This window comes from Streptomyces sp. NPDC003038, assembly GCF_040611115.1.
In the GTDB taxonomy this organism is placed as follows: Bacteria; Actinomycetota; Actinomycetes; order Streptomycetales; family Streptomycetaceae; genus Streptomyces.
Genome location: NZ_JBEXNN010000002.1, coordinates 1 through 55,522, shown reverse-complemented (window position 1 = coordinate 55,522; position 55,522 = coordinate 1). Strand labels below are relative to the sequence as shown.

Below are 55,522 nucleotides of genomic sequence, written 5' to 3'. Positions count from 1 at the left end.
ATCTTCCGCGAGACGTATCCGTCGCCGTACCAGACGTCCACGTAGAGGAAGTCGAGCCCGGGGGCGGCCGCCTTGAGGTCCTGGAGCCGCCTCAGCCGGTCGCCGGACTGGCCGTCCTTGCGGGTGTCGACGTAGTACGACTGGTCGAGCCAGTCCCAGCCGAGCCCTCCGGTCTGCCGGGCCGGGTCGAAGGTCGCCGAGACCGGGTACTCCTCGGTGGCGTTGACGTGCACCCCGAAGTCGGCGTTGTAGCCGTCGCCGGCGGTGGTGAGCGCGTTCAGGCCGGCGGCGCCGCCGAGTTTCGGTCCGATGTTCTTGTAGTCCATGTGCGCGGAGTCGTGGCCCTCGGACGCGTACCCCTTGAGCAGGACGAACTGTCCGAGGCCGTCCGTGGCGAGGCTGACGCGCTTGGTCTCGTCGAGTGTCTGCGCGAAGGGGTGGGTGGCCTGGGAGGCGAAGTTGAAGGGGATGCGCTGTACGACCCTGTCGGCGGTCTGCTGCCAGCCCGTGGGCGGGGACCAGATGTCCCGGTAGGCGATGGCGGCGTCCTGCCAGTCGACGACGGAGTCCGCGTTGCGGTCGGCCGTGATCGCGATCCGGGCGTACGGCAGCGGCTCCGTGTCGCCGTCCGCGGCGCCCGCGGCCCGGTGGAGCCAGGCGCCGCTCCACAGGCCGGCGCGGCGGTAGGCGCCCTTGTCGGTGACCCGCTTGGCGGTACGGCCGTTCTCCCGGGCGGTGCCGCCCGAGGGCTGGTCGTAGAGGGAGTTGGAGTCGATGGCGGCGGCCAGCCTGCCGGTGTTGACCAGGCCGTGCATCACGGTGGTCGCGGCCGCGTCCACGGGGGTCTTCGCGGTGACGGGGGTGAAGGTGTCCCCGGTGCCGGTCGTGGCGGTGTGCATGGTGGCGGTGGAGAGCGCGGCGCCCGGCTGGTCGCTGCGGACGCTGACGAGGTGGTGGTCGGGTATCGCGAGCGTGCGCACCCGCAGGGCGGCGGTGTCCTCGATCGCGGTGACCTTGAACTCCACGACCGAACCGGCTACGGATATACGCGATCTGATGGTCACTCCGGAGAAGGTGAGCGTGTAGTCCACCGCGGAGGCGGAGGGGGTCGAGGCCACGGTGGGGGTGTGGGTGGTCCCGTTGACGACGATGGCGCCGATGGCGTCCTCGTTGCCGTGCAGGACGTCCCCTGTGGCGCGCCGCGTGTAGCCGATGACGCGGGGAAAGCCGCTGTCCACGCTGACGGACAGTTCGGGCGAGGTGATCGTCAGGGGCGCGGCCGCCGCGGCGGGGGCGGCGGGCGCGGCCACGACCAGGGCGGCGACCAGGCCGGCCAGCGCGGTCGCGGCTGGCCAGAGGGTGCTTCGCATCGGGCCTCCGGGAGTCGGGGCATCCTGGGCGGAGAACCGCACGGCTCTCTGGCCCCGCGCGGTCCGCTCACTGACCTGACAGCTTGCGGACCGCCGCCCGGCAGGCCCATGGACAAAGCGGAGCGCCGTCCTGGACTTACGTGGGCGAGCCGGGGACCAGGGGGAGGAAACAGGCCGCACGCCGACTGGAGGAAGCCGTCAGCCCGAGGGCGGGCCCTCGGCCGGCAGGGCGGACCAGGACCGCGGCCGTCCAGCACGCGCACGCGCACGCGGCACCGTCTTCCAGCGATGTCGCGGATTGGGCAAATCGGGCTAAACGGCGGTGCGTCACCCGGGCTGAGTGCCCCGGCCTCGCCATAGTCGTCCCTGGCGGCCGCGTGGTCGCCACCCCCCTGCCGTGCGCCGCGGCCGGGCGGATGTCTTCGTAGAGGAGCCGGCTCATGCTGAAGCCCACCAGGACCATCCTCGCTCTGGCCGCCGGGAGCCTGGCGCTCGGCCTGTTCGGGGCGGCCGCCGCCGTCGCGGACGCCGATCCGGTCGCCGACGCCCCGTCGCGGAAGATCGTCGACGCGCCCTCACCCGCGGAGCTCGACGACGACTACCCCAACCCGCAGTTCGCCACCGGCAAGATCATCTCGCGCGGACCGCTGAACATCCGCGAGTACCCGAACACGCACTCCTACGTCTTCGGCAAGGCGTACCCGAACGACGAGGTCGTGATCGAGTGCAAGAAGCACGGCGAGCGGGTCGGCGGGAACAGCCTCTGGTACCGCCTGGACGGCGAGGACAGCATCGACGAGGGCTGGGTCGCCGCCCGCTACGTCAAGAACCTCTCCCCGGTGCGGTACTGCCGCTGACGTGACGCGGCCTGGTCTGACTGCTCTGACGTCGGCCCGGTCAGTCCGCCGCCGGGCGTACGGTACGCGGCCCCACGCACTCCACCCCGTACGCCCGGACCCGTTCGCGCAGTTCACGGTCCGCGGTGACCACGACGCAGCCGCGCTCCGCGAAGGCCGCGGCTAGCTCCACGATCCGGTCGTCGCCGCTCCCGGGCGCCGAGTCCACCCGTACACCGGGGACCGACTCGACGCCCCGGGCGGCGCCCTCGACCACGAGGATGATCTCCTCGGCCTCGCCCGGGCCCTCGCCCGCGTCCCGCTCCGCCAGCCGGTCGCGCAGCCGCTCGGCCGCACCCCGCCGGTCCCGCCACCAGCCGTCCGGGACCGATCCGACGACATTCGCGGCATCCACGATCAGCACACTCATCGCCCCATTATGGGCGCTGTGGGCGGATGCGGACGGGATGCGGGCGGGATGCGGGCGGGATGCGGGCGGCCGTCCTGGCACGACGTCCGCGGCAGCGGGCAGCGGGCAGCGGCTAGAAGTCGCCGTAGTTGACCTGCCAGGTGGGCAGCCCCATCCGGCGCCAGACCGCGACCACGCGGTCCCGGTCGTCGAGCGACACCCGTACCGCGTACCGGTGGCGCACATGCGCGTCGAACAGTTCCGCCTTCACGACGTCGTCGCGGCGCGTGTCGCCCGCCGCGCGCATCCACAGCTCGTCGTACGGCACGTCGTGGCGCCGCAGCCAGGACTCCGTCTGCGGCCGGTGCTCCTCGCTGCGCCCCGACAGCAGCACGATCACGTCGCCGTCGGCCCGCCGGAACGCGTCCAGCGCGTGCCGCACCGACTCGTTGAGCAGGTCCAGCTCGCAGCGCGAGAAGTCGTACGGCCCCCGGTCGCCGGTCAGCGCGAGCGTGCCGTCGATGTCGCACATCACCGCCGCTGGCAGCGTCGGGTCCGGGACGTACGCCGCCACGGGCGGCTGATCGTTCAGCCATTGCGTGGTGAGCCGCCAGCCGCCCTTCCTGGCCTTGGCGTGCTTGTCGGCCAGGATCCCGATGATCTGCTCGCCGACCGGACGCTCTCGCGCGGCGTCGCGGCGCAGGCACTCCTCCACGGGCACGTCGGTGAAGTCGTGCACGACGAAGGTGGCGAGCCCTGCGACCGCGGCCTTGAGCCGCTTCGGGATGTGGGAGGTCAGATGCGTGTTGTCGACGACCACGTCGAAACCGTCGTCGACGGCCGCCCGCACCGCCGCGTCCTGGATGGCCAGCACGGTCTGCTCGTGCCGGTACGAGCGGCCGCGCTCGGGCGCGGGCACGTCGAGCATGGTCCGCAGGTCGTCGAGGTTGACGCGGCGCATGCGGCCCTGCGCCTCGGCCTGGAGGGCCCGCGCGGCGGTGGTCTTGCCCGAGGCCGGCAATCCCGTCATGACGTGTACCACCGGGAGGGCGGGGGGTACGGGGACTTCGGACACGGGTCAGTTCTCCTCATCGGTGGTGAAGGGGTCGGCCGCTTCCGGCCGTACGGCCCGCCAGGTGACGAGCTCGGTCGGCCGCTCGTCCAGCCGCAGGAACATCGCGGCGCGGATCCAGCCGTCGCTCAGTTCCTTCACCGCGCGTGCGAACGCGGCGCGGTCGGCGGCCAGGTGGACGAGCCCCCGGAACGCCTCGTCGATGGCGCGCTCCCGCTGCGCGGCCTCGTCCTCGATACGGGCGACGACCTCGCGCACCCAGGTGTCGAACTCGTCCGGCACCTGCTCCAGCAGCGCGTCGAGCGGCTTGCCTCCCGATGCCTCGATGTCCCGGATCGTGCAACCGAGGCTCTGGGCGAGCTGCTTGGCGGGAAGCCCGGCGAACCGCTGGATGCCGTGGCTGCGCCAGATGTCCCGCTCGGTGACGCCGGTGAGGACCTTGTGGAGCCGTACGTACTCGGACAGCTTGGCCTTCGCCCGCACGCCGGAGGCGAACCGCAGCACGAAGCCCTCGGCGTCGGTGCCCGTCGCGCTCCGGCCGCCGGGCATGGTGTTGGACTCGGTCAGGGTGATCAGCTCGTCGATCGGCATGGCCGGCCACACGGTGACGACGGAGCCGACGCCCTCCCAGTGGGCCGCGGCCTCGGCGAGCGGGACCTCCGTGCCGTCCCGGCCGAAGGCCGCGAGGAGGACGAGGTCCCGGCGGTCGCCGTAGTCGACGACGATGCGGTTCTGGGGGTACAGGATCTCCGCGAGGTAGGTGACGCCCGGGCGCAGTGCGGCGGTGTCCTTGCCGTCGAGGCGGCGCTGCGCCCAGGTCGCCTGGGTGCTGGTGAAGGAACCCTTGGACGCGACCCGCCAGCGGCCGGCGTAGTGGAAGACCACCGCGAGGCTGCCGTCGACCTTGTCGTACACCTCGAACGGCTCGTCCGGCAGGGCCGGTGCGTACGGCTGGCCGGACTCGTGCTCGCCGACGTTGAAGAACTTCGGCAGCGGCAGGGCGATGACGGCGCCGGTGGAGTCGTCGGCGACGAGCCCGCGGCAGCGCGTGGTGACCTGGTTCCAGACCCGCTCGTACTGCGCGGTCCGCGTGTACGTGTAGATGGACAGCGGCAGTTCGGGGTGCGACTTGCGGGTGACGTACCCGGCGTCGATCGAGTCCGCCAGCTCCTGCGCGGGCATCAGGTCATGCAGAGTCAGGTGGTCCTGGCTCATGGGTTCCTCCCGGTTCGAGATGGTTCATTCTCAGGTGCGGGAGGGTCTGCCCGGTACCCAATTATGACTGGTCCGGCCGTGATCGGGCGTAGCCGTCCTCACCCTGACCTGGACACCTCCGCCTCGTCTCCGCAGGAAACCGCAGGGCTCATCTAGTGGGAGATACAGAGCTCGTTGTGCTCCGGGTCGGCGATGGTGGTCCAGGTGTAGGGACCCTGGCTGCCCTCGTGCAGGAAGATGGCGCCCTTGGCGAGCAGTCGCTCGACGACGGCGCGGATGAACTCCTCGTCGCTCGGCTCCACTTCCCAGCCGAGGGCGTCGGCCCACCAGTCGGCGAGCGGGTGCGGGCCGGCCGAGTCGATGGTCACCTGGAACGTGTATGCCATGCCGGGACCCTACTGAGGGCGCCCCGCGGCCTCCACTGTGGTCCCCTACGAGCCGGCGGGCTTGCCTGGGAGCCGGGGTTTGCCTGGGAGCGGGGGCTTGCCTAGGAGCTCGGGGCGATGTCCGCGATCAGGCCCTCGACCAGCTTCTTGATCTCGTCGCGGATCGGGCGTACGGACTCCACGCCCTGGCCGGCCGGGTCTTCGAGCTTCCAGTCCAGGTAGCGCTTGCCCGGGAAGACGGGGCAGGTGTCGCCGCAGCCCATGGTGATGCACACGTCCGACGCCTTGACCGCGTCGACGGTGAGGATCTTCGGTGTCTCGGCGGACATGTCGATGCCGACCTCGCGCATCGCCTCGACCGCGGCCGGGTTGACCGAGTCGGCGGGGGCGGATCCCGCAGAGCGGACCTCGACGCGGTCTCCGGCCAGGTGGCTCAGCCACGCGGCGGCCATCTGGGAACGGCCGGCGTTGTGGACACAGACGAAGAGCACGGAGGGCTTGTCCGACATCAGAGGTCTCTCTTGTCTCGCGACGAAATCAGGCGCCACTGACATCAGCACCTGGTGGCGTCATCCACCACTGATGTGACAGTATCAGCCCATGATGACGTCAGTCGACACTGAACTGATCCGGGTCCTGGCAGACCCCCTCAGGCTCCGGATCGTGACCCTGCTCGCCCGCGAAACGCTGTGCACCACGCACCTCGTGGAGGAGACCGGTGCCAAGCAGACCAACCTCTCGAACCATCTGAGAGTGCTGCGCGAGGCCGGGGTCGTGGAGACGGAACCATGCGGCCGCTTCACCTACTACAAGCTGCGTCCGGACGTCATCGCCCAGCTCGCCGGCCAGTTCGCCGACCTCGCCGAGTCCGCTCGTACCGCTGCCGAAAACAAGAGGGCCTGTCCGTGACCCCCACCCAAGCTCCCGCTGCCGCCGAAGACTCCTCGGTCGTCGCGAAGCTCTCCACCCTCGACCGCTTCCTCGCGGTCTGGATCCTGCTCGCCATGGGCCTCGGGCTCGGGCTCGGCCGCCTCATCCCCGGCCTGAACGACGCGCTCGCCGCCGTCGAGATCGGCGGCATCTCCCTCCCGATCGCGGTCGGCCTGCTGATCATGATGTACCCGGTCCTCGCCAAGGTCCGCTACGACAAGCTCGACGCGGTCACCGGCGACCGCAAGCTGATGATCTCGTCACTGGTCGTCAACTGGGTGCTGGGACCCGCGCTCATGTTCGCTCTCGCCTGGATCTTCCTGGCGGACCTGCCCGAGTACCGTACCGGCCTGATCATCGTCGGCCTCGCCCGCTGCATCGCCATGGTCATCATCTGGAACGACCTCGCCTGCGGCGACCGCGAAGCCGCCGCGGTGCTGGTCGCGCTCAACTCGGTCTTCCAGGTCATCGCCTTCGGCCTGCTGGGATGGTTCTACCTCGACCTGCTGCCGGGCTGGCTGGGCCTCGGCGACGGCGAACAGCTCGACATCTCCATGTGGAAGATCGCGCTCAACGTCGTCATCTTCCTCGGCATCCCGCTCGTGGCCGGCTACCTCACCCGCCGCCTCGGCGAGAAGAAGCTGAGCCGCGAGGACTACGAGGCCACGTTCCTGCCGAAGATCGGCCCCTGGGCGCTGTACGGCCTGCTGTTCACGATCGTCATCCTCTTCGCCCTCCAGGGGAAGACGATCACCTCGCAGCCGCTGGACGTGGCCCGGATCGCCCTGCCGCTGCTCGTGTACTTCGCGGTGATGTGGTTCGGCACGTTCCTCCTGGGCAAGGCGATCGGTCTCAACTACGACCGGACTACGACGCTGGCCTTCACGGCGGCGGGCAACAACTTCGAGCTGGCCATCGCCGTCGCCATCGCCACCTTCGGCGTCACGAGCGGCCAGGCCCTCTCCGGCGTCGTCGGCCCGCTCATCGAGGTCCCCGTCCTGGTAGCGCTCGTCTACGTGTCGCTCGCGTGGCGCAAGAAGTTCACGGCGCGGCCGCTCTCCTCATGACACGACGCACCGACGTGGTGGTGATCGGCGAAGTCCTGCGCGTGGAGAGCGACCGCGGCGCCTGGCACGCCCGCGCGGCCCGTCAGCGCCACCGGCGCCTGGTGGGCGTGGCGGTCGCCCCGTGCCGGCCACCGCGCCGGTCCCGGTGTGCCCCCCGGGACCGGTAGACCGCCCGGGCGCCCCGCGGCGGTCTCCTCTCCCCGGGCCGAGCCCGCGCCCCGGGCCGTACGAGGCTGCTACGGCATCCGCCCGAGCCCATCATCCGAGCCGGAGCCGGGGGGCAGGGCCGCCGTCGGGGCCGCGGCGGCGGCCCGGTCCCAGGCGGCGTCGCGCAGCAGGCGCAGACCGTTGAGGCCGACGATGACGGTGGACCCCTCGTGGCCGAGGACCCCGAGCGGGAGCGGCAGGTGCCCGGCCAGATCCCAGACGACCAAGCCGGAGATGAAGACTCCGGCGATGACCAGGTTCTGCACCACGAGGCGGCGCGCGGCGCGGGACAGCGCGATCACCGCCGGGACGGTGGCCAGTTCGTCGCGGACGACGACCGCGTCCGCCGTCTCCAGGGCGAGGTCGGAGCCGACGCGGCCCATGGCGACGCCGGTGTGCGCGGCGGCCAGTGCGGGGGCGTCGTTGACGCCGTCGCCGACGACCAGCACCTTGCGGCCGGCCCCCTCCAGCTCGCGGACGGCGGCGACCTTGTCCTGGGGCAGTAGTCCGGCGCGGACGTCGGTGAGGCCCACTTCGTCGGCGAGGCGGGCGGCGGCGCGCGGGTTGTCCCCGGTCAGCAGGGTCGGGGCCGAGCCGGTCAGTGCGGTGAGGGAGGCGATGGCGGCGGTCGCGCCGGGGCGCAGCCGGTCGGCGAGGCCCAGCACGCCGACCGGGACCCCGTCGCGCTGGACGAGGACGGCGGTGCGGCCGCTGTCCTCCAGTTCGCCCGCCACCGCCAGGGCGTGCGCCCGGGCCGGGTCCGTGGCGCCGTCGAGCAGCCGGGCCGGGGCTCCGGCCGTGACGGTGTGGCCGTTCACGGTGGCCGTGACGCCGATTCCCGGTGCGGAGGCGAAGTCCCCGGCGACCGGCAGGCGCAGGCGCCGTTCGCGGGCCGCGTCCACGACGGCGCGGGCGAGCGGGTGCTCGCTCGCGTGCTCGGCGGCGGCTGCCAGGGTGAGCAGGGCGTCCTCGTCGAGGCCGCTGCCCGGCAGGGGAAGGATCGCGGTGACGCGGGGCGTGCCCTCGGTCAGCGTGCCGGTCTTGTCGAGGGCGACCGCGTCGATCTCCGCGAGGCGCTCCATGACGACGGCGGACTTCACCAGCACGCCGTGGCGCCCGGCGTTGGCGATGGCGGACAGCAGCGGCGGCATGGTGGCCAGTACCACCGCGCACGGCGATGCGACGATCATGAAGGTCATGGCCCTCAGGAGCGAGTCGGCGAGGTCCGCGCCGAAGGCCTGCGGGATCGCGAAAACGGCCAGGGTGGCGACGACCATGCCGAGCGAGTAGCGCTGTTCGACCTTCTCGATGAACAGCTGGGTGGGCGCCTTGGTCCCGGAGGCTTCCTCGACCATGGCCACGATCCGGGCGATGACGGACTCGGAGGCGTTTCGCTCCACCGTGATCCGCAGGGCTCCGGTGCCGTTGAGCGTGCCCGCGAACACCTGGTCACCGGTTTCCTTCAGCACCGGCAGGGGCTCGCCCGTGATGGTGGCCTGGTCGATCTCGCTGACCCCGTCCAGGACCCGGCCGTCGGCGCCGACGCGTTCGCCGGGGCGGACGAGGAGGGTGTCGCCGACGACGAGGTCCTCGGTCGCGACGGTCTCCTCCCGGCCGTCGCGCGTCAGGCGGGTGCCGGTGGCGGGGGCGAGGTCGAGCAGGCCGCGCACCGCGTCCTGGGTACGGGCGGTGGCCAGCGCCTCCAGGGCTCCGGAGGTTGCGAAGATGACGATCAGCAGGGCGCCGTCCCTCACCTGCCCGATCGACGCCGCCCCGATCGCCGCGACGATCATCAGCAGGTCCACGTCCAGGGTCTTGTCCCGCAGGGCTCGCAGCCCGGTCCAGGCCGGCTCCCAGCCGCCGGTGACGTAGGCGAGGGCGTACAGCGGGCCCCACGTCCACACGGGGGCTCCGGCCCATTCGAGCGGCAGCGCGATCAGGAACAGCAGCAGCGCCGCCGCGGCCCAGCGGGCCTCGGCCAGTGCGAACACCCGCGTGCGGCGCCTCGGCGCCGTGGCGGAGCCGCTCGGCGCCGCGCGTTCCGGACGCTGGAGCAGGACAGACGGCATGACGAATCAACCCTTCGCGGGCGGAGGACGGCAACACGCTCACCATACAGGAACACCTGAACAGGTCTTCAGATGTCATCAGTAGGATGGACGCCATGGGTCACGGAGCCGACGACAAGAACACCGCCACCACGCGCGAGCGCCTGGACGCCGTGGGGACCGCGGACGTCGCCGCGACCCTTCAAGCCCTGGCGACCCCCTCGCGGCTGTACATCCTCGCCCGCCTCCAGGAAGGGCCGTGCGCGGTCGGCGACCTGGCCGAGGCGGTCGGGATGGAACCGTCCGCCTGCTCCCACCAACTGCGGCTGCTGCGCAACCTCGGCCTGGTCGCGGGCGAGCGGCAGGGCCGCTCGATCGTCTACGCCCTCTACGACCACCACGTCGCCCAACTCCTCGACCAGGCGCTCTTCCACGTCGAGCACCTGCGCCTGGGACTCCACGACACACCGGTCGCCGAGGCGGCGCGGCCCGCCCCCTCCCGCCACTGACGCCACCGGCCGGCCGCCTGCCCCCACGTCGTCCCGGCCGCCCCCGCCCGTGCGAGCGGACGGGGCGGCACGGCAACGCGGGCACTCCCCGGGTTTTGGGTCTTGCGCTTCTGTGATCTGCTGAAGATGACGTCGGGGCACACGCGTCCTTGGGAGGCACTCCATGCCGCACCTCCGCCTGGCCCCACCGGCACCGACTCGGCCCGGCGTCCTCCTTCCCGTACGCGATCTGGCGCTCGCCTGGGTCCTGCTGGTGGTGCTGGCCGCCCTGGCGTGGGTGCTCACGGTCGGCCAGTCCCGTCACATGGGGATGGAGCCCGGCACCATGGGCCTCGCGCTGCCCCTCTTCCTGCTGCTGTGGGTGGTCATGATGGCGGCGATGATGCTGCCGTCGGTCGCGCCGGTGGCCATCACCTGGGTGCGCGGGATCAACCGCCGCTCCACGGGTTTCGCCCGCACCCTGCGGATCGCCGAGTTCCTCGGCGGGTACCTCCTCGCCTGGACCGGCTTCGGGCTGCTCGCGTACGGGGCCCTGGCGGCGACCGGCCACCTCGTGGACCGCAGCCCCGGGTCGGGACGCTGGATCGGCGCCGCCGCGTTCCTCCTCGCCGCGCTGCAGCAGTTCGGGCCGCTGAAGCGGGTCTGCCTGCGGCACTGCCGCAACCCGATGCGGCAACTCGTCGCGTACTCGCGCTACCGGACGTGGGCGAAGGACCTCCGCGTGGGTGCGCACCACGGGCTCTACTGCGTCGGTTGCTGCTGGGGCCTGATGATCGTCCTGATCCCCCTCGGCCTCATGAACGTGGCCGCGATGGCGGGGCTGGCGGCGGTCATCTTCCTGGAGAAGCTCTGGCGGCAGGGGCCTTGGCTCACCTGGGCCGTCGGCCTGGTCTTCCTCGTCCTCGCCGGGCTCGCCCCGTTCCAGGACTGGCTGCTGCCGGGCCTGGAGCCGGAAGGTCCCCCGATGGGCGACATGGAGATGGGCGCGGCGACGGGCGGGACCGGTGGGAACGGGATGGATGCCGTGCCGCGGCTGGATCGGGCGGCGGGCTGAACTCGCCGGTCGGCCTTGGTTCCCGGAGGCGGCGGGGGGAGAATTGATGGTGACCCGTGCCACCGGGCGCCTTGGCGCCCGGCGGGGCATGGCCGACCGGGTGATGCCTCCCGGTGCGGGCCATCAGGAGGCGACGACGACATGTCCGAGACGACGGCGACTGTTCCGAGATGGCATGCGGCCGGCGACTGGTTCGACACGTGCAGGTGCAATGTCCCCTGCCCCTGCTCGTTCGCCCAGCCGCCCACGTTCGGTGAATGCGACGGTGTACTGGCCTGGCACATCCGCGAGGGCCATTACGGCGGGGTGCCGCTGGACGGCCTGAACGTGGTGATGCTGGCGTCCTTCGTCGGCAATGTGTGGGCCGAGCACAGCGACGCGTACGCGGCGGTGTTCCTGGACGAACGCGCAGACGAACCGCAGCGTGAAGCCCTCCAGATGATCTTCGGTGGCCAGGCGGGCGGCTGGCCCGCCGAGCTGGCGGGCATGCTGGAAGCGGAGATGCGGGGCATGGACTTCGCCCCCATCGAGTTCGAGGTCGACGACGACCTCGGCAGCTGGAAGGCGACGATTTCCGGGCGGGTCGAGGCGCGCGCGGAGGCACTCACGGGACCCACGACACCGGAGGGCGAACGGGTCCAGAGCACCAACCTGCCGGGCTCGGAGACCGGGCCGGGCCAGGTCGCGACCTGGGGTCGCGCGACGGCGGACCGCGCTGACGCCTTCGGCTTCCAGTGGAGCCGGGAGGGGCAGTCCAGCAAGCACATCACCTTCGACTGGACGGGCCCCGACTGAGCTCTGCCCGTGAGCGGGCGCCCGTCGGCGCGCCCCTTTCAGTACGCGCCCCTTCGCGTCAGCAGGGGCGCGTTTCAGTAGGGGCGCGGAGACATGACCTGTGGCTCGGCATCCGGCGCCTCGAAGAGGCAGCGCGGGATACCGGGCCCCGGTGTGACGCGCACGTGGACCGGGGTGGGCGGATCCGTGGGCAGCTCGACGGGCACCGTGACGGGGTGGTCGCCGCTGGTCGTGGTGAGCCCCGTCTCCTTGCCGTCGACGAGCACCTCGACCACGACGGGGTGTCCGGTCTGGACGGTGGCGGTGACCGAGTGCCCCGCGTGGTCGATGTGGAAGTGATGGCGCCGCCTCATGAAGTCGCCTCCCCGGACTCGCAAAGCCCACCTCAAGCGTAGCCACCCGTCCTTTCTCCGGCCTTCCGGGCCGGTGGGGCGGCGGCAGGGGACGACCGGGCGACCGGGCGACCGGCTCAGCCGAGGGAATCGAGCAGCGCGGTGCACGCCTCCTCGCAGTTGCGGCAGCTCTCCGCACACATCCGGCAGTGGTCCATGTCGGCGTGGCTCGCGCACTCGTCACCGCACGCCTTGCAGGCCGTGACGCACGCCCGCAGGATCGCGCGGGTGACGTTGGCGTCGTAGCCGGTGTGGCGGGAGAGGACCGCGGCGGTGGCGTTGCAGATGTCGGCGCAGTCCATGTCGGTGCGGATGCACTTGGTCAGGTCACCCACCATGCCCTCGGACAGACAGGCGTCAGCGCACGCGGTACAGGCCTGGGCGCAGGCGATGCACGCCTCGATGCACGTCGCCATCGCCTCGGAGTCCACGCTGCCCAGATCGGCCGGATAGGTGTCCAGCATGTCCTTGACCGATGCGGTCACGGTGCTCACCTCCCTCTTCCGTGGCCGGTGGCGGGGCGGATCGGGCGACCCGTCTCAGGGCGCCGACGGCACACGAGAGCGACTACCCCGCGGTGCGGACCGCACGCGGCGCCTCCCGTGACATCCCCGGTCGGACGGTCCTAGCCTGGACGGATGCAGGGTGGTCCGATCACGCTGTGCCTCACCGGGGACGTGATGCTCGGCCGGGGCATCGACCAGATACTTCCGCATCCCGGTGATCCGGCGCTGGCCGAGGCGTACGTCCGGGACGCCCGCTCCTACGTCGAGCTGGCGGAGGCGGCGAACGGCCCGATCCCCCGGCCCGCCGGCTTCGCCTGGCCCTGGGGCGACGCGCTGGAGATCCTCGACCGGGCCGCGCCCGACGCGCTCGTACTCAACCTGGAGACGGGCGTCACCCGGAGCGACGACTTCGCGCCCGGCAAGGGCATCCACTACCGCATGCATCCGGACAACCTGCCCTGTCTGGCCGCCGCCCGTCCCGACGTCTGCGTACTGGCGAACAACCACGTCCTCGACTTCGGCCGCCGCGGTCTCGAAGAGACACTCGACTCCCTGGCCGGAGCCGGCTTCCGTACGGCCGGGGCGGGACGCGACGCGGATGAGGCCCGCCGCCCGGCGACGGTCCCGCTCGACGGTGGCCGCCGGGTCCTGGTCCTGTCCTTCGGCATGCCGTCCAGCGGAGTCCCGCCGAGCTGGGCCGCGTCGGCGGACCGCAGCGGGATCGACTTCGTGGCCGGGGCCTCGCACACCGCGGCGGCCGCGCTGGTCGCCCGTATCCGGCAGGTGAAACGACCGGGGGACGTCGTCGTCGCGTCGATCCACTGGGGCTCCAACTGGGGCTACGACGTCCCCCGCGAGCAGATCCGCTTCGCGCACGCCCTCGTGGACGGCGGCGCCGACCTGGTGCACGGCCACTCGTCGCACCATCCCCGGCCCCTGGAGGTGTACCGGGGAAAGCTCATCGCGTACGGCTGCGGTGACCTGGTCAACGACTACGAGGGCATCACCGGCTACGAGCACTACCGCGACGACCTGCGGCTTCTCTATTTCCCCGTCCTGGAGCCCGACACCGGCCGGCTCCGCGCGCTGCGCATCACCCCGCTGCGCGCCCGGCGGATGCGGCTGTGGCGCGCACCGGAGGACGACTGCCGGTGGCTCCAGGAGGTCCTCGACCGGATCAGCCGAGGCCACGGCCGAGGCCGAGGCCGAGGCCTCGGCCTCGGCCTCGGCCTCGGCCTCGGTTCACGCATCGCCGTGGAGCCGGACGGCACACTCACCCTCGCCTTCGACGACCAACAGCAGTCACCGCCCCCGCCCCCGCGGTGACGAGGCACATGCGGTCGCCGGTCACCGCGCGGACCGCGCCACGGGGTACGGCGGCGTACGGCTGACCGTCCGGCCCAGTGCGGCCGCCGCCCGGGCGAAGTGCGCGGCGTCGACCACGGCCGCGCCGCCCGGGTCGTTGTTGAAGTACACGTACACGTCGTCCTCGTCCGGCCAGGCCGCTGCGATGCGTCCGGCCCAGGACGTCAACGCCTGTCTGCCGTAGCGCGGCCACGGCTCGGCGGTACCACCGTGGAAGCGGACGTAGCCCCAGGACGCGGTACGCCACAGCGGCGATACGGGACGGGAGCCCCTGTCGGCCCAGCACAGCGCGCTGCCATGGCGCTCCAGCACCGCGCGCAGCTCACGCTCCGCGTCCCACCACGAGGCGTGCCGGAATTCGACGGCCACCCGGACCCGGGTGGGAAAGCAGCTCAGACACGCGTCCAGCGCGGCGACGCTCTCCCGGTAGGTGGGCGGCAGTTGCAGCAGCACGGGCCCCAGCCGGTCGCCGAGTCCCTCGGCGCGGTCCATCAGCCGGGCCACGGGCTCCTGGGGCTCGCGCAGCCGCTTGATGTGCGTCAGATAGCGGCTCGCCTTGACCGCCATGACGAAGCCCTCGGGCGTCCGCTCCCGCCAGGAGGCGAAGGTCTCCCTGGTGGGCAGCCGGTAGAAGGCGTTGTTGTTCTCGAGGGTGGCGAACCGCCGGGTGTACTCCTCCAGCCACAGCCGCAGCGGCAGGTCGCTCGGATAGACGACCCCGCGCCAGTCCTTGTACTGCCACCCCGAGGTTCCGACGAGCATGGGCATGTCCGGCCTCTGCCCATACGGAAGAAAAGATATCCAGCTACCCGACTAAAGGGGTGAAAGCGGCACAATCGAGGGAGAGGAGCACGGCGTGAGCGCTCCGGCTGGAGGGTGGGTCAGATGCCTCGTCCCGGTTCTCATTCCCGCTATGCGCAGGACAAGGGGCTCACCACCCGCATGGTGATCACCATGTTCCTGATCGGACTGCTCTACGTGGTCTTCGTCGGGGTCCTGCTGGCGCTCCTGCGCGGCTCGTGGCCGCTCATCCTGGTGATCGCGGGAGGTCTCTTCGTCGCGCAGTTCTGGTTCAGCGACCGGATCGCGGCCTTCGGCATGGGTGCCCACGAGGTCACTCCCGAGCAGGCGCCCGAGCTGCACGGCGCCGTGGACCGCATCTGCGCCCTCGCCGACATGCCCAAGCCCCGGGTGGCGATCGCCGACAGCGATGTGCCGAACGCCTTCGCCACCGGCCGCAATGAGAGCACCGCCCTGGTCTGCGCCACCACCGGCCTGCTGCGGCGCCTGGAGCCGGAGGAGCTGGAGGGGGTCCTCGCGCACGAGCTGTCGCATGTCGCCCATCGCGATGTCGCGGTGATGACCATCGCGTCCTTCCTCGGCGTGCTGGCGGGAGTGATGACCCGGGTCGCGCTCTACGGCGGCCTTGGCCGCCACGGCCGTGACAGCGGCACCGCCATCGCGGTGCTCGTGATTCCCCTGGTCAGCGCCGTGGTCTATGTGATCAGCTTCCTGCTCACACGGCTGCTGTCCCGCTACCGCGAGCTGTCGGCCGACCGCGCCGCCGCGCTGCTGACCGGCCGTCCCTCGGCGCTCGCCTCCGCGCTCACCAAGGTGACGGGCCAGATGGCGCGGATCCCCACGCGGGACCTGCGCAAGGCGGAGTCGTTCAACGCGTTCTGGTTCGCGCCCGCCTTCTCCTCCGAGCTGAGCCTGGGCCGGCTGTTCTCCTCCCACCCGACGCTGGAGCAGCGGCTGGACCAGCTGGGCCGGATCTCCGCGCAGCTCGGCCGGCCGTGACCCGCATGCCCCCGTGACCCGTGCGCCGGCGGCCCGTACGCCTGTCACCGGTACGCGCGCCACCCGTACGCCTGTCACCCGTACGCCCGCCACCACGACCGGAGGTGCTTCCCGTGGGACTCCTCGACACCATCCTCGGCCGCAGCAAACCGGTACGCCCCGACCTCGACCGGCTCTTCGGCCTGCCCGGCGCCGCGATCACCCTTGAGGCGGGCGCCGGCTTCGCCCCGACCGGCCTCGGCTCGGTGTGCTTCGCCACCGTGGAGGGCGGCGCCTTCGCGCGCCTTCAGGAGGACGTACGAGAGCTCCTCGACGCGGACACCGGCCGCGGCGGTACACCCGTCGAGTTCAGCCGGGACGCGTACGGCTATACCTGGCTCCTCGCCCGGCATGCCGCCGACGACACGGCGTCGCTGGTCAACGACCTGCACGCCGTCAACACGCTCCTGGAGGAGGCGGGCTTCGGCCCGCAGCTGCTCTGTTCCCTGATGGCCTTCCGGGAAGCCGCGGGCGATCGGGCGCTGGCGCTGGTCTACCTCTACAAGCGCGGCACCTTCTACCCCTTCGCGCCTCTGCCCGGGGCGGCCGAGAAGCGTGACAGTGCGCTGGAACTCCAGGTCAGGTCCCTGCTGGGGGACGACCTCGGCATCGAACCGGAGCTGGGCCGGTGGTTCCCGGTGTGGGGCGCGCCGGGGCTCGGGAAGGAGTGACGGCAAGGAGCGGCGGCAAGGAGCGGCGGCAAGGAGCGGTGAGGGGCGCGGCGGCGGAAAGGGGCGGGAAGGAGGGCCGGGCCCGGGTGTCGGTCCGCCGTCGTCATTCGACTTCCTCGTCGCCGCCTATGCGTACCAACGCGAGGGTGATGTTGTCCGGGCCGCCCGCCTCCATGGCGGCCTTCCACAGCTCGAAGGCGGCCCTGCCGTCGTCGTGCACCCGGAGCACCCGGTCGATCGCGTCGTCGGGAACCGGGTCCGTCAGGCCGTCGCTGCACACCAGGTAGCGATCGCCCGCGGACAGCGCGAAGGCCGAGACGTGGGGCGTGACGCCTCTGAAGTCGTGACTGCCGCCGAGCGTCTGCGTGACGGCCGACGTCGTGCGCTGCCCGGGCCGCGGGGGCGGGCTGTCGTCGACGCTCACCTGGCGCAGGCCGCCCGCAGCGGCCTCGTAGACCTTGCTGTCCCCCACGTTGAAGGCCAGTAGCGCGTCCGCCAGGACGATCGCTCCCGCGACCGTCGTCCCCATGGTGGCGAGCTCCGGTCGGCCCTCCGCGGCCTCGTACACCGCACGATTGCACGCCTCCAGCGCGTCACCGACGGGGCGGGCACCGTCCAGGGTGGGACCGAGCGAGGCGAGCCGGCGTACGACCAGGGCGCTCGCGACCTCACCGGCCGGCTGGCCGCCGAGCCCGTCGGCGACCGCGACGACGAGCGGTCTGCCGAAGGGGAACAGCAGCGTCTGGGGGTTGTCGGTCACCGTCCCGCACAGCGTCCACGGTCCGACGACCAGGCTGTCCTCGTTGTGCTCGCGCAGCAGCCCGGCATGGCTCAGGGCGGTCACAGCTATATACGGCACCTCGATGTCCCGCCTCTCCGCAGCAGGCGCGCCTCCCCGGCCTCCATTGTCACGCGCTGCGGCGCCCTCGGCATGCGGCGTGCGGCCCGCCGGAGCACGCTGGTCCTGAAGCTGCCCGTCCGCCGACCGGCAGCGCGGCCAGGAAAGGACTGCCAGGGATGTTCGCGAGGCTGAGCACCTACCAGGGATCACCGGTTCCCGCCGAGGGGGACGTGACCGCGAATTCGGAGGCGATCGTCGAGCAGGTCCAGGGGGTTCCCGGTTTCCGGGGCGTCTACTACCTCGTCGACCGGGCTTCCGGGAAGGCCATGTCGCTGACCCTGTGGGAGGACGAACAGACCATGCTGGCGAGCGAGGAGAAGGCCTCCCGGATCCGCGAGGAGAGCGCTCAGCGGGAAGGCCAGCGGATCGTCTCGGTCGAACGCTTCGAGGTGGGCTTCAGCAGGCTCAAGCCGTAAGGGTGAGCATCCGCCTCGGTTTAAGAACCCGCTCATATGGAAATTTGCCGGGTGTGCCGCGGTTCCGCATCAGTGCGGAGGGAGACCGAGGCCGCGAGCCTTCGACGGGCGGCCCGCCGCGGCGCACCAGACCGACACCGCCGCCGTCCCCGCATCACAGCGGGGACGGCGGTCGGGTGGCGGCGGCCCCACGGCCGCTCGGCGCTCACATGTTGAGCGCGATGGCGAAGGCCAGGAAGAACAGCGCGCAGACGAGCGCCACGAAGCAGATGATGACGATCGGCCCTTTGGACCAGCCGCGCTTGAGGGGCCGGTACGGGCCCGCGCCGGAGCTGGTGCTCGACTCGGCGGGCGGGGTCTCCCCGGCAGGCACGCCGCCGCCCGGTTCGAGTCCTGGGGTGTTGCGGGGATCCGGGTCGGGGTTGTTCGTCTTCATGTTCAGTCCTCGCCTCTGACGATGTTCCAGTCCCCCGCGGCCTGCGCTCCCGGCCCGTCGTCGGGATCCGGTTCGCTGCCCGGCCGGGTGACGGCCGGTCGGCAGGTTCTCACCCTTTCCTCGGGGGGAATGCGGAGTGTTGTCGGCCGGGTGTCCGCCTGCGTCTGCATGGCCGACACCTCCCCTGCTCGTCGTTCGGTTCGGTTGTTGCCCGTCGGGCGCCTACCCCCTCCCGCCCCGATCAGTCAGGCTGCCGGACCACCCCGCTGCGCCGTCTGCCGTCTGCCGTCCGGGGTCATGGACTTCGTCGAGGGGTCACGACGCGAGCGTGACGACGAGTACGTCCCGGTACGCCGGGTCGGCGGGCTCGACCGGGTGGACGGGCGTCACGCTGTGCAGCGTTCGCCGGTCGTCGCCGAGCAGGAGGGTGCCCGGCTCCGTCATCGTCGTCGTGAGCAGGACTTCTCCCTGCGGATGGAAGACGGCGCTCTGCCCGCCGACGGCATTGCGCCGGCTGATCAGGAGTGAGGAGACGAGGGTGACGCCGTCACGGTGGACGCCTTCGGGGGTGGGCTGTCCCTGGAGTCCGGCCGAGGCGACGACCCGGAAGGGATGCACCTTCACGGTCCACTCGGGCGGATCGTCCAGGCAGGACGCCGCGGCGGCCAGGAGCCGCAGCAGGGAGCGGAACAGCGGGTCGTCGGCGAACTCCGGAGTGAGGGGTTCGAAGTACCGGTCCTCGCCGATGAAGAGCGGGTTGCTGTCTTCGGGCTGGACGAAGGAATCGTGGGGCCGCGGGCGCGTCTCTCCCGAGGGGGTGAGTCCGAAGTGCCCGTAGCGCCGCAGCCTGCTGGCCCCGCCGGAGACGTAGGGGTCGGGCGCCAGCGCGTCCCAGTGCCGGCCGAAGCGGGCCCACTCGTGCGGACTGGCATGGAGCCGTCGCGTGACGGTGGGCGCCGCCATCAGATGGGCGCCCACCGAGGTCAGGGCCGCCCTCGCCTCGTCCAGCGCCGGGTCCGCGGCGGGCCCGTGGGAGAACGAGGACGCGGCTTCAGGGGCGATGCGTCGCACGTGGTTCATGGCTGGCTGCTTCCCTCTCGTCCGGTTTGCATGCCTGGGGCGTGGGTCGCCCATCGGCCGGCTTCCACCGTCCGTCTCCGCGGTGGGCGCCCGTACGGCAGGGCTATTCCGGCTCCGCCGGCGTGCCGCCCTCCGCCTCGATGTCCGCGACGGCCTCGATCTCCGCCTGGATCTCGGCCTCCGACTTCTCCGGCCGCGGTTCCTCGCCTTCCGAGCCCTCGGTACCGCTTTCCGTCCTCTCCACGTGCATGGCCGCCTCCTCGGCCGAGAGGCCGCCCGCGTCGTCCCCCACGTCCCGGGCCAGAACGTCGATGTTCCGTCGCGGATGGGCCTCTCCGACGGCGGCCAGGCGGCCGACCGCGTCCTCGGGCGCCGGCTGCGCCGCGGGCACCTCGTCGGCCTCCGGAGCCTCCTGCGCGAGGCGCTGGTCGAGCGTCTCGCCCGCCTGCTGCTCCTCCGCCGTGGTGCCGTACCGGGTCGCCGCCAGCGGCCGGTCGGGAGGCGAGTAGCCCTCGTCGAGCGTGCGGTCGAGATCAGGTTCGTCCAGCGCGTTCTCCATGTCGGGCTGCCGCTCGGCCGGCTGGTCCGCGTCCTGCGGCCGGTACACATCGTCTCCGTGGGCGTTCACACCGTCGGCCATGGTTCGTCACCTTTCCTGTTCCGCGTGGACCGGTTGCGGGCGTCTTGGGCACGGACGCTGCCGTGGGCGCGGACCTTGATGTCTCCCGTCCTGATCCGCTGGACGGCCGTCCGGCGCAACAACAGCCCCGGCACCAGCCAGCAGAGGGCGAACCAGAGCACGAGGACGCCGTCCAGTACGAGCGCGGCGGGCCCGCTCAGCACCATCCGCAGCACGATCAGCAGTCCGAGCGCCACCATGCCCAGCAGCAGGCACAGGCCGATCGCCGTGAACCGCGCCGCCCAGGCCACCGTCTCGGGCTTAAGCCCGAGGCCGGTCACGAGGCGGTGCACACACACCGGGGCGGTCAGCGCGCCCGTCGCCGCGGCGCCCAGCAGCACGCACGCGACGTACATGTACTGGTCCACCCGGCCGAGCCGTTCGAACCCCGGGGTGAAGGCCGCCGCGAGGAGGAAGGCCAGCAGCAGCTGCACGCCGGTGAGGGTGACCCGTACCTCGTGGAGCAACTCGCACCAGAGGCGGTCGGCCCGCTCGTCGATGCTCTCTCGCCGGTCGCCGGGACCGACACCCCTGGCATTCACGCCGACCTCCGTCCGTCCGCGGCGACTCGTCCGGTCCCCGAACGCCGGTCCCTCCGCATCCGTCTCTCAGAGCCGTACGTCCTCTCAGAGCTGTACGTCGGAGCGCCTACCCCCTTCGGCGCAACTCAGACGACGGCTGCGGATGATCGCTCCGGAAGAGGGCAACCGTCCGGTGTGGGGGCATCAGCCAAGGAGGTAGAACACGGTGAAGCAGCACGCGGAACAGCACACGGAGCGGGGCGCGGGTCCGGACGCGCGGCAGAACGTGAAGCAGGGCGGGCCGGCCGCGGATCCGAGGACCGCGTATCCACAGCCCGACTTCCCGCAGCAGGAGCAGGAGCATCCCGGATGGACCGGGCCGATGGACCCGGTGCCCGATCACGGTGAGGGCTCCTACCGCGGGCACGGGCGGCTCCAGGACCGCAAGACGGTCATCACCGGTGGCGACTCGGGAATCGGCCGGGCGGTCGCCATCGCCTATGCGCGCGAGGGAGCCGACGTGCTCTTCACCCATCTGCCCGAGGAGACCGAGGAGGCCGAGCAGACCACGCGGCTCGTGGAGGAGGCCGGGCGCAAGGCGGTCCCCGTCGCCTGCGACATCCGGGAGGAGGAGCAGTGCCGGGCACTGGTGGACCGGGCCGTGGCCGAGTTCGGCCGCATCGACGTCCTGGTCAACAACGCGGCCTACCAGATGGCGCAGCCGGACGGGATCGCGGCCATCACCACCGAGCAGTTCGACCGCGTGATGCGGACCAACCTGTACGGCATGTTCTGGCTGTCGAAGATGTCCCTTCCGCACATGTCGCCCGGCAGCAGCATCATCAACACCACGTCCGTGCAGGCGTACAAGCCCAGTCCGCCGCTGCTGGACTACGCCATGACCAAGGGTGCGATCGTCACCTTCACCCAGGGACTGGCGCAGATGCTGGCCCAGGAGGGCATCCGGGTCAACGCGGTGGCCCCCGGCCCCGTATGGACCCCGCTGATTCCGGCCACGATGCCCGACGCGGCCGAGTTCGGGAAGCAGTCGCCCCTGGGGCGGCCCGCTCAGCCCGCCGAACTGGCCCCGGCGTACGTCTTCCTCGCCTCCTCCGAGGCCGGTTACCTCACGGCGGAGGTGCTGAACGCGACGGGCGGCACCCCGCTGCCCTGATCGCCCGGAGGTCGGACGGCAGGGCTGCTTCCCCGCGGGGGCGCATTTCCGGGGAGATCGTGGGCAGTCGCCCGCCATGAGCCATCACCCCGACCCCGTAGGGTCCCACTGGATGCAGACCGTCGACTTTCCGGCCCATCCGCCGCTCACGGACCCTGCCGTCGCGGACGTCGCCGTCATCGGCGGCGGCATCGCCGGGCTGAGCACCGCATGGGAGCTCGCCCGCGCCGGCCGCAGCGTGGTCCTTCTGGAGGCGGGGCGGATCGCGGCCGGCGTCACCGGCCACACGACGGGCAAGCTCACCGCCCTGCACACCACCGTGTACGACGGTCTGCGCCGTCGCCGCGGCCCGCAGGCCGCCCGCGAGTACGCGCAGTCCCAGAGCGCGGCCCTGGAGCGGGTCCGCGAGGTCGCCGCCCGGCTCGGGGCCGACTGCGAGCTCGAAAGCCGGTCGGCCTACACGTACTGCGAGGACGCGGACGGTGTCGACGCCCTGCGGGCCGAGGCCGAGGCCGCCCGCGACGCCGGGCTCGACGCCGAGTTCGTCACGGAGACCGGACTGCCGTTCCCGGTGGCGGGCGCCGTACGGGTCGCCGGCCAGGCGCAGTTCCACCCGCGCAAGTACCTGCGCGCGCTGGCGGACGACGTGACCGCGCTGGGCGGCCGTATCCACGAACACTCCCGCGTCACCGACCTCGTGGAGGGGGACCCCTGCCGGATCACCACGGAGGCGGGGGTGACGGTGCTCGCGCGGGACGTCGTGGTCGCCACCCACTACCCGGTCTTCGACCGGGCCATGCTCTTCACCCGCCTCACCCCGCACCGGGACGTCGTGATCGCCGGCCCGCTGCGCGCCGACCGGGATCCCGACGGCATGTACATCACCCGCGAGGGCGGCAAGCGCTCGGTGCGCACCGCGCCGTACGGCGACGACCGCCTGCTCATCCTGACCGGCGAGGCCTTCACTCCCGGTGACGGGGGTGTCGAGGCCCGCTACGAGCGGCTCTCCGAGTGGCTGCACGAACGCTTTCCCGGCGTCCCGGTCACCCATCGCTGGGCCGCGCAGGACAACGCGCCCACCGACACCGTGCCGCTCATCGGCCCCTTCCACGCCGGAAGCAGCCATGTGTACGTCGCCACCGGCTTCTCCGGCTGGGGCATGAGCGGCGGTGTCATGGCGGGGCAGCTGCTCCGCGCCCTCATCGACGGGCCGGCTCCCGCCTGGGCCGAACTGTACGATCCGCGCCGGCTGGGCCCCGTACTGAAGGACGCGCCCGCCTTCCTGAAAGCCCAGCTGCGGACCGGCAAACACCTGGTCGGGGACCGGCTGGAGGCGCTGACCGAGGGAGCCCGGCCGACGGTGGACGAGCTGCCTCCGGGCGGCGGAGCGGTCGTACGGGTCCAGGGGAAGCCGTGCGCCGTCCACCGCGACGACGAGGGACGCCTGCACGCCGTGTCGGCCACCTGCACGCACATGGGCTGCGTGGTCGCCTTCAACGACGCGGAACGCACGTGGGAGTGCCCGTGCCACGGCTCCCGCTTCGGCGTCGACGGCGACGTCCTCCAGGGCCCGGCCCTGCGCCCCTTGGAGCGGCGCGACGTCGAGGACCTGTGAGGCGGTGAAGACCTGTGAGGCGTAGAGGACCTGCGGGGCTAGAGGACCTCTGAGGCCCAGTCGCCCTCTTCCGCGAGGCTCAGTCGCCCTCTTCCGTCGCCCGGACGAGGGCGTCCACGACGCCCTTCAGGCCCCCTTCCGCGGCCCAGGCCCGTTGGCGGTCCGCCCCGCAGCCGCGGGCCGTGAGGCGCCGTACGAGCGACTCCGCCTCGCCCGCGTCTCCGTACCGCTCCAGCGCCGGACGGACGTACTCCACCAGCCGCTCGGCCTGGCGGCGGCCGGAGGCGATCGCGCCGCTCATCGCGTCCACGCCGCTGCCGCTCCAGCCGTCGCGGGCCGCCCGCCAGCACGCTGCGCGCACCAGTTCTCCCGGGACGGGCGGGCCGGGATCACCCCGGCGCACGCGCTCCGACAGTGTCACGACGAGTGCCCGGATCAGCGCGGTGAGCGCGGCGGTGTCCTCGACGGACGGCATGACGTCCATGCAGCGGATCTCGATGGTGGGCAGACGCGGGTTCGGCCGGACGTCCCAGAAGGGCATGCCCGCCTCCAGCATGGCCTCGGAGTCGGCCATGGCGGCGGCGAGCCGCTCGTACCCCTCCAGGGACTCCGCGTACGGCGGCGGGCCCAGGCACGGGAAGCGGCCCCTGATCACGGTCCGCCAGCCGGCGTACCCCGTGTCGCAGGACCGGTGGAACGGCGAGTTGGCGGTCATCGCGATGAGGAGCGGCAGCCAGGGCCGAAGGTGGTTGCCGACGAGCACGGCGGTCTCGCGGTCCGGGAGGTACACGTGGGCGTGGAAGGCGGACACCGCGAAATCGTCGAGCATGGCCCGGTACTGGAGGGCGCCCGCCCGGTAGCGCGGGTGGCCGCCGTGCGCCGGTTCGGCCGCGCCGATCACGGGGGTGCCCCCGGCGCACAGGCGCAGTCCCTGGGCCCGGGCCGCCTCGACGGCGGCGGCGCGCATGGCGACGAGCTCGGCGCGCAGTTCGGCGGTTTCCGTGCACGGCGGTGTCCGGCCTTCGATCTGGTACTCGGTGAACTCACCCGTGAGCATGTCGCCGACGGCGGGCGCCGCTTCCCGCACCACCTGTGTCCCGGCGGGGCGAACGGCCCGGGTGACGGGATCGACGAGGAAGTACTCCTCCTCTACGCCGATGGTGGGAATCGCGGCGGTCGTGGGCCCGGGAGCGGTGCCGTCTGTGGGCGGGCTCATGGCGCCGCGCCCGGGCGGCCTGCGGAACGCTCGGGGCGGCGGGCTGCGGTCCGGGCGACGCGGTGAGCGGGCACGTCGGCCGGGCGCAGGAGGTCGGGGACGGGCCGGCCGTCGGCGTCGGCGGCGTCGGCAGCCGTATCGGGGTCGGCCTCGGTCTCGGCGGGGAAGGCGTCGCCGTCACGAGCGACGCCGCGAGCGGTGCGCCGTACGAAGACGTCCGTGTGGGACTGCGCGCCTGACTCCGGGCGGCTCATGGAATACCTCCCTCTCCCCGTCTCTTCCCCCTACCTTCCGCTGCCCCGCATGCCCGCGCCTAATCGACGGTGATCGCATGCCTGACCGCCGCGCGGGTGGCCGCGCGCAGGACGGCCCGGGACCGGACGGTGGCCCGGTCGGGCGGTTGCCCGCGTGCCCTCGGGGTAGCCGCCCGATGAGTGACCGGCCGGGCGCTCGGTCGCGGGACGAAAGGCCGGCACACGCCCGAGCGCTCCTTCCCACTTTCCTTTCTCGTGCTTCTTCGGGAGGCGGTTTCATGATCCAGGTGTCCATACCGCTGATCCCCGCGGCCGATGGCGGTCTGTTGATACCCGCCGACCATGTCACTGCCCTGCTGCGCCGCCTCGCGGGCGACTGGGTGCACTCGACCGACTCCGGAGAGATGCGTGCCGACCCTCAGACCGTCGTGGACCTGGCCGGCGTACTGACGGAACTCGCCGACCAGATCGACGTCGAGTGCATCGGATTCGCGTCCACCCCGGAAGAGGAGCTGTGAACGGGCGGAACGGGCGGCGGCCGCTCTCGGCCGACCGAATCCACGGCGGCGAGTAGGGTGGGAAGGGTTCCCGTGACGCGTGAGGCGGATGGGGTTGGCTGTCGTGTCGACATCAAGTCACGAAGCGTTCGGCGCACCATGCTGGGTCAGCCTGATGACCCGCGACCTCGGCGCGGCCCAGGAGTTCTACCACGCGGTACTGGGCTGGGAATTCCGTCCCGCCCGCCTCGGGGACGCCTTCTCCGTCGGCTTCAGTGGCGGGGTCCCGGTGGCCGGTATCGGGGCCCTGGCCAGGGCGCTGTCGGTCCCGGTGGCCTGGCTGCCGTACTTCGCCGTCGACGACGCCGACGTCACCGCGGCACGCATCCTCGAACGCAGTGGAACCGTCGCCGTCGGCCCCCTGTCCTTCGGCACCGGCCGGGCGGCACTCGCCGCCGACCGCGACGGGGCGGTCTTCGGAATCTGGCAGGGCGGGGCCATCCCGGACTGGGGCATGGGCGACGGCGACGACGCGCCGGCCTGGCTCGAACTGCGCACCAGAGACGCCTTCGACGCCGCCATCTTCTACGGCGAAGTCCTCCAGTGGGCGTGCGACCAGCCCGGCTGCTGCGAGGTCGCCTACGAGGAGGAGAACAACCACATCCTCCTGCGCCACGGGACCCATACGGTGGCCCGCCTGCACGGCGGCGCGTTCGCGGAGGCCCCCGACCCGCACGTCCGCCCGCGCTGGCACGTCCACTTCCGGGTCCCCGATCTGGAGGCCGCCGTGGAGACGGCCACCGCACGCGGCGGCCAGGCCCTGGCCGGCACGGAATCCGATCCCCCCGGTCGCGGGATCATCCTGCGGGATCCCCACGGCGCGCTCTTCGGCATCGCCGCCGCGGCCGAGCCCGACGCCGGGACCACCGGCGTCCAGGCCCCGTAGGGTCTTTGAGACCCCGGTCCGCATGGCACAAGATCCCGTAGACCATGTGGCGGTGACCATTGCGGCGTCCGCCGCGCAGCCCGGCCGCAGGCGGCTACGGCTCCAGCCGCACCCGCCCCGCGGGCGTCGGATGACCGCGCCCCCTGCCCGGCCCCATGACCGGACGGGAAGACGGTCGCGAGAGCCCGCCGGACCAGTCCTCAGGGGGCAACGGGCAGTCGGCGCTTGTGCTCGGTGAGGCGGTAGCGGCGGACGATCGTCTCGAAGGCCCGCTCGGCCACCGGCTTGCCCTCCAGGAAGTCGTCGATGTCGTCGTAGGTGACCCCGAGGGCGTCCTCGTCGGCCTTGCCCGGGTCGAGGGTCTCCAGGTCGGCCGTCGGGGTCTTCCACACCAGCCCGGCGGGCGCGCCCAACGCGTCGGCGACGGCCCGCACCCGGCGCTTGGTCAGGCCGGTCAGCGGGACCAGGTCGGCGGCGCCGTCGCCGAACTTGGTGAAGAAGCCGGAGACCGCCTCCGCGGCGTGGTCGGTGCCGACGACCAGGCCGTCGTGCGCGCCGGCCACCGCGTACTGGGCGATCATGCGCTGCCGGGCCTTGATGTTGCCGTGTACGAAGTCCTGGTGGCGGGCGTCGCGGAAGCTGACGCCGGCGGCCAGCGAGGCCTCGAGCGCGGCGTCGCTCGCGGGCTTGATGTCCACGGTCAGCACGTGGTCGGCCTGGATGAAGGAGAGCGCGAGCTGGGCGTCGTGCTCGTCGGCCTGGACCCCGTAGGGCAGCCGCATCGCGTAGAACCGCGCCTCGTGGCCGGCGGCCCGGGCGCGCTCGACGGCGAGCTGGCACAGCCGGCCGGTGGTGGTGGAGTCGACGCCGCCGCTGATGCCGAGCACGAGGGAGCGCAGACCCGTGGAGGTCAGCCGCTCGGCGAGAAAGGCCACCCGGCCTTGGATCTCCCGCTCGGCCTCGAAGGTCTCGGCGACCTGGAGTTCCCGGGCGATCTCCTGCTGCAGGGCGATGGACGCCGGCTCGCTCACGTCTGCTCCTTGTTCCGGTTCACGATGTGCTGTCACGCCACCCTACCCAGAGGTGTCCGGCGGATCGGGGCCGGACAGCCCGGCCCGGCCGGCGGCCGTGCGTCCCCCGGGCCGGGGGCTCAGCCGGTTTCGCGCAGCTCGTCCACCGCGCCCTTGGACAGCTCGACGCGGATGAGGGCGGCCGCCAGTCTCGGCAGGTCATCGGCGGGGACGAGCCCGGCCAGGCGCTCGGGCGTCTTCGGCAGTCCCAGTTCGTCCGCCCCCTGCCGGGCCCGGCGGTCGAACGCCGGGCGCAGCTCGGGCCACAGTCCCTGCGCCTCCCGGCAGAAGATGTCCGCGCCGACGGGACCGATCCTGGGGATCTCCCGCAACAGCTCGCGCGTCCGGCCGGGATCCCGGCCGGCCTCCTCACGCAGCCGCCGCAGGTCTCCTCGATACCGGTCGAGGAGGAACTCGGCCCCGTCCCCGAGCGCCGTCGCCGTGCTCTCGTCGTAGCGGCGGTAGTGTGCGCGGCCGAGGGCGTCCACCCGGTCCTGCCAGGAGGACGCGGCCATGGCGCGAGGCGTGCGCAGCCCGGCCGTGAAGAGCTCACGGGCCGCGGCCACGGCGATGTCCGCCTTGATGCGTACGGCGAACAGCGCGCACAGGGTCACCAGCTGGTAGAGCGGCGCGGGCGTGTTCCGCAGCCGGATGCCGGCTTCCTCGGCGTACGTCTGTCCGTACTGCTCCAGCAGGCGTCGGGTCGTCGCTCCCTGGGACACGGCGCAGTCTCCTTTTCGGCCTCCGGTCACCGCCCGGCCCCTCCCTCCCCACGCGGCTGCCCCGCCTCCGGCGGGCGCATGCGCTCAGGGCGGGTGCGGGACCGGGCGGGCCGTTCGGCTACTCCCCCGTGCTTGCCGGTCCGAACGGCCTCAGCCGTACCGTCACCGTCAGAGGGCTATCCGCACTCCGTACGTCCGCAGCCAGTCGTCCAGCTGGAGCGTGGTTTCCAGCGCCGCCCGGCTCATCCCGTGCTCCAGGGCCGCGGCTCCCTGCCGTGCCACCGCCTGCTTGAGCCGGGCCGAGAACAGCGGGGCGAGCGGGCTCTGATCCGTCCGGACGACATCCGCCAGCCGTTCGCGGAGCACCCGGTTGTAGGCGGCGTCCCGGATGGAGGGATAGGGGGTCTTGATCCGCTGGGCCACCGCCGCGGGGAGGAGGTCCCGCATGGCCGCGCGCAGCAGGCTCTTCTCCCTGCCGTCGAAGCTCTTCATGGCCCAGGGGACGTTGAAGGTGTACTCGACGAGCCTGTGGTCCGCGAAGGGAACCCTGACTTCGAGCCCGCATGCCATGCTCATCCGGTCCTTGCGGTCGAAGAGCACCTGGGCGTGGCGGGTGAGCGCCAGATAGGTGACCTCCCGGTAGCGCGCCTCGGCCGGGTCGCCGATGTGCTCGGGCGCGGCGATCTCGGCGACGGCGGAGCTGTGGCAGTCGCGCTCGTAGGTGGCCAGGTCGAGCTTGGCCAGCAGATCGGGCTCGAAGACGACCTCGTTGCCCTGGTAGTTGTGCCGGCCTTCGTGCACCCACGGGAACGTGCTGGAGAAGACCGCGTCGGGGTCGCGCTGCCAGCGGTATCCGCCGAAGACCTCGTCACCGCATTCCCCGGAGAGGGCGACGGTGGAGTGACGGCGCACGAGGCCGAAGAGCTGATGCAGTGAGGCGTGCTCGTCGCCCTTGGCGAGGGGCAGGTCGTAGGCGGCGAGGACGGAGGCCCGCAGTGCCGGGTCGAGCAGGTCCGGCGCGTGCAGGGGCAGTTCGCTGTGGTCCGAGCGGACGTGCTCCGCCAGCAGCCGGGCGTAGAGGTGGTCGTCGTTGCCCCGCGTGCCGGGCTCGTGGCGCGGATCGCTGTCGGTGACCGAGCAGGAGCGGATCCGTCCCGGCCCCTGGGTACGGGACACCTGCGCGGCGAGCGCGGTGAGAGAGCTGGAGTCCAGGCCGCCGGAGAGCAGGGTGCACAGCGGCACGTCGGCCACCATCTGCCGGCTGACGACGGATTCGAGCATGTCGCGGACGGTGCTGATGGTCTGCTGGAGCGTGTCGGTGTGTTCCCCGACCCGCAGTCCCCAGTAACGCTCCTCGACCGCGCCCGACCTGGTCACACGCACGGTGCAGCCCGGCGGGACCTCGCGCATGCCCCGGAACATCGCGTGTCCGGGCACCTTGGCGACCGAGAGGATGTCGCGGAGCCCGTCGGCGTCCACCACGGCCGAGAAATCCGGATGCGCGAGGATCGCCTTCGGTTCGGAGCCGAAGAGCACTCCGGTGGGGGTCGGCGCGTAGTAGAGCGGCTTGACGCCCATGCGGTCCCGGACCAGGAGCAGTTCCTCCCCGCGTGTGTCCCAGACGGCGAACGCGTAGATCCCCTCGATGCGCGTGACGAAGTCGGACCCCCACTCCAGGTAGGCGCGCAGGACCACCTCGGTGTCGCTCCGGGTCTTGAACTCGTGTCCCATGGACCGGAGTTCGGCGCGCAGCTCCTGGAAGTTGTAGGTTTCGCCGCTGTACGTGAGGACGGCACGGGGGTCGGTGCCGTCCTCGGCCGTCATGGGCTGGCAGCCGCCTTCGAGGTCGATGACGGACAGCCGCCGGTGTCCCAGCGCGACGTGTTCCGCCATCCAGAGGCCTTCGGCGTCCGGGCCGCGCCGGGCCATTGTGGTCGTCATCGCCCGCGCGATGTCCTGTTCTCGTGCCACGTCACGTGAGAAGTCGACCCAGCCGGCGATACCGCACATGGAATTACTCCTTAGAGGAAGAGCTGGTGAGGGCCGGAAGTGCCCGGAGGGGTCCGGCCTTTCCGCCGGGCCGCTCGGCCCACGGGCCGAGCAGCGCGGTGGCGGGCAGGGTGGTCACGAGCAGGGAGGAGGGCAGGCCGTCCTTGAACCGAGTCAGACGGCCGGGTGTGAAGTCTTCCGGCGCCTGGCGGGCGGCTCGCTCCAGCAGGGCGGGGGCCGCCCCGATGTCGGGGTCGAGGCCCGTCCAGCGGACCACGAGCAGGTGTTTCGGCTCCCCGGAGGGCTCCGGCAGCGCGCCGATCCTCGGAGTGTGCCAACGGGGGTGTGCGTCGAGCACGACGACGGGGAAGATGCTGCCCAGTCCGTAGTGGGCGGCCTGCACGACCGGTCGTGTCATGTCGTCCCTCTCTGTCCGTCCGGTGCCCGGCCCTACAGGCGTTCGACGTGGGGCTGCGGGCGGGCGGACCCGCGGGTGTCGAGCAGCAGGCGGGCGTGGTGCTCGATCAGGTCGATGTCGTAGGAGCGGTGGTGCTGGAGCAAGATCGTCACGTCCGCCCGCTCCAGGGCCCGGGGCAGTTCGGCCTCGGCGGCGGGTACGGGGATCGCGTCGACTTCCCAGGCCGGCACGTGGGGGTCGTGGAACGACACGTGGGCGCCGAGTGCGCGCAGCCGCCTCACGACGTGGCGGGCGGTCGTCTCGCGCTGGTCGGCGATGTCGGCCTTGTACGTGACGCCCAGCAGCAGTACGTGCGCCCCGCCGAGCGTCTTTCCGGCTCGGTCGAGGAGCTGCTGCGCGCGCTCGACCACGTACCGGGGCATCCGCGTGTTGATCTCCTGGGCGAGTTCCACCATCCGGAACGGGTAGCCCAGGGTGCGGACCTTGTGGGCCAGGTAGTTCGGGTCGATGGGGATGCAGTGGCCGCCGACGCCCGGTCCGGGGCGGAAGGCCTGGAAGCCGAACGGCTTGGTGGCGGCGCAGGAGATCGCGTCCCACAGGTCGATCCCGAGCTCGTGGCAGAACACCGCCATCTCGTTGACCAGGGCGATGTTGACGTGTCGGTACGTGTTCTCGATGAGCTTGGCCATCTCGGCCTCGCGGGTGCCCGCGGCCTGGACGACCTCGTCGACGAACTTGCCGTAGAAGGCGGCCGCGGCGGCGGTGCAGTCGGGGGTGTAACCGCCCACGACCTTCGGGGTGTTCCGGATTCCGTAGTGCCTGTTGCCCGGGTCGACCCGCTCCGGGGAGAAGGCCAGGTGGAAGTCGACCCCGGCGGTCAGGCCCGAGCGTTCCAGGATCGGGCGGACCACCTCGTCGGTGGTTCCCGGGTACGTGGTCGACTCCAGCACCACCAGCGTCCCGGGCCGCAGGTTCCGGCTCACCACGGCGCACGCGTCCTCCACCATGGCCAGGTCCGGCCCGCCGTGGGGGGACAGCGGTGTCGGCACGCAGATCACCACCGCCGCGGTGTCCGCGATCACCTGCTCGTCGGTGGTCGCGGTGAAGCCCGCCGCAAGCATGGCCAGGACCGCGTCGTCGTCTATGTCGTCGATGTGGGAGGTGCCTTCGCCCAGCCGCGCCACCGTCTTCGCGTCGCGGTCCAGGCCCGTGACGGCCATTCCGGAACGGCACGCCTCCCGGGCGAGCGGCAGTCCGACGTACCCCAGGCCTATGACGACCAGGTCAGTGCGCACGATGGTCCCTTTCTGGTGCGGAAGATGGTGGGGGAGGTGAGAGGTGGCGTGATGCGTTCGGGTGGGTCGGCGGGTCGTCCGCGCGATCGCTCAGGCACGGCGGGCCCGCCCGGCGAGCAGGACGACCAGGAGGCTCGGGACGAGGAGGAGCACGAAGGCGGCCGCGTAGCCGGTCAGGTCGGACGCGCCGATCGCCAGGCAGGTGTTGAGCACGGCGGCGGCGAGGCCGAGGACCGCGATCTGGCCGAGGTTCTGGTTGGTCTGCATCGCGCTGCTGGCATGGCCCTGCCGGCCGGGCGGGCTGTGCGAGAGCGACAGCACGGTGAGGGACGGGTCCAGCAGGCCCATGCCGACGGCCGCCACGAGCATGGCCGCGGCCGCGGTGAGCGCCGGCACCCCGGGCAGCGTCCCGACCACGGCGATCACCACGGCCGCCGACTGCACCAGCGCGCCGACGACGACCAGCCGGTGCCGGGGCCAGTTCTCCAGCAGCCGCCCCTGCACCCAGGAGGCGCCCGCCCACACCACGGCGGCGCCGGTGAACGCGAAGCCGATCATCACCGCGGGCACGTGCCGTTCGGTGATCAGCATCAGCGGTACGAACGCTTCCAGCGTGAAGAACACCCCTGAGCCCAGGCCGCGCAGCAACACCGTGGTCGGCAGGCCGCGAGCGGCCCGCCAGGTGCCCACGGGCAGCAGCCTCGGCGCGAAGGTCACGAGGAGACCCAGTCCCACCGCCACGAACAGCAGGTGGCGCAGGTCCCGGCCCGACACGCCGTACTGCCCCAGCGCCGCGCCCAGGCTGACCGTCGCGGCGATCAGCAGCGCCGGGCGCGGCGGCCGCTCGTCCGACGGGGCGGCGGTCCCCGGCCAGGAACGGCCTCGCAGCACGACCACCAGCGCGAGCGCCGGCAGCAAGGTCAGGGCTGCCAGGCCGTAAAACACCGCCCGCCAGGACCACCACTCGGTCACCAGCCCGGCCAGCGGGGGCCCCGCCAGTGACGGGATGATCCAGGACGTGCTCATCAGGGCCAGCGCACGGGGCCGCAGACGGTCCGGGTACGCCTGGCCGATGGCGGTGTTGACCGACACGGCGACCATGCCCGCGGCCAGTCCGTCCAGGAAGCGCCCGCCCGCGAGCTGCCAGATCGAGGTGCTCGTGGCCGAGACCAGGAGGGTGACCACCGTCAGCGCCATGCCCGCCGCCAGCGGCCCGCGCGCCCCGGAACGGTCCGCCCAGTGGCCGCCGAGGACCCCGCCCAGCAGGCTCGCCGACACGAAGCAGCCCGCCACCAGGGGGAAGAGGGCCACTCCGTCCAGGTCCCGGGCCGCCGTCGGCAAGGTGGGCACCACGGCCAGGGCGGCGAACCCGGTCAGGAACATCACCGCGGCGAAGCTGCACGTGGCGGCCCCGTACTTCCGGGAGAAGAGCCCGTCCTTGGGGGTCCCGGGCGGCGCGAGCGTCTGGTCAGGCATCGCTGCCCAGCTGCGGGAGCCCGGTGATCGCGTCATGGGTGTCGCAGGCCAGCCACTGCGCGAGGGCTCTCATGCCCTGGAGCAGCGGCGCCGATGCCCGCCAGTGCAACTCGGCCGCGATCAGGTCGGTCGCCATGACCGGCTGCCGCGCGCCGGGCTCAGGCAGCCGCTCCCAGGGGGTACGGCGTGCGATGTGCGCGACCAGTTCGGCCAGCTCCTCCTCCGTGTAGTCCTCGGAGGCGACGTTGAAGACCGGCCGCAGGGGCGGCGCCGAGAGGACGGCGCCGATGGCCCCCGCGAGGTCCCGGTAATCCACCACCTGGTGCCGGCGGCTGTGGTCCAGGGGCAGGGGACGCCGCGTCCACGCCAGGTGCATCCAGTGCGCGGCCGTGCCCGCTGTGCCCACCGCCCCCGCCGCCCCTGTCGTGCCCGCCGCGTCTGCCGTGCCCTCGACGAGGACGCCCGGCCCCACCGGCTCGGCCGGCCGCAGGATCTGAACCGCCGTTGCGCTCTCCGCACCCCAGCGGCGGCACTGTTCCTCCTCCAGCCACCACTCCAGGGCCTCGGGGTCGCTCGGCGGCCCCGTCACCGAGGTCTCCGTCACGACCGGCTCGGCGCTGCCTCGGTAGAGCGCCGCGGAACCGACGTACAGGAGACGCTCGACGTGCGCCTTCTCGGCTGCCGACAGCACCTGCGACAGCGCGCCCGGCCCGGCCGCGGGGGAACCGAGGTGCACGACATACGCGGCGCCGTCCAGGAGCGCGGCCTCGACCGGCCCCTCCACATGAGCGGCCTGGTAGCCCAGGTCGCCGAGCAGGCCCGCCAGCTGTCGGCCGAAGGCGCTGTGGCCACCGGTGACGGCCACGCGGGGGCCGGGCGCGGCGTCCGCGCCGGAGCGTTCGGCCGTGCGCCCTTCCTCGAAGGCGGCGAGGGCCAGCTCCCGCACCGGCGGGATAAACTCGCCCAGTTCCTCGGCGGTGTAGTCCTCACAGAGGCCGCCGGGCCCCAGCGAGTCCATCACGGCGCGCGCCACCTCCGCCGGCGGCGGCTCGGTCGTGACGGCGGCCACGACCACGCCCATGGCGAACCCCGTCTCCCATACCGCCCGCGCCACGTGCCCGGGCAGCGGCGAGGGCGGGGCCGCCGCGAAGGCGTCGCGGCACCGCTCCGCCCATCCGAGGCGCCGCAGGTAGCGTTCGGTCTCGACGTACTCCCACCGCGCGTCCACGTGGTGGCGCAGCGCCGTCCGCGCGTCGCCGTACTGGTAGAAGGGGACGACCGCGAACTGCGCGCAGTCGTAGGTGGTGGGCTCCGTCGCCCGGGTGGTGAAGAACGCCGCCTGCCGCCAGCCGTGGGTGCTGTTGCCGGCGATGCTGGGCACCTCGCTGTGGTCCACCGTGCTGGGAACGCAGACGCGGATCGGAACCCGGAGCGAGTTCAGGTAGCGCTGCATCACCACGTCGTAGGGCCAGCCGTGTCCGTGCTCCGCCGCGTAGCCGGCATAGCCCTTGGCGACGTGGGCCGGCAGCATCAGCGCAAGGCACGGCGCGTGCTCCTCGACGGCGTACGTCCACTGCTCACCGGCCAGCGCCGCCAGGCGCGTCGCCGCCCCGGTGCGTCCCTCCCAGCCCGTGTAGAAGGCCACGGCCTCGTCGGGGACGGCTGCCGCGACCTGTTCGGCGTAGCGGAAGAAGCCCTCGGCCAGCACCACGTCGTCCTGGAGCACCAGGTGGTGGGTGGCGTCCGGGTCCACACACTGCCAGGCGAGCGCCGCGGAGCGCAGCGCCGTCGGCGGTCCGTCGGGTTCCGGGTCGGTCACCACGCGTATCCGGCCGACCGTGTCCGCGCCCGCGAGGAGCCGGGCAGCGTCGATGCGTCTGGGATGCGTCATCACCGCACCGCTCAACCGCACCGGATCTCGGGTGATGTCCGTGGGGGTCTGGGAATTCATTGCGATACCTCGCAGAAATGGACGGTACATTGCGGGAGCGTGAAAAGGAGTCATCGCGCAGAAGTCGCCGACGGCACGACGGAATCGGCAGCGGACGCGAAAGTACCCGTGCCGACGCACACGCGGTGGCGCCCGCGTCCGGCGGCTTACAGAAGGAGTCGCGGCGCACCCGTGGAGAATTCCACCTGGCCGCGCGAGGACGTAACACCGACGCCGTCCCGGCGTCCGTGAACGGCGGAACACACCCATGGACGGGGCGACGGACGAGGCTTACCCACGGGAAAGTGGAACACTGCCGGGCGGAGGGGTCATGGCATTCACTTCCGCTCAGGCGCCGGACTCCTTCGCACCCCGGTTGCGTACCTGGCGCTCGTTCTTCTCCAGGCCGTGGTCCATGCCCTGATCCCGCTCGACCCTGATCATCTCGGCGGGCCGGTAATTGAGGATGTACGCACGTCGATTGCGGTCCGAGGTGTTGCCGCGGGAGGCGTGTACGGTCCCGCCGGCGTGCGCCACCGCTTCCCCGGGCGACAGGGGCACCGCGGTGGCGCCGGGCTCGTTCTCCGAGCAGTCGCATTCGATGTTGCGGCCGTCGCTGGTCGGGCGGTGGGGGCGCAGAGGCTCTCGATGAGAACCCCGGATGTACCACATGCACCCGTTGTCCAGGGTCGCTTCGTCCAGTGCCACCCAGATCGAGACCGCGCGCGTGTCGGGCAGGTCGACCCAGTAGGCGGCGTCCTGGTGCCAGGGCGTCGGTACGCCGGTGCCCGGCGCCTTGTGGATCATCATGTCGAAATCCAGCATGGCGTCGTCGCCGATCAGCTCCCGGGCCACCGCCAGAGCACGGGAATGCAACGGCAGCTCCCTCAGCGGGGGGTGGAGCGCCGACGGCCACATGATCTGAGTGATGTTCTCGCGGACGCCTTCCCGGCGCGGAACGTGGGAGCCGAGGTCGGAGCGCTTGTCCCCGCTGGCGATCTCGCCGCTGAGGAGCCTGTCGTAGATCTCACGATAGGTCTGGACCTCTTCCGGGGAGAGGAGCGGTCCGATCGAAGCGAACCCGTCCTGCCGGAATGCCTGGGTGCGTAAGAGAGCGGCGTTCACTGTCATGACGGTGGAACCTTTCCTTAAGTCGCGCTGGCATCGGGTCTTCTGCGGCAAGGTCAGTAGCCCGGGTCGCAATGTCGCGTCACCCAAAGGCGGATTCGAAGGGGAAAAGGCGCCGGGAATCTGGAGCCCCGTCAGATTGTCGGGCTGCTCATTCGCACCCGTCGGCAACGACTACCGGCCGGCCAATCCGTCCCTGTCGCATCGGCAACCTATGGGACGACTTCCGGACGGTCAAGCGCATTGAGCCGGGGTCGCCGGGCAGAGAATGCGGCAATCCGCAGGACGTTGGACGGTTTGGCCGGATGCCGCGCACAGAGCGGCGATTTCAAGTCGCCTTTTTCTCGTCGGAAATTATTGAAAGGTTCGTGCTAAAATCCGGGTTCCCGAAGGGTGACCCTGTCTCACCAGCGATCTTTCGCCGGCCGGTCACACCGTCGCTATCAGGCCGCTCCCAAACGTGATGTCGGCCACGGATGATCTTTGCCGCCTGCTGATCGCACCATGGCCTCCTCACCCCCCTTCACCACGTCTTGGAGGCCTGCATGACAGGCGTCGGAACCGTCTCGCCCGAAGGCCTCGCGGTCCAGGTGGCACACCGTCACAACCCTTACGCCTACATGCTCACCGGCGAGCAACTCGACGTCCTGCTCCTGGACGTGGGGCTGCGGCGCGCCGCGAGCATCTGGCTGAACCACACCACCGACGAGCAGCACGCACCGCGCGGCGCCTACCCCCGGCCCCTGATGGGCTTCGTGCTGATGGACGCCACCGCGGACCCCTGGATCCCCCACGAGGAAGCGGTCCTCGGCGTGATCGCCATCGGGGACCGCGGCCACGCCTGCCTGCCGAACGCGGCCGCCAAGGCCGCCGCCCACCGCCGGCTCGGCCGCAACAACGGCGAGGCCGTACACGTCGATCCGCACCTCCTCGGCACCGGCGGTTTCCGCTACGGCCACTCCGCGGAGGTCCGTGGCCAGATCGTCGGAGCCAGCTCACAGAGCACCGACCAGGACCTCTACGAAGCGGCCCGGCTGGCAGCCGATTTCGTCGACGCCGTGAACGGCCGGCACCACACCTGGGAGCGGCAGCGCGGCCCGGGCGACTGGGCCTCGCCCGACGACGAACCGGCCCTCGCCTACCGCACCATGACGGACTGGTTCCAGCCTCACCGGCCGTCCGTCGGCTCCCCCACCTGACGATTCATCAGGCCTGCTGTCCCGGACCCTTGACTCTGTCGGCGGCACTCGCGATTCTCGTCGCACCGTTTGCGCGGAACATGCCGATTCCCCTCGCTGGGGCGGCTGTCTCCCGCGACGGCCCGGGACTCTCGACCGCGCCATCCGCCGACCGAAGACGTGAGTGATGACCATGACTCGACACCCGCACCGCGGGCCCAGGCGCAGTCCCCTCACGGTGCTGTCGCTGCTGCTGGCCGTGGTGGCCGTGGTGCTCGGCCCCACGCCCGCTTCCTCGGCCGCCGACCCGGGCTGGTGGAACCCGACCGCGAGGCCCGCCCCCGACTCCGAGATCAACGTGACGGGTGAGCCCTTCAAGGGAACCGACGCCCAGGGGCGCGTGCGCGGTTTCGTCGACGCCCACGACCACCTCATGTCGAACGAGGGTTTCGGCGGCCGGCTCATCTGCGGCAAGCCGTTCTCCGAGCAGGGGATCGCCGACGCGCTCAAGGACTGCCCCGAGCACTATCCCGACGGCTCCCTCGCGATCTTCGACTTCATCACCAAGGGCGGTGACGGCAAGCACGACCCGGACGGCTGGCCCACGTTCAAGGACTGGCCCGCCCACGACTCGCTGACCCACCAGCAGAACTACTACGCCTGGGTCGAACGGGCCTGGCGCGGCGGTCAGCGCGTCCTCGTCAACGACCTCGTCACCAACGGCGTCATCTGCTCGGTCTACTTCTTCAAGGACCGCGGCTGCGACGAGATGACCGCCATCCGCCTGGAGGCGCGAAAGACGTACGACATGCAGGCCTACATCGACACGATGTACGGCGGGCCGGGCAAGGGCTGGTTCAGGATCGTCACCGACTCCGCGCAGGCCCGCGACGTCATCGAGCAGGGCAAGCTGGCCGTCGTGCTGGGAGTCGAGACCTCCGAGCCGTTCGGCTGCAAGCAGATCCTCGACATCGCCCAGTGCGGCAAGGACGACATCGACCGCGGCCTGGACGAGCTGCACCAGCTCGGCGTCCGCAGCATGTTCCTGTGCCACAAGTTCGACAACGCCCTGTGCGGGGTCCGGTTCGACTCGGGCGCCCTCGGTACGGCGATCAACGTGGGCCAGTTCCTGTCGACCGGTACCTTCTGGAAGACGGAGAAGTGCACCGGCCCGCAGCACGACAACCCCATCGGGGTCGCTGCGGCGCCCTCCGCGGAGAAGCGACTCCCGGCGGGCGTGACGGTCCCCTCGTACGCGGCGGACGCGCGGTGCAACACCCGCGGCCTCACCGAGCTCGGCGAATACGCCCTGAGGGGCATGATGGAACGCAAGATGATGCTGGAGATCGACCACATGAGCGTCAAGGCCGCCGGGCGGGCCTTCGACATCCTGGAGTCCGAGTCGTACCCGGGCGTGATCTCCTCGCACAGCTGGATGGACCTCGACTGGACCGAGCGGGTCTACCGCCTCGGCGGTTTCGTCGCCCAGTACATGAACGGCGCCGAGGCGTTCAGCGCGGAGGCCGAGCGCACGGACGCGCTGCGCGAGAAGTACGACGTCGGCTACGGCTACGGAACGGACATGAACGGTGTCGGCGGCTGGCCGGCCCCACGCGGCGCGGACACCCCGAACCCGGTGCGCTATCCCTTCCGCAGCGCCGACGGCGGCGCCCTCATCGACAAACAGACCACCGGCCGGCGCACCTGGGACCTCAACACCGACGGCGCCGCGCACTACGGCCTGGTCCCCGACTGGATCGAGGACGTACGGCTCGTCGGTGGCCAGGACGTGGTGGACGACCTCTTCCGGGGCGCCGAGTCCTATCTGAAGACCTGGGGCACCTCGGAGCGGCACAAGGCCGGAGTGAACCTCGCCGCGGGTGCCCCGGCCTCCGCCAGCTCCTCGGAGTGGAACCCGTTCACGAGTTACGCGCCCGGCCGGGCCGTGGACGGCGACCGGGGCACCCGCTGGGCGAGCGACTGGAGCGACGGCCAGTGGCTTCAGCTCGACCTGGGGGGCACACGCCTGGTCCAGCGCGTCACCCTCGACTGGGAGGGCGCCTACGGAAAGGCGTACCGCGTCGAGCTCTCCACCGACGGCACGAACTGGCAGCCCGTATGGTCGACGGCCTCCGGTGACGGCGGCCTGGACACGGCGCGGTTCCCCGCCACCTCGGCGCGCCACGTGCGGATCCACGGGCTGCAACGCGGCACCCAGTGGGGTTACTCGCTGCGCGAGGTCGGCGTCTACGGCGGCTGACGAAGCCGGCCCCCGCGGCCGTCACCGCCCCGGACAGAGGGGCTCCGCCGGTACGTGCACCGGCAGGCTCCCCCTCTCCTCGGCGGTGAACTCCCGATGGCCGATGACGGCGCACAGTGCGCGCTGCCACAGGGCGGGGTCGAGGCGCAGGGGGCCGCCGTCGCCCTTCGGACCGATGTAGATCAAGGTCTGGCCGTCGGCCGAGAAGTCCACGAACTGATAAGGCCTCTCCGCGGAGCCGAAGGTGCCCTCGGCAAGGCCGAAGTCGTAGGAGTCCAGATAGGCCCGGGTACCGATCCGGTACTTCCGTACGGTGCTGTTGGCCGCCACCTGGAAGAGGCCTTCGCCGTCGAGGAAGCGTGCGGCGCCCTTCGTGTCGGCGTGGTCGATCAGGCTGCGCAGGGGTCCGAGCTCTTTGCGCAGCGGGTGGCGTCGCCACAGCTCGGCGATCCCACCACTGCGGATCAGCGCGAAATAGCGGCCGCTGGGGTCGAAGTGGAGGGCGACGCCGTCCTCCGGCACCTTCATCGTCGTCACCGTGCGTCCCGTGCCGACGTCCACGACACGGACGAGGGATGCGCCCCAGACGAGCACGGCCACCTGGTTCGCCACCGGGTAGGGCACGACAGTCGTGACCGGCGCCTTCTCGCCGCGGCTCTCGGGAAGGAAGACCTTGGCGTCGAAGTGCGCGAGCTGCTGGCCCGTGCGCACGTCCCATTGCTGTACCTGCGTGCCCGCGACGGTCACCAGGTTCCCGCTCCGGTCGAAGAAGGAGGTGAACTCCTCGTCGGACGGCGGCATGGCGGTGGTGACCCGCGCCGTCTGCCGCAGGGTCGAGACCTCGCGGACGGAAACGACGTTCTTGGCCTGCCAGTCGGCGAAGAGCCGTCCGTCGTGGTCGAGTGGGAGACGGTTGTTCCGGTGGTCCCAGTACGGCTGCGGGCGCGGCGCCTCGGCGAGCAGCCGATCGCCCTGCTCGCCGGTGGGCCGCAGTTGCAGGCCCGACCCGCCCTTCAGGACGCTGATCACCCTGCTGCCGTCGCGGGTGAGCCGTTGCCCGCTCACGTCGAGCGAGACGCGTGCCGGCAGGAGTCGTGTGTACGAGACCGACGCCCGGTCGGAGCCGAGACCGGCGAGGAGCAGCCTTCCGCCCACCGACACGAGGTGGAGGGAGGTGGTGGAGGTTCCGCTCGGTGAGAGGACCTGGGCGGCCACCGTCCGCCGCTCAAGGTCGACCAGCCTCACCTGGGCGCCGTTCAGCAGGGCGACGTGGCGCCCGGTTTCATCGGCGGCCCCCAGATCGCACGTGTTCCTCTCCCGGTGCTCGTCCCCCTGCTGAGCACCGTCCGAGAGCCGGTGACGGCTCAGGACGGCTTCGTACCCCTCCGTCCTGCAGGCGACGACCGTCATACGGTCCCCCGAGGGCACATAGTCATAGGCGGAGGCCACCACCGTGCGCCGCGCGCCGGTGGTCATGTCGATGGCGACCAGCCGGTGGCCCATTTCCAGGGTCTGCCCGTTCCAGAACCCCGCCAGCAGGGTCCGGTTGTCCGGACTGATCCACACGTCCCCGTTCAGCGTCCCCGACACGGGAACGGAACCGCCCACCGTGTCCGTGTCCAAGTCCCACCACACCAGCCGGCCGCTCGTCGTGACCACGACCCGCCTCCCGTCGGCCGAGATCGCGAACCCCCTTCCGGGGTCCCCGAATCTCTCCGTGTCCGCCACCTGCGGGAGCCGGTGGACCGGCCCGGCGATCCCGGCCGCGCCGGCGTTCACCTCGAACCAGCCGGCCGTACCGTCCTCCGAGACGAAGGCGGCCCGCTTGCCGTCCGGTGAGACCATGGCGGAGGCCACCCGCCTCGCCTCGACCGGTTCGCCGCGCACCGTACCGTCGGTGGCGTGCACGAAGAGCACCGCCCGGCCCGAGGTCGACCTCGCGAGCACCACATTGCCGTCCCGGCTCATTCCGAACTGCGCCACCGACGCCGCCAGGCCGGAGAGCAAGCGCTCCGAACCCGAGTACGTCAGGTACTGGCGCAGCAGTTGGTTGCGCGCCTCCCTCGTCGGTGACGTACGGAAGGCCGCCATCGCCAGCATGATCGACCGCGCCGGGTCAGCGGCCGCGTCGTCCTGTGACACCTGTGTCAGGGCACGCGAGTTGGCCAGTGCCTGGCGCGTGCGGGCCTGCTCCTGCGCATAGAGGGACAGGGCTCCGAACACCATCGCCAGCATGACCACGATCCCGATCCCGGAGAAGAGGACCCTGCGTCTGCGGGCGCGTGAACGGTGGTGGTCGCGCCCCCGTTCCAGGTAGTCGCGCTCCGCGTCGGTGAGCTCGGTACCGCGCTCGCGGAGCCACTGCCGGGCGCCGGCCATCGCGGCGGTGGGCGGCAGCAGTTCGCGGGCACGGTCGCCCCGCTCCCAGCGGTCCATGTCGTGCCGCAGCGACTCCCGCCAGTCGAGGAAGGAACGGTCCTCGGCGGCCCAGCCGGCCAGCTTCTCCCAGCCGGTGATCAGCGCCTCGTGGGCGAGTTCGACGGTGTCGGCGCCTTCGGCGTTGCGTCCGGTGACCAACAGCCTGGTGGTGGCCAGGGTCCGGGCGATGCGCCACTCGTCTTCGCCCACGTCCCTGCGGAGCACCATGCGGCGCGTCGCGGCCGCGGAGCCGATCGGCACCCGGATGAGCTGGGTGAACAGCCGCCGGGCCGCCGCTTCGTCACGCGCCGGGACGTGCGCGGCCCAGATCTCGTCCGCTTGGGCGCCCAACGCACCGGTGACCCCGCCGAGTTCCTCGTACGCCCCGTGGGTCAGCCGGCCGCCGCTCTGCCGTCGCCACAGCAGGTCGAGGGTGAAACCCAGCAGGGGCAGGGCCCCCGGCTCGGTGCCCGTGTCGGCCAGGATGCGGTCGGCGAGATGCGGCTCGTAGCTCACGCTGGGGATGGCGTCGACGGGCGCCGTCACGGCTTCGCGGAGCTGCTCGGGGCCCAGCGGACCGAGGGCGCGGACGCTGCGGCTGAGCACGGGCCCCAGGCGCGGGTGGGCGAGCGCGGCCTCCAGGAAATCGGCCCGCAAGGTGGTCAGCACCCGGACCTCGGGCGGCAGCGTGTCACCGTAGAGGACACCGGCCAAATGGTCGACGGCCTCCGTGCCGAGCGCGAGCAGCTCCTCGAACTGGTCGACCACGACGAGCAGTCGCCGGCTTCGGTGGCGGGGCAGCAGGCCGGCCACGACATCGGCCAGCCCTCCCCCGGCCAGCACACCGGCCACGGCGGGCAGCCGCGTCAGCCGCTGCGTCTCGGACAGCTCCGGTTCGAGCAGCGGCAGCAGCGCGGCCGCCAGGGCCGACAACGGGCTGCTCCCGGAAGCGGGCCGCAGTACGATCACCGAGGCGCCGGAGGCCCGGAGCCGCGGCACCACCCCGGCCAGGGCCAGCGACGACTTGCCGGAGCCCGACGGGCCGACGATGGTGATGTGGGGCTCGGTCGTGAGCGTGCCGGCCAGCCGCTCGCTCTCGGATCCCCTGCCGTGAAAGACGTCCGCGTCGGCTTCCTGGAAGGGGGACAGGCTGCGGAACGGCGAAGGCGGCAGAGCCAGGTCCCGCAGTCCGGGCCAGGCGGCCAGCAGACCGTCCGTGGGGATCAGATAGCTCACCGGGGGGTTTCCCGCCTCGGCCTGCACCATCATGCCCACCACGCCGACGAGTTGGTCGTCCCATACGGGGCCGCCGCTGAAGCCTCCGGAGACGGCATAGCCCTGGCCGGACAGATCGGCCTGGACCCATCCGTGGGCCTGCCGTGCCCTCAGTACGGCGGAGTGCCAGACGCCGCCCTGGCGGCCGACGGGGAAGCCGAAGGCGCGTACGGGGTGCTCCCATACGTCCTGTGCCTCGACCAACTGGATGGGCCGGGCGCCGGGCAGCGGGGCGCCGAGCCGCAGGACTGCCACGTCCCCGCCGCCCGACCGCTGTGGCGGCAGCCAGCGCTCGACGCTCGCCGTCACGCCTGTGCCGCCCTGCGCCGGGGCGGGCAGCAGCGGCAGGTCGACGTGGAGCCGGTCGGAGGCGGCGGGTTCGGCGTCCTTCGGTGTACCGAGCGCCGCCGAGACCACGTGGGCGCAGGTGAGGGCCACGTCCGGAGAGACGAGGAAGCCCAGCCCCACCGCCTGCCCCCGCGGGTCGTAGACCCGCAACACGGCCGCTTCCAGCGCCTTCGGCGCGGAGCCCGCCGCGGGCCGGGGCGCCAACGAGGTCACGACACGGAGGCCGGCGGGGACGGCGCGACGCTTTCGTCCGGACCGTCGGCGGGAGGCCGGTTCCAGGTCAGCGTGACCGTGAAGTTGGCCTGGGCCGCCGTGCTGGTGATCACCACATCGGCTTCGGCGGACAAGGACAGCCCGAACTCGACGCTGATCTCGTCCGGCGCCTGGGCCATACCGCGGAAGCTCTCGACGAAGTTCTGCGCGATGGGGCGGACCCCGGCCAGCATGTCGCCCAGCGACCGGGTCGCCCGTGCCACGACCTGGCCCGGCCGGGCGACCTGCACCAGGCCGTCCGCGGTCTGCTCGACCTCGACCTTCACCAGATCCGTCCGCCGGGCGCCCGCCGCGCCGTCTCCCACGGACACGGGCAACTCCACGAGATACGCCATGTCTTCCCCCTCCGGGGCGCGCGGCCCCGTCGCCGCGTGCGCCTGCTCAGCACCCCACCGGGCGGAGCCAACGGTCTGCGTGACCGAAAGTGATCAGACGGTACCGCACCGCGATCCGCGCCGTGTGCGGAACAACGAGGATCGGCAACCGCCGAGTGAGGGCGGGCCCGTGGGAGCCGACGCCGGACCGTCGAGGTGCGGCTCATCCTCGGGGCGCGAGGCGGTGGAGCCGGAGCGCCAGCTGGATTTCGAGGGCGCGCGCGGGGGTGTTCCAGTCCTCACCGAGGACGCTGCCGACGCGTTCGAGGCGTTGGACCACGGTGTTGACGTGGACGTGGAGTGCCGTCCTGGTTCTGCTGAGGCTGGCGCCCTGGGCGAAGTACGCGTCGAGGGTGCCGACCAGATCGGTGCCGCGCTGGGTGTCGTAGTCGAGTACGGGGCCGAGCGTCTTGCGCACGTAGGCGGCGAGATCCGCGTGGTCCCCGAGGAGTACGCCGACGAAGCCGAGGTCGGACAGGGCGCCGCCGTGGCCCGTGTGTCCCAGGGCTTGCAGCGCGGACAGGCAGCGGTGTGCCTCGGCATGCGCCGCGGACAGTCCTGCGGCGCCGGCGGCTGGGCCGGCGGCGCCGACGGTCACCGGGGAGCCCACCGCCTGGCTCACTTCGGCGGCGAGTCCTCGGGCGGTGCGGCCGGGCTCGTCGGTCGGAGCGACCAGCACGACGTGGTCGTGGTGGAGTCCGGCCAGGCCGCTTCGGGCCCGGCCTTCGCGGGCGGCCACGGCCAGGAGCCGACGGCGTGCAGCCGTTTCACCGTGCATCACGAAGACGCTGTGGGGGCGGGTGAGGTTCACTCCCAGCCGGCGGGCCCGGGTGGTCAGGGTGGCGGGGTCACCGGTGCGGGACAGCAGGTCGGTGAGGAGCTCCCCCCGTACCCGGTCCTCCGTCTCGGCCACCGAGCGGCGCAACAGCAGAAGCAGGGCGGTGACGACGCCGGCGCGTTCGAACAGGAGCCGGTCGGCGTCGGGCAGTTCGGCGCGTCCCGTCAGGGCGATGCTGCCGAGCAGTTCAGGGCCGGCCAGGACCGCGCACACCCAGGTGCCGTGGGAGGGGACGGCCCGGCCGCTGGCCCTGGAGGCGGCCACGGCCGGGGCGGGCGGGGGCAGGGAGTCGGTTCTGTCGCGGGCCAGTTCTGCACCGTCCGCGTCGTGGATGAGGATCCCGCCGTCGAGGAGGTCGGCGAGTGCGGCCGCCACGTCGTCGGCGCCGCCACCGCGCAGGACGAGGTCGGTCAGCTGGTCGTGTGCCTGTTCGGCGCGGCGCGTGGCCCGGCTGTGGGCCTGGATGGTCTCGGACGCGGAGTTGAGATAGACCAGCGCCGCCCGGGTCTCCTCCAGCAGCCGGGCGCTGTCGATCGCGATGGCGGCGTGGTCGGCCAGGGAGGAGAGCAGCGCCACCTCCTCGGGGGTGAAGTCGCGCGGGCTGCGGTCGGCGGCGTAGAGCACGCCGATGATCTGGGCGCCGACGCGCAGCGGCACTCCGAGGATCGCGCGCAGTCCTTCTTCGAGGACGGCGCTGTCGATGGCCCCGGTGTGGTGGAAGCGGGTGTCGGCCTGGTAGTCGTCGGTGGCGTAGGGCCGGGCCGTCTGGGCGACGAGGCCGCCGAGCCCCTCGCCCATGCCGAGCCGTACCTGTTGGAAAGCGGCGGCCACCGACCCGTCGGTGACCCTCATGTAGGTGTCGCCGGCGACTTCGTCGTTGAGGGACATGTACGTGACGTCGGTGCCCAGCAGGAGCTTCGCCCGGTGGACGATGGCGCGCAGGACGGCGTCCAGGTCGCGCAGGGCGGCCAGGTCGCTCGCGGTGTCGAAGAGCGCGGTCAGTTCCGCCTCGCGCCGGCGGTGCTGGCTGAGTGTGCGGCGGATGCGCAGGGCCACCGCGGTGGCTTCGGCGATCTCGGCCAGTTCGGCCGCCGTGGCGCCGCGTTCGCGGGCGTCTGCCGCGGGGTGGGCGAAGTCCTCGGACGGGGCGCCCCGGGCCAGGAGGTCGAGCAGGCGGCGCTCTGCGGTGCGGGAGTGCTGGTGGCCCGGGACTGTCACGGTGGGGAGCATACGGCGATCACCTCCTGGGCGGACGGGGGCGGGGGCGGGCGCGGTCGGGTAGGGGTAGGAAAGGGATGGCGGCGGTTGGCGGCAGGTAGGGGGGCCGACTGCCCGCCGTGTGTCCACCTGACATGGCACGGCGGGCAGGTCGGTGAGGTTCAGCTGCCGAGCGGGGCCGTTTCCCGCCGGCTGCTTCCCGTGCCGGGGGCTGCCGCCGGCAAGCCGTCCCGGGCCAGGTCCCGGCCCAGTGTCTCCTTGGCGGCCCAGACGGTCACGGCGGTGACGAGCGCCGTGAAGCAGAGGTAGACCGAGACCGGCGTCGAAGTGCCGTAGTCCTTCAGCAGTTCGACGGCGATGATCGGGGCCAGGGCGCCGCCGATGATGGAGGCGAGCTGGGAGCCCATCGAGGCGCCGGAGTAGCGGACCTTGGTGTCGAACATCTCGGAGATGAAGGCGGCCTGCGGGCCGTACATCGCGCCGTGGAGGAGCAGACCCACGGTGACCGCGAGCGCGATCACCGGGAAGGACTTGGAGTCCAGCAGGGCGAAGAAGGCGAAGGCCCAGCCGGCCATGCCGAGAGCGCCGATCAAGGTGACGGGGCGGCGGCCGATCCGGTCCGAGAGCGCGCCCCACAGCGGAATGGTCACGAAGTGGACCGCGGACCCGATGAGCACCGCGTTCAGGGCCTGGCCCTTGGGGAGTTGCAGGTGGACGGTGACGTACACGAGCAGGAACGCGGTGAGGACGTAGTAGGAGACGTTCTCCCCCAGCCGGGTGCCGATCGCGGTGAGCACCTGGCGCCAGCTCGTGCGGAAGACCTGGACGACGGGAGGCTGCTCCTTGACGCCCGCCGCGGCCTGCTCCGCGGCCTTGGCGCGGGCTTCGAGGAAGACCGGGGACTCGCTGACCGAGATCCGGATCCAGAGGCCGATCACGACCAGGACGCCGGAGAGCAGGAACGGTATGCGCCAGCCCCAGGCGAGGAAGGCTTCGTCGGACTGGACCGCGGCGAGGAGTGCGAGGACGCCGGTGGCGAGCAGGTTTCCGCCGGGCGCGCCCGCCTGTGGCCAGGAGGCCCAGAAGCCGCGGCTCTTGTCCCCGCCGTGCTCGGAGACCAGCAGGACGGCGCCGCCCCATTCGCCGCCGAGGGCGAAACCCTGGACCAGGCGCAGCACGGTCAGCAGGATCGGGGCGCCGACGCCGATGCTGGCGTGCGTGGGCAGCAGGCCCATCGCGAAGGTCGCCCCGCCCATCATGAGGAGGCTGAGTACGAGCAGCTTCTTGCGGCCGATCTTGTCTCCGTAGTGGCCGAAGACGATCCCGCCGAGCGGTCGGGCGGCAAAGCCGACCGCGTACGTCAGGAACGCGAGCATCGTGCCGACCAGCGGGTCGCTGGTGGGGAAGAAGAGGGTGTTGAACACGAGTGCGGCGGCGGAGCCGTAGAGGAAGAAGTCGTACCACTCGATGGTGGTGCCGACGAGGCTGGCGGCGACGATGCGGCGGATGCCGCCTCTGGCGGGCGGGGCGGAGCTGACGGAACTCATGGGCACTCACCGTTTCTTGACCGGACGGGGACGGTGGGACGGGTTGCGGCTCTCGCCACGAGCGAGGGTGGGACGGGCGCTGTCCGGCGGTCACCGGATGCCGGGGACGCGGGGACGCGGGGATGCCGTGGACGGGGGGAACGCGGGCGGCGTGGGCGTCAGCTCGCGCCCCAGCCCCCGTCGAGCGGGATCGACGCGCCGGTGAGGTAACGGGTGTGCGGGCCGCAGAGCCAGACCGCGACGGCGGCCACCTCCTGCGGTTCGATCAGCCGCTTGATCGCGGAACGCTCCAGCAGCACGTCGCTGAGGACCTGTTCGGCCGGGATGCCGTGCGCGGCGGCCTGGGCCGCGATCTGCCCCTCGACCAGGGGGGTGCGTACGTAGCCGGGGCTGACGCAGTTGCTGGTGACCCCGTGCGCGGCGCCTTCGAGGGCGGCGACCTTGCTCAGACCCTCCAGGCCGTGTTTGGCGGCGACGTACGCGGACTTGAAGGCGCTGGCCCGCACGCCGTGCACGCTGGAGATGTTCACCACCCGGCCCCAGCCGCCGGTGTACATGTGGGGCAGGCACTGCCGCATCAGCAGGAACGGCGCGGTGACCATCACCTTCTGGATCCGTTCGAACCGGGCCGGGGAGAAGTCCTCGATGGCGGCCACGTGCTGCAGACCGGCGCTGTTGACCAGGATGTCCACCTCGTCCGGCAACCGCCGGACGGCCTCGGGCTCGGCCAGGTCCACCCCGTGCGGACGGCCGCCGATGGCCGTGGCGACCGCCTTGGCCGATCCGGCGTCGAGGTCGACCACGTGGACCAGCGCTCCGGCGTCGGCCAGCGCCAGCGCGCAAGCGCGGCCGATACCGCTGCCACCGCCGGTCACCATGGCGGTACGCCCTGCGAGGTCCGCGCCGGCGTCACGGCGCGCGGAGGATCCGGGGGCTGCGGGAAATTGGCTCGTCATGGCCGGAAACGCTAGAGACACCTGCCCGGACATCCCATGTGTGTGTTCACCACAGTCGGACCCATCGTTGTATGGCATGCCGCCATATCCGTGGCAGGGGGAACGGGAGGGCCGCCGCTCGGTCGGCGCCGGCGTGTCAGAGCGGTTCCGCGTCCGCGAAGGCCGCGAGGACGGACTCTGCCCCGCCCGAGCGTCCGGGCACGTCCTGCTCCGCCCAGATGACCTTGCCGTCCGGTGTGTACCGCGTGCCCCAGCGCTCGCTGAGCTGGGCCACGAGGAACAGCCCGCGCCCTCCCTCGTCGGTGGTGGCGGCGTACCGCAGGTGCGGGGCGGTGCTGCTGGCGTCCCACACCTCGCAGGTCAGGGTTTGGTCGTGCAGCAGCCGTACCCGCACCGGCGCGCAGCCGTACCGCAGGGCGTTGGTGATGAGTTCGCTGAGAATCAGCTCGGTGGCGAACCCTAGCTCCGACAGGCCCCACTCGTCGAGCTTCTTCGCCGCGTCGTTCCGTACGGCGCCGACGGCGCTCGGGTGGAAGGGCACCTCCCAGTGCGCGACCCGGTCGGGGCCGAGCGTGCGCGTCCGCGCGATGAGGAGCGCCACGTCGTCGCTCGGCCGGGCCGGCAGGAGGACGTCGAGCACGGCCCGGCAGCTCTCTTGCGGATCGCGGCCGGGGTGGCTCAGCGCCGCGCGCAGCAGCTCCAGCCCCTCGCCGATGTCCCGGGTCCGCTCCTCGACCAGCCCGTCCGTGTAGAGGACCAGCTGGCTGCCCTCCGGCAGCTCCAGCTCGGCGGTTTCGAACGGCATGCCCCCCAGTCCCAGCGGGGGCCCGGCCGGCAGTTCCATGATCTCCGTGGTGCCGTCGGGGGCGACCAGCAGGGGCGGCATGTGCCCCGCCCGCGCCACCGTGCAGCGGTGGGACACCGGGTCGTAGACGGCGTAGAGGCAGGTCGCGCCCAGCAGCCCGCCGTTCGCGTCCTCGCCGTCCCCGTCGTGGTCGATGCGCTGGACGAGGTCGTCGAGACGCGCGAGGAGCTCGTCGGGCGGCAGGTCCAGGGAGGAGAAGTTGTGCACCGCCGTGCGCAGCCGTCCCATGGTGGCCGCGGCGTGCAGGCCGTGCCCGACGACGTCTCCGACGACGAGCGCGACCCGGCTGCCCGGCAGCGGGATCACGTCGAACCAGTCCCCGCCCACCCCCGACTGCGCGGGAAGGTAGAAATGCGCTACGTCGACGGCGCTCTGCTCGGGCAGGGCGCGCGGCAGCAGGCTGCGCTGGAGCGTCACGGCGAGGGCGTGTTCGCGGGTGTAGCGGCGGGCGTTGTCCATGCTGACCGCCGCCCGGGCGACGAGTTCCTCGGCGAGTGACAGATCGTCCTCGTCGAAGGGCTCCGGCTTCTGCGACCGCCAGAAGTTGACGACCCCGAGCACCACGCCCCGGGCCTTGAGCGGGGCCGCGATGAGCGAGTGGATGCCGTAGTCGACGATGGCCTGCGCCCGCGGCGGGTCCTGGGCGTGCCAGCCCGGCGCGTCGGCCAGGTCGGGCACCAGCTCCGCTTCGCCGGTGCCGTAGCCGCGTGCCTGAGGGGTGGACGGCAGGAAGTCGATCAGCCGGTCGAGGGGGTAGAGGGGGTGGTCGGAGCGAATGCCGCTGACCGCGGTGCGCCGCATGTCGGCGCCCGGACCGGGTTCTTCGCCGTCCAGTACCGGGTCGGCCAGGTCGACGGTGACGAAGTCCGCGAACCGGGGGACGGCGACGTCGGCGAGTTCTTCGGCGGTGCGTTTCACGTCGAGGGTGGTGCCGATGTCGACCCCCGCGTCGTACAGCAGCTTGAGCCGCCTGCGGGCCGTCTCGGCGCGGCTGGTCAGCACCCGCATCTCGGTGGAGTCGCGAATGGTGACCGCGGTCCCCTCCTGCCGGCCGCCGGGCTTGGTCGGCCGCTGGTTGACCACCAGCAGCCGCTCTCCGGCCTCCAGCACCTCGTCGGTGGCCTCCCGGCCGGACAGCAGCAGGTCCGCCATCCGGCGGTCAAGTCCCGGCACGTCCCCGATGTGCCGTCCCTCGGCGTCCTCCGGCAGCCCGAGCAGTCGTCTGGCCTCGTCGTTCGCCAGTAGGAGCCGCCCTTCGCCATCGGTGATCAGCACCCCTTCGCGGACGGCGTGCAGCACCGCGTCGTGGTGCTCGTACATGCGGGTCATCTCCTGCGTGCCGAGCCCGTGGGTCTGACGGCGCAGCCGCCGGCTGATCAGCGCCGTGCCGACGGTGGCCAGGATGAGGCCGGACGCGCTGGCCAGGAGGATGACCGGTAGCTGGCGGTCGACCACACCCGTCACGTTCTTCACGGTCAGGCCCGCGGACACCAGCGCGACGACCCGGCCGTCGGTGGAGGTGACCGGCACGACGGCCTGGATCTCCTTGCCGAGCGGACCCTGCACGCTCTCGGTGTGCGTCCGTCCGGCGAGCGAGGGCTCGATGGTGCCGACGAACCGCTGGCCGATGCGGTCCGGCTGGGGGTGGGTGTAGCGGATGCCGCGGGTGTCCATCACGACGATGAAGTCCACCCCGGCGTTTTTGCGCGTCGTCTCGGCGAGGGGTTGCAGGATCGCGGAGGGATCGGGCGTCCGCAGTGCTTCCTGGAGGCCGAGGGAGTGGGCGAAGGTCTCCGCGACGGCCACCGACCGGTTGCGGGCTTCGCGGTCGATGTCGTGCCGTGACTGGAGTACCAGGGCCAGCACGGCGCCGACGGCAAGCAGCACCACGACCGCCACCTGGAGGACGAATACCTGTCCGGCGACGCTCCGGGATCGGTTCCCTATGGGTGTCCGCACCGACGCGGCCGGTACGGAGGAAGAAGGGTCACGTGCCATTTGTAGCACTTACGGGCGGACGCGGGCGCGCTGCCGCGCCGACTGTTACACCGCCCCCGCTCGCGCGTCGTCCCGGCGCGGCCACCGTCCTCGGGGACGGGCCTGTCGCACGATCCGGCGGCCACGGCGGCCGACCTGCGGGTGGAGGCCGGTGCGGCCGCACTCAGACGCCGCCGGAGCTCAGCCGTGCCTCCACCCGGCCGTCCGTGACCCGGGTCTCGAAGGCGGGCTGGGGGGCGGTGGCGGGGCCCTTCGCGTTCCAGCCGTCGGAGAGACGGAAGGTGCTGCCGTGCCAGGGGCACCGGATGCAGCCGTCGAGGGTCTCGCCCTCGTAGAGGGGGCCGCCCATGTGACTGCACTGGCCGGCCAGAACCCGTACGGTCCCGCCCTCCTCGCGGACGATGACGACGGGAACCTCGTCCACCCGGCCGCGTACGGGGCGCCCCACCGGAAGGTCCGCCACCGCACCGAGGCCGTGCCAGCCCGGCGTGATCTGGTCGGGCACCTGTTCGGCATGGCTGGCTCCGGCGGCCAGGCGGTAGGCCAGGTGTCCGCCCACCGCACCGCCGACGCCGACCACCGACAGGCCGGCGAACCCCCAGGCCCTGCCGCGGCCGAACCGGCCGCGCGATCTCGCGGCGAAGGAGGCCGCGTACAGCGCCACCGCGCTCAGATTGGCCGCGGCGTGCACCAGCCCCACCCGCATCTGCGGCCGGCGCAGCTCCGCCCAGTCGGCCCAGCCGGCCCACGCCGCGGGCACCGCGGCCACCAGGCCCACACCCACGAGGGTGTGCGCGGCCCGGCGCTGTCCGGGCACCAGGTCCAGGACGGCGGCGGACATCCACGTACCCAGCGGCAGCTGAACCAGCAGCGGATGCACCGGGTGCCCCAGCCAGCGGCCGTGCAGGACGTCGCGGCCACGGCCGAGCGGAACGGCCCTCACCGCCGTTCGCGCCAGGTCGATCAGCCGGTCGGCCCTGGGCGATCCCTCCAGGCGGTCCATCGCCCTCAGCACGCGGCCGGGCCCCGTACTCGAAGGCAGCGCTCTCTGCGCCGCGCAAGCAATCCGTCCGAGCGTCTCAGAGGTTTTCATTCCACGCATGTAACCGCCACAAGCCGTGGCGAAACGGGTGGTCGGCCAGGGGGAGGCCGTCGGCCGCGTCGACGGGCCCGCACCGGTACGGCTATCGCTCCGCCTTCGCGGTGAGAGCGGAATGGGCGAACTGCATGGCGTCGGCCGCCGCCAGGGCGGTGAGCGCGCCGGTCACGGTTCGGGTCGCCCGCGGCCAGATCAACTGCGCACCGGTCAGCGTGGTCACGATCCACACGCTGAGGCAGAAGGGGCAGCTGACCAGTTCTCCGACCGTCTTCCTGCCGTGCTGGTCGCGCGGCGTCTCGTTGAGTTCAGCCGGCGCGCCCGGTGCTTCTACCTGGGTGAACGGTGCCCGGATCGGGCGGGTGACCGTCGCCTTGCCGAGGAGACGGCTCAGCCGAAAGGTCGCGGTCGCGGTGAGTAACAGCTCCCATGGCGTGGGGGGCGCCGGGACGGCGCGCCCGCCGCGGCGGACCAGCACGGCCCAGCCGGCCGTGTAGCCGCCGAACACCGCCATCGCGGCCATCCGGCCCGCATGCGGTTGCAGCCTGCGCAGTGTGTTCATCGGTTCCTCTCCGGCGTACGGACGACTGTGGGGGCCGAGCGGGCGCTGTCGGCGCCCCTCGCCTCATCCGGGCGGGCCGGCGGGCGGCCCGACGACGAGGCGATGCGGCGGACGGGGCACGGGGGGGGCACAAGGGGCGCGTTCAGGGCGCCGTGCTCTGGGTCGTGATCAGGTCGATCAGTGCCCGCATACCGCCTGCGGCCATCGTTCGGCGCTGCCGGTCGGCGGCGGTGCCTTCCTGCAGGAGCCGGTGGACCAGGGACGCCACCTCGCGGGTGTCTCCGGCCTCCTCCAGGGCGGGTCCGATGTGCCGCATGAGCATGTACAGCACGTCGCCGGCGCTCTGGCGCCTGCCCTGCGGGTCGACCATGGGACCGCTCATGCCGTGTCTGGCGGCCTGCCAGGTGGCGGCTTGCAGTATCTCCTGGTGGCACTCGGGAACAGGCACCCCGGCTTTGGCCTCCTGTATGGCGGTGGCGACCAGGGCCCTGATGATTCCGGCGAACATGACCGCGTCGTCGGCCCGCAGCTGGACGTCGGTACACCGGATCTCCACGGTCGGAAACGTCTCCGACAGCCTGGCCTGCCAGTAGAGCTGGCCCACGTCGGTGATCGTCCCCGAGTCCAGGAGTGCCTCGATCCGCCGGTCGTGGTCCTCGACGCCGTCGAAGACGGGCGTGGGCCCGGTCACGGGCCAGCGCCCGAACACGAGGGTGCGCCAGCTCGCGAAGCCGGTGTCGCGTCCTTCCCACAGGGGTGAGTTCGCCGACATCGCCAGCAGCGTGGGCAGCCAGACCCGGATCCGGTTCAGGACCTCGACGCCCATGGCTCGGTCCGGGACGCCGACGTGTACGTGCATGCCGTTGATCAGCTGCTCGTCGACCAGGCGCGGGGCGTAGGTCTGCAGCTTCAGGTAGCGCGCGTTGCGTGTGACGGGCACCGGCACCGCGTCCTTGACCGGAGCGGCCCCGGAGGCGGCGACACGGCAGCCGATCTTCTCGGCGGCGGAGCCGAGCGCGTGCCGCAGACGCAGCAGGTGACCACCCACTTCCCCGAGGTCGGTACACACCGGGGTGGCGACCTCGATCTGCGCCTGCAGGAGTTCGGTCTGTAGTTCGGCGGCGTCGGTGACCGGGTCCAGACCGGCCGCCGCGCGCACTTCCTCGATTCGTGGGACCGGTATCCCCGTGGCGGGATCGACCAGCAGATATTCTTCTTCGACCCCGATAGTGATCATCATGTATGAGCCCCAAGGACGGTGCGGTATGGGCCTCGTGCCGCCTGCCCCCGCCGACGGGCCGCAAACAGAGACTCCGCCGATGCCATCACACGGGGCGGGGACTCCGGGTGCCGACACACCGCCGCGACGACCGCACGGTCCGCCGGTCTCCATGGCGCCGGTGGGGAGCGGTCGGGAGTGGTGGCGTGTTCCCGGCCGTGCCGGTTCCCGGCGCGGAGGCCGGGCGAACCTGTCCGCGATCTCATGTTGCTCATCGGGGCCGAGCCAGGACGGCCCGCGGGCGAACGACTCGCCCTCCTCCCGTGCCTCCCGTAGGGCGGCCTGGCTCATCAGGTATCCCTCGATCCTGGCCAGCCCCGCCGCCGCCTCCTCCGAGCGCTCGCTCATCACCGCCTCCGTCGGCTACTGCGGCTGGTCCGGCCCCGAGGGCTGCTCCGGGCCCGAGCCGGATACCGAGCCTCTCGGCGCGGAGGCGTTGTCCTGGTCGATGGCGTCCCGCTTGTGATCCCCGCTCCAGTCCATGGCCGCGATCTCGGGGTAGTTGAGATCGAAGGCCGGTGACTCGGAGCGCACCCTGGGGAGGGTGACGAAGTTGTGCCGCGGCGGGGGGCAGGACGTCGCCCATTCCAGGGAGCGGCCGAA

Annotated in this window: 51 protein-coding genes and 1 pseudogene (1 of these 52 cut by a window edge); 17 read left to right on the top strand and 35 right to left on the bottom strand. The window is 72.0% G+C overall.

Annotation, left to right across the window (positions count from 1 at the left end):
* Positions 1–1,370, bottom strand: the beginning of a protein-coding gene (locus ABZX75_RS02900; protein ID WP_355407137.1) for an endo-alpha-N-acetylgalactosaminidase family protein. Its footprint begins 2,101 nt before the window's first position; the window shows 1,370 of its 3,471 coding nt (coding positions 1–1,370); the start codon lies at positions 1,368–1,370; its stop codon lies beyond the left edge, outside the window.
* A 440-nt stretch (positions 1,371–1,810) separates the two neighbouring features.
* Between ABZX75_RS02900 and ABZX75_RS02895 the strand changes: the two genes are divergently transcribed.
* A complete protein-coding gene (locus tag ABZX75_RS02895; protein ID WP_355407135.1) occupies positions 1,811–2,227 on the top strand; it encodes an SH3 domain-containing protein in 417 nt (138 codons plus the stop codon).
* A gap of 40 nt (positions 2,228–2,267) precedes the next feature.
* On the opposite strand, the gene ABZX75_RS02890 is transcribed toward ABZX75_RS02895, so the two are convergent.
* The 5 genes from ABZX75_RS02890 to ABZX75_RS02870 all read right to left on the bottom strand — a co-directional run bounded on the left by ABZX75_RS02890 (position 2,268) and on the right by ABZX75_RS02870 (position 5,797).
* The gene (locus ABZX75_RS02890) at positions 2,268–2,636 is read right to left on the bottom strand and encodes an NTP pyrophosphohydrolase (RefSeq protein ID WP_355407133.1); all 369 of its coding nucleotides are present in this window, start codon (positions 2,634–2,636) and stop codon (positions 2,268–2,270) included.
* 112 nt (positions 2,637–2,748) lie between these two features.
* Positions 2,749–3,657: an AAA family ATPase gene (locus tag ABZX75_RS02885; protein WP_355407914.1), complete on the bottom strand. Its 909-nt coding sequence runs from the start codon at positions 3,655–3,657 to the stop codon at positions 2,749–2,751.
* Between the two features lie 36 nt (positions 3,658–3,693).
* Entirely contained in the window at positions 3,694–4,902 is a 1,209-nt protein-coding gene (locus ABZX75_RS02880) for a T4 RnlA family RNA ligase (RefSeq protein ID WP_355407131.1), read from the bottom strand.
* Positions 4,903–5,054: 152 nt separating this feature from the next.
* Complete coding sequence (locus ABZX75_RS02875) at positions 5,055–5,288, bottom strand: VOC family protein (RefSeq protein ID WP_355407129.1); 234 nt, start codon at positions 5,286–5,288, stop codon at positions 5,055–5,057.
* A 101-nt stretch (positions 5,289–5,389) separates the two neighbouring features.
* Complete coding sequence (locus tag ABZX75_RS02870) at positions 5,390–5,797, bottom strand: arsenate reductase ArsC (RefSeq protein WP_355407127.1); 408 nt, start codon at positions 5,795–5,797, stop codon at positions 5,390–5,392.
* Positions 5,798–5,888: 91 nt separating this feature from the next.
* Between ABZX75_RS02870 and ABZX75_RS02865 the strand changes: the two genes are divergently transcribed.
* The 3 genes from ABZX75_RS02865 to ABZX75_RS02855 are packed head-to-tail and all read left to right on the top strand — an operon-like array spanning position 5,889 to position 7,452.
* The gene (locus ABZX75_RS02865) at positions 5,889–6,197 is read left to right on the top strand and encodes a metalloregulator ArsR/SmtB family transcription factor (protein WP_355407125.1); all 309 of its coding nucleotides are present in this window, start codon (positions 5,889–5,891) and stop codon (positions 6,195–6,197) included.
* Entirely contained in the window at positions 6,194–7,285 is a 1,092-nt protein-coding gene (arsB, locus tag ABZX75_RS02860; protein WP_355407123.1) for an ACR3 family arsenite efflux transporter, read from the top strand. The genes ABZX75_RS02865 and arsB overlap by 4 nt, the downstream gene beginning before the upstream one ends.
* Entirely contained in the window at positions 7,282–7,452 is a 171-nt protein-coding gene (locus ABZX75_RS02855; RefSeq protein WP_355407121.1) for a hypothetical protein, read from the top strand. The genes arsB and ABZX75_RS02855 overlap by 4 nt, the downstream gene beginning before the upstream one ends.
* A 69-nt stretch (positions 7,453–7,521) precedes the next feature.
* Here the strand turns inward: ABZX75_RS02855 and ABZX75_RS02850 are convergent, their stop codons facing one another.
* Positions 7,522–9,561, bottom strand: coding sequence for a heavy metal translocating P-type ATPase (locus tag ABZX75_RS02850; RefSeq protein WP_355407119.1), 2,040 nt, complete (start codon positions 9,559–9,561; stop codon positions 7,522–7,524).
* A gap of 95 nt (positions 9,562–9,656) precedes the next feature.
* Here ABZX75_RS02850 and ABZX75_RS02845 point away from each other — a divergent pair, with 95 nt between their 5' ends.
* The 3 genes from ABZX75_RS02845 (at position 9,657) to ABZX75_RS02835 (ending at position 11,898) form a co-directional block, all read left to right on the top strand.
* The gene (locus ABZX75_RS02845; protein WP_355407117.1) at positions 9,657–10,049 is read left to right on the top strand and encodes a metalloregulator ArsR/SmtB family transcription factor; all 393 of its coding nucleotides are present in this window, start codon (positions 9,657–9,659) and stop codon (positions 10,047–10,049) included.
* 163 nt (positions 10,050–10,212) lie between these two features.
* Positions 10,213–11,103, top strand: coding sequence for a DUF2182 domain-containing protein (locus ABZX75_RS02840; protein WP_355407115.1), 891 nt, complete (start codon positions 10,213–10,215; stop codon positions 11,101–11,103).
* A 141-nt stretch (positions 11,104–11,244) separates the two neighbouring features.
* Positions 11,245–11,898: a DUF1326 domain-containing protein gene (locus ABZX75_RS02835; RefSeq protein WP_355407113.1), complete on the top strand. Its 654-nt coding sequence runs from the start codon at positions 11,245–11,247 to the stop codon at positions 11,896–11,898.
* Positions 11,899–11,972: 74 nt separating this feature from the next.
* Here ABZX75_RS02835 and ABZX75_RS02830 read toward each other — a convergent pair whose 3' ends face one another.
* A complete protein-coding gene (locus tag ABZX75_RS02830) occupies positions 11,973–12,251 on the bottom strand; it encodes a hypothetical protein (protein WP_355407111.1) in 279 nt (92 codons plus the stop codon).
* 116 nt (positions 12,252–12,367) lie between these two features.
* Complete coding sequence (locus tag ABZX75_RS02825) at positions 12,368–12,775, bottom strand: four-helix bundle copper-binding protein (RefSeq protein WP_355407109.1); 408 nt, start codon at positions 12,773–12,775, stop codon at positions 12,368–12,370.
* Positions 12,776–12,928: 153 nt separating this feature from the next.
* Here ABZX75_RS02825 and ABZX75_RS02820 point away from each other — a divergent pair, with 153 nt between their 5' ends.
* Positions 12,929–14,122 carry a CapA family protein gene (locus ABZX75_RS02820; RefSeq protein WP_355407107.1) on the top strand — a complete coding sequence of 398 codons (1,194 nt, stop codon included), beginning with the start codon at positions 12,929–12,931 and terminating at the stop codon, positions 14,120–14,122.
* A gap of 21 nt (positions 14,123–14,143) precedes the next feature.
* Here ABZX75_RS02820 and ABZX75_RS02815 read toward each other — a convergent pair whose 3' ends face one another.
* A complete protein-coding gene (locus tag ABZX75_RS02815) occupies positions 14,144–14,929 on the bottom strand; it encodes a DUF72 domain-containing protein (protein WP_355407105.1) in 786 nt (261 codons plus the stop codon).
* Positions 14,930–15,046: 117 nt separating this feature from the next.
* Here ABZX75_RS02815 and htpX point away from each other — a divergent pair, with 117 nt between their 5' ends.
* Both htpX and ABZX75_RS02805 read left to right on the top strand, forming a co-directional pair.
* Positions 15,047–15,961, top strand: a complete 915-nt coding sequence (htpX, locus tag ABZX75_RS02810) for a zinc metalloprotease HtpX (RefSeq protein ID WP_355407103.1) — start codon at positions 15,047–15,049, stop codon at positions 15,959–15,961.
* Between the two features lie 113 nt (positions 15,962–16,074).
* Entirely contained in the window at positions 16,075–16,671 is a 597-nt protein-coding gene (locus ABZX75_RS02805) for a hypothetical protein (protein ID WP_355407101.1), read from the top strand.
* A gap of 103 nt (positions 16,672–16,774) precedes the next feature.
* Here ABZX75_RS02805 and ABZX75_RS02800 read toward each other — a convergent pair whose 3' ends face one another.
* Complete coding sequence (locus ABZX75_RS02800) at positions 16,775–17,530, bottom strand: protein phosphatase 2C domain-containing protein (protein WP_355407099.1); 756 nt, start codon at positions 17,528–17,530, stop codon at positions 16,775–16,777.
* 158 nt (positions 17,531–17,688) lie between these two features.
* Here ABZX75_RS02800 and ABZX75_RS02795 point away from each other — a divergent pair, with 158 nt between their 5' ends.
* Positions 17,689–17,988: a hypothetical protein gene (locus ABZX75_RS02795; protein ID WP_355407097.1), complete on the top strand. Its 300-nt coding sequence runs from the start codon at positions 17,689–17,691 to the stop codon at positions 17,986–17,988.
* 205 nt (positions 17,989–18,193) lie between these two features.
* On the opposite strand, the gene ABZX75_RS02790 is transcribed toward ABZX75_RS02795, so the two are convergent.
* From ABZX75_RS02790 to ABZX75_RS02775, 4 genes are all read right to left on the bottom strand, one after another.
* Positions 18,194–18,424 carry a DUF6480 family protein gene (locus tag ABZX75_RS02790; RefSeq protein WP_355407095.1) on the bottom strand — a complete coding sequence of 77 codons (231 nt, stop codon included), beginning with the start codon at positions 18,422–18,424 and terminating at the stop codon, positions 18,194–18,196.
* A 315-nt stretch (positions 18,425–18,739) separates the two neighbouring features.
* Complete coding sequence (locus ABZX75_RS02785) at positions 18,740–19,504, bottom strand: 2OG-Fe dioxygenase family protein (protein WP_355407093.1); 765 nt, start codon at positions 19,502–19,504, stop codon at positions 18,740–18,742.
* Between the two features lie 103 nt (positions 19,505–19,607).
* Entirely contained in the window at positions 19,608–20,144 is a 537-nt protein-coding gene (locus ABZX75_RS02780) for a DUF5709 domain-containing protein (protein ID WP_355407091.1), read from the bottom strand.
* The gene (locus ABZX75_RS02775; RefSeq protein WP_355407089.1) at positions 20,129–20,725 is read right to left on the bottom strand and encodes a DUF6328 family protein; all 597 of its coding nucleotides are present in this window, start codon (positions 20,723–20,725) and stop codon (positions 20,129–20,131) included. Before ABZX75_RS02775 ends, ABZX75_RS02780 begins: the two co-directional genes overlap by 16 nt.
* A gap of 265 nt (positions 20,726–20,990) precedes the next feature.
* Here ABZX75_RS02775 and ABZX75_RS02770 point away from each other — a divergent pair, with 265 nt between their 5' ends.
* Positions 20,991–21,878: an SDR family oxidoreductase gene (locus ABZX75_RS02770; protein WP_355407912.1), complete on the top strand. Its 888-nt coding sequence runs from the start codon at positions 20,991–20,993 to the stop codon at positions 21,876–21,878.
* Between the two features lie 76 nt (positions 21,879–21,954).
* Positions 21,955–23,493 carry an FAD-dependent oxidoreductase gene (locus tag ABZX75_RS02765; protein WP_355407087.1) on the top strand — a complete coding sequence of 513 codons (1,539 nt, stop codon included), beginning with the start codon at positions 21,955–21,957 and terminating at the stop codon, positions 23,491–23,493.
* 79 nt (positions 23,494–23,572) lie between these two features.
* Here ABZX75_RS02765 and ABZX75_RS02760 read toward each other — a convergent pair whose 3' ends face one another.
* Both ABZX75_RS02760 and ABZX75_RS02755 read right to left on the bottom strand, forming a co-directional pair.
* On the bottom strand, positions 23,573–24,709 hold the full coding sequence (locus ABZX75_RS02760; RefSeq protein ID WP_355407085.1) for a glutamate--cysteine ligase: 1,137 nt from the start codon (positions 24,707–24,709) through the stop codon (positions 23,573–23,575).
* On the bottom strand, positions 24,706–24,963 hold the full coding sequence (locus ABZX75_RS02755; RefSeq protein ID WP_355407083.1) for a hypothetical protein: 258 nt from the start codon (positions 24,961–24,963) through the stop codon (positions 24,706–24,708). Before ABZX75_RS02755 ends, ABZX75_RS02760 begins: the two co-directional genes overlap by 4 nt.
* Before the next feature lie 278 nt (positions 24,964–25,241).
* Here ABZX75_RS02755 and ABZX75_RS02750 point away from each other — a divergent pair, with 278 nt between their 5' ends.
* Complete coding sequence (locus tag ABZX75_RS02750) at positions 25,242–25,481, top strand: DUF6213 family protein (protein WP_355407081.1); 240 nt, start codon at positions 25,242–25,244, stop codon at positions 25,479–25,481.
* A 154-nt stretch (positions 25,482–25,635) separates the two neighbouring features.
* The gene (locus ABZX75_RS02745) at positions 25,636–26,406 is read left to right on the top strand and encodes a VOC family protein (RefSeq protein WP_355407079.1); all 771 of its coding nucleotides are present in this window, start codon (positions 25,636–25,638) and stop codon (positions 26,404–26,406) included.
* Positions 26,407–26,606: 200 nt separating this feature from the next.
* Here ABZX75_RS02745 and nadE read toward each other — a convergent pair whose 3' ends face one another.
* The 8 genes from nadE to ABZX75_RS02705 form a co-directional block, all read right to left on the bottom strand.
* The gene (gene nadE, locus ABZX75_RS02740; RefSeq protein ID WP_355407077.1) at positions 26,607–27,437 is read right to left on the bottom strand and encodes an ammonia-dependent NAD(+) synthetase; all 831 of its coding nucleotides are present in this window, start codon (positions 27,435–27,437) and stop codon (positions 26,607–26,609) included.
* A 119-nt stretch (positions 27,438–27,556) separates the two neighbouring features.
* Positions 27,557–28,198 (bottom strand): endonuclease, encoded by a 642-nt coding sequence (locus ABZX75_RS02735; RefSeq protein ID WP_355407075.1) that lies wholly within the window; start codon positions 28,196–28,198, stop codon positions 27,557–27,559.
* Positions 28,199–28,366: 168 nt separating this feature from the next.
* A complete protein-coding gene (gene asnB / locus ABZX75_RS02730; RefSeq protein WP_355407073.1) occupies positions 28,367–30,208 on the bottom strand; it encodes an asparagine synthase (glutamine-hydrolyzing) in 1,842 nt (613 codons plus the stop codon).
* Between the two features lie 4 nt (positions 30,209–30,212).
* Positions 30,213–30,605 carry a hypothetical protein gene (locus tag ABZX75_RS02725; protein WP_355407071.1) on the bottom strand — a complete coding sequence of 131 codons (393 nt, stop codon included), beginning with the start codon at positions 30,603–30,605 and terminating at the stop codon, positions 30,213–30,215.
* Between the two features lie 32 nt (positions 30,606–30,637).
* A complete protein-coding gene (locus ABZX75_RS02720) occupies positions 30,638–31,900 on the bottom strand; it encodes a nucleotide sugar dehydrogenase (protein WP_355407069.1) in 1,263 nt (420 codons plus the stop codon).
* A 90-nt stretch (positions 31,901–31,990) separates the two neighbouring features.
* Positions 31,991–33,376: an MFS transporter gene (locus ABZX75_RS02715; RefSeq protein ID WP_355407067.1), complete on the bottom strand. Its 1,386-nt coding sequence runs from the start codon at positions 33,374–33,376 to the stop codon at positions 31,991–31,993.
* Positions 33,369–35,327, bottom strand: a complete 1,959-nt coding sequence (locus ABZX75_RS02710) for an NAD(P)-dependent oxidoreductase (protein ID WP_355407065.1) — start codon at positions 35,325–35,327, stop codon at positions 33,369–33,371. The genes ABZX75_RS02715 and ABZX75_RS02710 overlap by 8 nt, the downstream gene beginning before the upstream one ends.
* Positions 35,328–35,654: 327 nt before the next feature.
* Positions 35,655–36,437, bottom strand: a complete 783-nt coding sequence (locus ABZX75_RS02705) for a phytanoyl-CoA dioxygenase family protein (protein WP_355407063.1) — start codon at positions 36,435–36,437, stop codon at positions 35,655–35,657.
* 542 nt (positions 36,438–36,979) lie between these two features.
* On the opposite strand from ABZX75_RS02705, the gene ABZX75_RS02700 reads away from it, so the two are divergent.
* Together ABZX75_RS02700 and ABZX75_RS02695 are read left to right on the top strand one after the other, a co-directional pair.
* The gene (locus tag ABZX75_RS02700; RefSeq protein ID WP_355407061.1) at positions 36,980–37,633 is read left to right on the top strand and encodes a hypothetical protein; all 654 of its coding nucleotides are present in this window, start codon (positions 36,980–36,982) and stop codon (positions 37,631–37,633) included.
* Positions 37,634–37,805: 172 nt separating this feature from the next.
* Positions 37,806–39,872 carry a discoidin domain-containing protein gene (locus ABZX75_RS02695; RefSeq protein WP_355407910.1) on the top strand — a complete coding sequence of 689 codons (2,067 nt, stop codon included), beginning with the start codon at positions 37,806–37,808 and terminating at the stop codon, positions 39,870–39,872.
* 21 nt (positions 39,873–39,893) lie between these two features.
* Here the strand turns inward: ABZX75_RS02695 and ABZX75_RS02690 are convergent, their stop codons facing one another.
* From ABZX75_RS02690 to ABZX75_RS02645, 10 genes and pseudogenes are all read right to left on the bottom strand, one after another.
* Complete coding sequence (locus ABZX75_RS02690) at positions 39,894–44,126, bottom strand: trypsin-like peptidase domain-containing protein (RefSeq protein WP_355407059.1); 4,233 nt, start codon at positions 44,124–44,126, stop codon at positions 39,894–39,896.
* The gene (locus ABZX75_RS02685; RefSeq protein WP_355407057.1) at positions 44,123–44,521 is read right to left on the bottom strand and encodes a CU044_2847 family protein; all 399 of its coding nucleotides are present in this window, start codon (positions 44,519–44,521) and stop codon (positions 44,123–44,125) included. Before ABZX75_RS02685 ends, ABZX75_RS02690 begins: the two co-directional genes overlap by 4 nt.
* Positions 44,522–44,723: 202 nt before the next feature.
* Positions 44,724–46,628, bottom strand: coding sequence for a GAF domain-containing protein (locus ABZX75_RS02680; protein ID WP_355407055.1), 1,905 nt, complete (start codon positions 46,626–46,628; stop codon positions 44,724–44,726).
* Positions 46,629–46,777: 149 nt separating this feature from the next.
* Positions 46,778–48,163, bottom strand: coding sequence for an MFS transporter (locus ABZX75_RS02675; protein WP_355407053.1), 1,386 nt, complete (start codon positions 48,161–48,163; stop codon positions 46,778–46,780).
* Positions 48,164–48,321: 158 nt separating this feature from the next.
* Positions 48,322–49,119 (bottom strand): 3-hydroxybutyrate dehydrogenase, encoded by a 798-nt coding sequence (locus ABZX75_RS02670; RefSeq protein WP_355407051.1) that lies wholly within the window; start codon positions 49,117–49,119, stop codon positions 48,322–48,324.
* Between the two features lie 136 nt (positions 49,120–49,255).
* On the bottom strand, positions 49,256–51,982 hold the full coding sequence (locus tag ABZX75_RS02665) for a SpoIIE family protein phosphatase (RefSeq protein WP_355407049.1): 2,727 nt from the start codon (positions 51,980–51,982) through the stop codon (positions 49,256–49,258).
* Positions 51,983–52,145: 163 nt separating this feature from the next.
* Positions 52,146–52,985: a Rieske (2Fe-2S) protein gene (locus tag ABZX75_RS02660; protein ID WP_355407048.1), complete on the bottom strand. Its 840-nt coding sequence runs from the start codon at positions 52,983–52,985 to the stop codon at positions 52,146–52,148.
* A gap of 181 nt (positions 52,986–53,166) precedes the next feature.
* Positions 53,167–53,640 (bottom strand): DUF1360 domain-containing protein, encoded by a 474-nt coding sequence (locus ABZX75_RS02655; RefSeq protein WP_355407046.1) that lies wholly within the window; start codon positions 53,638–53,640, stop codon positions 53,167–53,169.
* Positions 53,641–53,782: 142 nt separating this feature from the next.
* Positions 53,783–54,877 (bottom strand): glutamate--cysteine ligase, encoded by a 1,095-nt coding sequence (locus tag ABZX75_RS02650; RefSeq protein WP_355407908.1) that lies wholly within the window; start codon positions 54,875–54,877, stop codon positions 53,783–53,785.
* A gap of 405 nt (positions 54,878–55,282) precedes the next feature.
* A pseudogene (locus ABZX75_RS02645) lies at positions 55,283–55,522 on the bottom strand (hypothetical protein); the annotation flags it as partial.

What these genes read in the sequence shown, in the direction of transcription:
- ABZX75_RS02895 (WP_355407135.1), top strand. Translation starts at nt 1,811, where the DNA reads ATGCTGAAGCCCACCAGGACCATCCTCGCTCTGGCCGCCGGGAGCCTG.
- ABZX75_RS02890 (WP_355407133.1), bottom strand. Translation starts at nt 2,636, where the DNA reads ATGAGTGTGCTGATCGTGGATGCCGCGAATGTCGTCGGATCGGTCCCG.
- ABZX75_RS02880 (WP_355407131.1), bottom strand. Translation starts at nt 4,902, where the DNA reads ATGAGCCAGGACCACCTGACTCTGCATGACCTGATGCCCGCGCAGGAG.
- ABZX75_RS02875 (WP_355407129.1), bottom strand. Translation starts at nt 5,288, where the DNA reads ATGGCATACACGTTCCAGGTGACCATCGACTCGGCCGGCCCGCACCCG.
- ABZX75_RS02870 (WP_355407127.1), bottom strand. Translation starts at nt 5,797, where the DNA reads ATGTCGGACAAGCCCTCCGTGCTCTTCGTCTGTGTCCACAACGCCGGC.
- ABZX75_RS02865 (WP_355407125.1), top strand. Translation starts at nt 5,889, where the DNA reads ATGATGACGTCAGTCGACACTGAACTGATCCGGGTCCTGGCAGACCCC.
- ABZX75_RS02855 (WP_355407121.1), top strand. Translation starts at nt 7,282, where the DNA reads ATGACACGACGCACCGACGTGGTGGTGATCGGCGAAGTCCTGCGCGTG.
- ABZX75_RS02850 (WP_355407119.1), bottom strand. Translation starts at nt 9,561, where the DNA reads ATGCCGTCTGTCCTGCTCCAGCGTCCGGAACGCGCGGCGCCGAGCGGC.
- ABZX75_RS02845 (WP_355407117.1), top strand. Translation starts at nt 9,657, where the DNA reads ATGGGTCACGGAGCCGACGACAAGAACACCGCCACCACGCGCGAGCGC.
- ABZX75_RS02840 (WP_355407115.1), top strand. Translation starts at nt 10,213, where the DNA reads ATGCCGCACCTCCGCCTGGCCCCACCGGCACCGACTCGGCCCGGCGTC.
- ABZX75_RS02835 (WP_355407113.1), top strand. Translation starts at nt 11,245, where the DNA reads ATGTCCGAGACGACGGCGACTGTTCCGAGATGGCATGCGGCCGGCGAC.
- ABZX75_RS02830 (WP_355407111.1), bottom strand. Translation starts at nt 12,251, where the DNA reads ATGAGGCGGCGCCATCACTTCCACATCGACCACGCGGGGCACTCGGTC.
- ABZX75_RS02820 (WP_355407107.1), top strand. Translation starts at nt 12,929, where the DNA reads ATGCAGGGTGGTCCGATCACGCTGTGCCTCACCGGGGACGTGATGCTC.
- ABZX75_RS02815 (WP_355407105.1), bottom strand. Translation starts at nt 14,929, where the DNA reads ATGCCCATGCTCGTCGGAACCTCGGGGTGGCAGTACAAGGACTGGCGC.
- htpX (WP_355407103.1), top strand. Translation starts at nt 15,047, where the DNA reads ATGCCTCGTCCCGGTTCTCATTCCCGCTATGCGCAGGACAAGGGGCTC.
- ABZX75_RS02795 (WP_355407097.1), top strand. Translation starts at nt 17,689, where the DNA reads ATGTTCGCGAGGCTGAGCACCTACCAGGGATCACCGGTTCCCGCCGAG.
- ABZX75_RS02790 (WP_355407095.1), bottom strand. Translation starts at nt 18,424, where the DNA reads ATGAAGACGAACAACCCCGACCCGGATCCCCGCAACACCCCAGGACTC.
- ABZX75_RS02785 (WP_355407093.1), bottom strand. Translation starts at nt 19,504, where the DNA reads ATGAACCACGTGCGACGCATCGCCCCTGAAGCCGCGTCCTCGTTCTCC.
- ABZX75_RS02780 (WP_355407091.1), bottom strand. Translation starts at nt 20,144, where the DNA reads ATGGCCGACGGTGTGAACGCCCACGGAGACGATGTGTACCGGCCGCAG.
- ABZX75_RS02765 (WP_355407087.1), top strand. Translation starts at nt 21,955, where the DNA reads ATGAGCCATCACCCCGACCCCGTAGGGTCCCACTGGATGCAGACCGTC.
- ABZX75_RS02760 (WP_355407085.1), bottom strand. Translation starts at nt 24,709, where the DNA reads ATGAGCCCGCCCACAGACGGCACCGCTCCCGGGCCCACGACCGCCGCG.
- ABZX75_RS02755 (WP_355407083.1), bottom strand. Translation starts at nt 24,963, where the DNA reads ATGAGCCGCCCGGAGTCAGGCGCGCAGTCCCACACGGACGTCTTCGTA.
- ABZX75_RS02750 (WP_355407081.1), top strand. Translation starts at nt 25,242, where the DNA reads ATGATCCAGGTGTCCATACCGCTGATCCCCGCGGCCGATGGCGGTCTG.
- ABZX75_RS02745 (WP_355407079.1), top strand. Translation starts at nt 25,636, where the DNA reads ATGACCCGCGACCTCGGCGCGGCCCAGGAGTTCTACCACGCGGTACTG.
- asnB (WP_355407073.1), bottom strand. Translation starts at nt 30,208, where the DNA reads ATGTGCGGTATCGCCGGCTGGGTCGACTTCTCACGTGACGTGGCACGA.
- ABZX75_RS02725 (WP_355407071.1), bottom strand. Translation starts at nt 30,605, where the DNA reads ATGACACGACCGGTCGTGCAGGCCGCCCACTACGGACTGGGCAGCATC.
- ABZX75_RS02715 (WP_355407067.1), bottom strand. Translation starts at nt 33,376, where the DNA reads ATGCCTGACCAGACGCTCGCGCCGCCCGGGACCCCCAAGGACGGGCTC.
- ABZX75_RS02710 (WP_355407065.1), bottom strand. Translation starts at nt 35,327, where the DNA reads ATGAATTCCCAGACCCCCACGGACATCACCCGAGATCCGGTGCGGTTG.
- ABZX75_RS02705 (WP_355407063.1), bottom strand. Translation starts at nt 36,437, where the DNA reads ATGACAGTGAACGCCGCTCTCTTACGCACCCAGGCATTCCGGCAGGAC.
- ABZX75_RS02700 (WP_355407061.1), top strand. Translation starts at nt 36,980, where the DNA reads ATGACAGGCGTCGGAACCGTCTCGCCCGAAGGCCTCGCGGTCCAGGTG.
- ABZX75_RS02695 (WP_355407910.1), top strand. Translation starts at nt 37,806, where the DNA reads ATGACTCGACACCCGCACCGCGGGCCCAGGCGCAGTCCCCTCACGGTG.
- ABZX75_RS02685 (WP_355407057.1), bottom strand. Translation starts at nt 44,521, where the DNA reads ATGGCGTATCTCGTGGAGTTGCCCGTGTCCGTGGGAGACGGCGCGGCG.
- ABZX75_RS02680 (WP_355407055.1), bottom strand. Translation starts at nt 46,628, where the DNA reads ATGCTCCCCACCGTGACAGTCCCGGGCCACCAGCACTCCCGCACCGCA.
- ABZX75_RS02675 (WP_355407053.1), bottom strand. Translation starts at nt 48,163, where the DNA reads ATGAGTTCCGTCAGCTCCGCCCCGCCCGCCAGAGGCGGCATCCGCCGC.
- ABZX75_RS02670 (WP_355407051.1), bottom strand. Translation starts at nt 49,119, where the DNA reads ATGACGAGCCAATTTCCCGCAGCCCCCGGATCCTCCGCGCGCCGTGAC.
- ABZX75_RS02665 (WP_355407049.1), bottom strand. Translation starts at nt 51,982, where the DNA reads ATGGCACGTGACCCTTCTTCCTCCGTACCGGCCGCGTCGGTGCGGACA.
- ABZX75_RS02660 (WP_355407048.1), bottom strand. Translation starts at nt 52,985, where the DNA reads ATGGACCGCCTGGAGGGATCGCCCAGGGCCGACCGGCTGATCGACCTG.
- ABZX75_RS02655 (WP_355407046.1), bottom strand. Translation starts at nt 53,640, where the DNA reads ATGAACACACTGCGCAGGCTGCAACCGCATGCGGGCCGGATGGCCGCG.
- ABZX75_RS02650 (WP_355407908.1), bottom strand. Translation starts at nt 54,877, where the DNA reads ATGATCACTATCGGGGTCGAAGAAGAATATCTGCTGGTCGATCCCGCC.